This is a genomic window from Fibrisoma montanum (genome assembly GCF_003583365.1).
In the GTDB taxonomy this organism is placed as follows: Bacteria; Bacteroidota; Bacteroidia; order Cytophagales; family Spirosomataceae; genus Fibrisoma; species Fibrisoma montanum.
In genome coordinates this window covers 55932-113108 of the sequence record NZ_QXED01000007.1, presented here as the reverse complement: position 1 = coordinate 113108, position 57177 = coordinate 55932, and the positions used below count along the sequence as shown (strand labels likewise).

Annotated in this window: 58 protein-coding genes and 1 tRNA gene (2 of these 59 running past the window's edge); 26 read left to right on the top strand and 33 right to left on the bottom strand. The window is 55.7% G+C overall.

Annotated features, from left to right (window positions below; translation table 11 throughout):
- The 4 genes in view from DYU11_RS23015 to DYU11_RS23000 are tightly spaced (at most 55 nt apart) and all read left to right on the top strand, a layout consistent with a single transcriptional unit that may run on beyond the window.
- Positions 1-162, top strand: the 3' end of a protein-coding gene (locus DYU11_RS23015) for a GNAT family N-acetyltransferase (RefSeq protein WP_119670084.1). 363 nt of this gene lie to the left of the window's left edge; the window shows 162 of its 525 coding nt (coding positions 364-525); the start codon falls outside the window, past its left edge; the stop codon is at positions 160-162.
- Between the two features lie 35 nt (positions 163-197).
- The gene (locus DYU11_RS23010; RefSeq protein ID WP_119670340.1) at positions 198-2171 is read left to right on the top strand and encodes a BamA/TamA family outer membrane protein; all 1974 of its coding nucleotides are present in this window, start codon (positions 198-200) and stop codon (positions 2169-2171) included.
- A gap of 55 nt (positions 2172-2226) precedes the next feature.
- On the top strand, positions 2227-2679 hold the full coding sequence (locus tag DYU11_RS23005; RefSeq protein ID WP_119670083.1) for a MarR family winged helix-turn-helix transcriptional regulator: 453 nt from the start codon (positions 2227-2229) through the stop codon (positions 2677-2679).
- A 49-nt stretch (positions 2680-2728) separates the two neighbouring features.
- Positions 2729-3370 (top strand): YceI family protein, encoded by a 642-nt coding sequence (locus DYU11_RS23000; RefSeq protein ID WP_119670082.1) that lies wholly within the window; start codon positions 2729-2731, stop codon positions 3368-3370.
- Between the two features lie 78 nt (positions 3371-3448).
- On the opposite strand, the gene DYU11_RS22995 is transcribed toward DYU11_RS23000, so the two are convergent.
- The 10 genes from DYU11_RS22995 to DYU11_RS22950 all read right to left on the bottom strand — a co-directional run bounded on the left by DYU11_RS22995 (position 3449) and on the right by DYU11_RS22950 (position 10717).
- Complete coding sequence (locus tag DYU11_RS22995; protein WP_119670081.1) at positions 3449-3853, bottom strand: hypothetical protein; 405 nt, start codon at positions 3851-3853, stop codon at positions 3449-3451.
- A gap of 29 nt (positions 3854-3882) precedes the next feature.
- Positions 3883-4230, bottom strand: a complete 348-nt coding sequence (locus tag DYU11_RS22990; RefSeq protein ID WP_119670080.1) for a YciI family protein — start codon at positions 4228-4230, stop codon at positions 3883-3885.
- Positions 4231-4238: 8 nt separating this feature from the next.
- On the bottom strand, positions 4239-4598 hold the full coding sequence (locus tag DYU11_RS22985) for a nuclear transport factor 2 family protein (protein WP_119670079.1): 360 nt from the start codon (positions 4596-4598) through the stop codon (positions 4239-4241).
- An 84-nt stretch (positions 4599-4682) separates the two neighbouring features.
- Positions 4683-5252: a Crp/Fnr family transcriptional regulator gene (locus DYU11_RS22980; protein WP_119670078.1), complete on the bottom strand. Its 570-nt coding sequence runs from the start codon at positions 5250-5252 to the stop codon at positions 4683-4685.
- A gap of 104 nt (positions 5253-5356) precedes the next feature.
- Positions 5357-6577 (bottom strand): PQQ-dependent sugar dehydrogenase, encoded by a 1221-nt coding sequence (locus DYU11_RS22975; RefSeq protein ID WP_119670077.1) that lies wholly within the window; start codon positions 6575-6577, stop codon positions 5357-5359.
- Between the two features lie 100 nt (positions 6578-6677).
- Entirely contained in the window at positions 6678-7223 is a 546-nt protein-coding gene (locus DYU11_RS22970) for a P-loop NTPase family protein (RefSeq protein WP_119670076.1), read from the bottom strand.
- A 36-nt stretch (positions 7224-7259) separates the two neighbouring features.
- Positions 7260-7691, bottom strand: coding sequence for a hypothetical protein (locus DYU11_RS22965; RefSeq protein ID WP_119670075.1), 432 nt, complete (start codon positions 7689-7691; stop codon positions 7260-7262).
- A gap of 103 nt (positions 7692-7794) precedes the next feature.
- Positions 7795-8733 carry a sugar phosphate isomerase/epimerase family protein gene (locus DYU11_RS22960; RefSeq protein ID WP_119670074.1) on the bottom strand — a complete coding sequence of 313 codons (939 nt, stop codon included), beginning with the start codon at positions 8731-8733 and terminating at the stop codon, positions 7795-7797.
- Between the two features lie 406 nt (positions 8734-9139).
- Positions 9140-9661 (bottom strand): Dps family protein, encoded by a 522-nt coding sequence (locus tag DYU11_RS22955; protein ID WP_119670073.1) that lies wholly within the window; start codon positions 9659-9661, stop codon positions 9140-9142.
- A 147-nt stretch (positions 9662-9808) separates the two neighbouring features.
- On the bottom strand, positions 9809-10717 hold the full coding sequence (locus tag DYU11_RS22950) for a polysaccharide deacetylase family protein (protein ID WP_229365984.1): 909 nt from the start codon (positions 10715-10717) through the stop codon (positions 9809-9811).
- Between the two features lie 103 nt (positions 10718-10820).
- Between DYU11_RS22950 and DYU11_RS22945 the strand changes: the two genes are divergently transcribed.
- From DYU11_RS22945 to DYU11_RS22935, 3 genes are all read left to right on the top strand, one after another.
- Positions 10821-11687, top strand: coding sequence for a glycoside hydrolase family 16 protein (locus tag DYU11_RS22945; protein ID WP_119670071.1), 867 nt, complete (start codon positions 10821-10823; stop codon positions 11685-11687).
- 129 nt (positions 11688-11816) lie between these two features.
- Positions 11817-12317: a DinB family protein gene (locus tag DYU11_RS22940; RefSeq protein WP_119670070.1), complete on the top strand. Its 501-nt coding sequence runs from the start codon at positions 11817-11819 to the stop codon at positions 12315-12317.
- A gap of 222 nt (positions 12318-12539) precedes the next feature.
- Positions 12540-13220: a hypothetical protein gene (locus DYU11_RS22935; RefSeq protein WP_119670069.1), complete on the top strand. Its 681-nt coding sequence runs from the start codon at positions 12540-12542 to the stop codon at positions 13218-13220.
- A gap of 554 nt (positions 13221-13774) precedes the next feature.
- Here DYU11_RS22935 and DYU11_RS33975 read toward each other — a convergent pair.
- From DYU11_RS33975 to DYU11_RS22915, 4 genes are all read right to left on the bottom strand, one after another.
- Positions 13775-13957 carry a transposase gene (locus DYU11_RS33975; protein ID WP_374755998.1) on the bottom strand — a complete coding sequence of 61 codons (183 nt, stop codon included), beginning with the start codon at positions 13955-13957 and terminating at the stop codon, positions 13775-13777.
- A gap of 14 nt (positions 13958-13971) precedes the next feature.
- Positions 13972-14718, bottom strand: coding sequence for an IS1595 family transposase (locus DYU11_RS22925; protein ID WP_262697149.1), 747 nt, complete (start codon positions 14716-14718; stop codon positions 13972-13974).
- Positions 14719-14833: 115 nt separating this feature from the next.
- A complete protein-coding gene (locus DYU11_RS22920) occupies positions 14834-15772 on the bottom strand; it encodes an ADP-ribosylglycohydrolase family protein (RefSeq protein WP_119670067.1) in 939 nt (312 codons plus the stop codon).
- A gap of 27 nt (positions 15773-15799) precedes the next feature.
- Positions 15800-19963 (bottom strand): hydantoinase B/oxoprolinase family protein, encoded by a 4164-nt coding sequence (locus DYU11_RS22915; protein WP_119670066.1) that lies wholly within the window; start codon positions 19961-19963, stop codon positions 15800-15802.
- A 120-nt stretch (positions 19964-20083) separates the two neighbouring features.
- Between DYU11_RS22915 and DYU11_RS22910 the strand changes: the two genes are divergently transcribed.
- Entirely contained in the window at positions 20084-20824 is a 741-nt protein-coding gene (locus DYU11_RS22910; RefSeq protein ID WP_119670065.1) for an SDR family NAD(P)-dependent oxidoreductase, read from the top strand.
- Here DYU11_RS22910 and DYU11_RS22905 read toward each other — a convergent pair whose 3' ends face one another.
- Together DYU11_RS22905 and DYU11_RS22900 are read right to left on the bottom strand one after the other, a co-directional pair.
- On the bottom strand, positions 20825-21778 hold the full coding sequence (locus tag DYU11_RS22905) for a hypothetical protein (RefSeq protein WP_119670064.1): 954 nt from the start codon (positions 21776-21778) through the stop codon (positions 20825-20827).
- A 148-nt stretch (positions 21779-21926) separates the two neighbouring features.
- Positions 21927-22679, bottom strand: coding sequence for a DeoR/GlpR family DNA-binding transcription regulator (locus DYU11_RS22900; protein ID WP_119670063.1), 753 nt, complete (start codon positions 22677-22679; stop codon positions 21927-21929).
- Positions 22680-22733: 54 nt separating this feature from the next.
- Between DYU11_RS22900 and nudK the strand changes: the two genes are divergently transcribed.
- Positions 22734-23321 carry a GDP-mannose pyrophosphatase NudK gene (gene nudK / locus DYU11_RS33505; RefSeq protein WP_199736768.1) on the top strand — a complete coding sequence of 196 codons (588 nt, stop codon included), beginning with the start codon at positions 22734-22736 and terminating at the stop codon, positions 23319-23321.
- A gap of 1 nt (position 23322) precedes the next feature.
- Complete coding sequence (locus DYU11_RS33500; protein WP_199736766.1) at positions 23323-23697, top strand: DUF4406 domain-containing protein; 375 nt, start codon at positions 23323-23325, stop codon at positions 23695-23697.
- Here DYU11_RS33500 and DYU11_RS22890 read toward each other — a convergent pair.
- From DYU11_RS22890 to DYU11_RS22880, 3 genes are all read right to left on the bottom strand, one after another.
- Entirely contained in the window at positions 23678-24061 is a 384-nt protein-coding gene (locus DYU11_RS22890; protein WP_119670062.1) for a DUF3037 domain-containing protein, read from the bottom strand. The two genes, DYU11_RS33500 and DYU11_RS22890, sit on opposite strands and share 20 nt — an antisense overlap.
- Positions 24039-24836, bottom strand: a complete 798-nt coding sequence (locus DYU11_RS22885) for a HipA family kinase (protein ID WP_119670061.1) — start codon at positions 24834-24836, stop codon at positions 24039-24041. Before DYU11_RS22885 ends, DYU11_RS22890 begins: the two co-directional genes overlap by 23 nt.
- Positions 24837-24955: 119 nt before the next feature.
- On the bottom strand, positions 24956-27487 hold the full coding sequence (locus DYU11_RS22880; RefSeq protein ID WP_119670060.1) for a PIG-L family deacetylase: 2532 nt from the start codon (positions 27485-27487) through the stop codon (positions 24956-24958).
- Between the two features lie 308 nt (positions 27488-27795).
- On the opposite strand from DYU11_RS22880, the gene DYU11_RS22875 reads away from it, so the two are divergent.
- Positions 27796-30063 (top strand): sodium-translocating pyrophosphatase, encoded by a 2268-nt coding sequence (locus tag DYU11_RS22875; protein ID WP_119670059.1) that lies wholly within the window; start codon positions 27796-27798, stop codon positions 30061-30063.
- Between the two features lie 83 nt (positions 30064-30146).
- On the opposite strand, the gene DYU11_RS22870 is transcribed toward DYU11_RS22875, so the two are convergent.
- The 7 genes from DYU11_RS22870 to DYU11_RS22840 form a co-directional block, all read right to left on the bottom strand.
- Positions 30147-30674: a class I SAM-dependent methyltransferase gene (locus tag DYU11_RS22870; RefSeq protein ID WP_119670058.1), complete on the bottom strand. Its 528-nt coding sequence runs from the start codon at positions 30672-30674 to the stop codon at positions 30147-30149.
- Positions 30675-30786: 112 nt separating this feature from the next.
- Positions 30787-31356 carry a 50S ribosomal protein L25/general stress protein Ctc gene (locus DYU11_RS22865; RefSeq protein ID WP_119670057.1) on the bottom strand — a complete coding sequence of 190 codons (570 nt, stop codon included), beginning with the start codon at positions 31354-31356 and terminating at the stop codon, positions 30787-30789.
- Between the two features lie 94 nt (positions 31357-31450).
- Positions 31451-32392 (bottom strand): ribose-phosphate pyrophosphokinase, encoded by a 942-nt coding sequence (locus DYU11_RS22860; RefSeq protein ID WP_119670056.1) that lies wholly within the window; start codon positions 32390-32392, stop codon positions 31451-31453.
- 49 nt (positions 32393-32441) lie between these two features.
- Positions 32442-33065 (bottom strand): phosphatase PAP2 family protein, encoded by a 624-nt coding sequence (locus DYU11_RS22855; RefSeq protein ID WP_119670055.1) that lies wholly within the window; start codon positions 33063-33065, stop codon positions 32442-32444.
- Positions 33066-33086: 21 nt separating this feature from the next.
- Entirely contained in the window at positions 33087-33479 is a 393-nt protein-coding gene (locus DYU11_RS22850) for a VOC family protein (protein ID WP_119670054.1), read from the bottom strand.
- Between the two features lie 71 nt (positions 33480-33550).
- Positions 33551-34531, bottom strand: coding sequence for a tryptophan--tRNA ligase (gene trpS, locus DYU11_RS22845; RefSeq protein ID WP_119670053.1), 981 nt, complete (start codon positions 34529-34531; stop codon positions 33551-33553).
- 106 nt (positions 34532-34637) lie between these two features.
- Entirely contained in the window at positions 34638-36905 is a 2268-nt protein-coding gene (locus DYU11_RS22840) for an NADP-dependent malic enzyme (RefSeq protein ID WP_119670052.1), read from the bottom strand.
- A gap of 339 nt (positions 36906-37244) precedes the next feature.
- Between DYU11_RS22840 and DYU11_RS22835 the strand changes: the two genes are divergently transcribed.
- The 5 genes from DYU11_RS22835 to DYU11_RS22815 all read left to right on the top strand — a co-directional run bounded on the left by DYU11_RS22835 (position 37245) and on the right by DYU11_RS22815 (position 45667).
- Complete coding sequence (locus DYU11_RS22835) at positions 37245-38348, top strand: efflux RND transporter periplasmic adaptor subunit (protein ID WP_119670051.1); 1104 nt, start codon at positions 37245-37247, stop codon at positions 38346-38348.
- Positions 38349-38356: 8 nt separating this feature from the next.
- On the top strand, positions 38357-42895 hold the full coding sequence (locus tag DYU11_RS22830; protein ID WP_119670050.1) for an efflux RND transporter permease subunit: 4539 nt from the start codon (positions 38357-38359) through the stop codon (positions 42893-42895).
- 273 nt (positions 42896-43168) lie between these two features.
- Positions 43169-43804 (top strand): DUF5367 family protein, encoded by a 636-nt coding sequence (locus tag DYU11_RS22825; protein ID WP_119670049.1) that lies wholly within the window; start codon positions 43169-43171, stop codon positions 43802-43804.
- Positions 43805-43838: 34 nt separating this feature from the next.
- Positions 43839-44900: a sensor histidine kinase gene (locus DYU11_RS22820; protein ID WP_147368017.1), complete on the top strand. Its 1062-nt coding sequence runs from the start codon at positions 43839-43841 to the stop codon at positions 44898-44900.
- Positions 44897-45667, top strand: coding sequence for a LytR/AlgR family response regulator transcription factor (locus tag DYU11_RS22815; protein ID WP_119670047.1), 771 nt, complete (start codon positions 44897-44899; stop codon positions 45665-45667). The genes DYU11_RS22820 and DYU11_RS22815 overlap by 4 nt, the downstream gene beginning before the upstream one ends.
- An 83-nt stretch (positions 45668-45750) precedes the next feature.
- Here the strand turns inward: DYU11_RS22815 and DYU11_RS22810 are convergent, their stop codons facing one another.
- Together DYU11_RS22810 and DYU11_RS22805 are read right to left on the bottom strand one after the other, a co-directional pair.
- Entirely contained in the window at positions 45751-46107 is a 357-nt protein-coding gene (locus DYU11_RS22810; RefSeq protein WP_229365982.1) for an SPW repeat domain-containing protein, read from the bottom strand.
- Positions 46108-46208: 101 nt separating this feature from the next.
- Entirely contained in the window at positions 46209-46856 is a 648-nt protein-coding gene (locus DYU11_RS22805; protein WP_119670045.1) for a DUF4142 domain-containing protein, read from the bottom strand.
- Positions 46857-47142: 286 nt separating this feature from the next.
- Here DYU11_RS22805 and DYU11_RS22800 point away from each other — a divergent pair, with 286 nt between their 5' ends.
- Positions 47143-48363, top strand: a complete 1221-nt coding sequence (locus tag DYU11_RS22800) for an acyl-CoA dehydrogenase family protein (RefSeq protein ID WP_119670044.1) — start codon at positions 47143-47145, stop codon at positions 48361-48363.
- Here DYU11_RS22800 and DYU11_RS22795 read toward each other — a convergent pair.
- From DYU11_RS22795 to DYU11_RS22775, 5 genes are all read right to left on the bottom strand, one after another.
- The gene (locus DYU11_RS22795; RefSeq protein ID WP_119670043.1) at positions 48356-49342 is read right to left on the bottom strand and encodes a helix-turn-helix transcriptional regulator; all 987 of its coding nucleotides are present in this window, start codon (positions 49340-49342) and stop codon (positions 48356-48358) included. The two genes, DYU11_RS22800 and DYU11_RS22795, sit on opposite strands and share 8 nt — an antisense overlap.
- A gap of 91 nt (positions 49343-49433) precedes the next feature.
- Positions 49434-50933, bottom strand: a complete 1500-nt coding sequence (locus DYU11_RS22790; protein WP_119670042.1) for a helix-turn-helix domain-containing protein — start codon at positions 50931-50933, stop codon at positions 49434-49436.
- 302 nt (positions 50934-51235) lie between these two features.
- Positions 51236-51323 (bottom strand) — tRNA-Ser (locus DYU11_RS22785).
- Positions 51324-51413: 90 nt separating this feature from the next.
- Positions 51414-51926 (bottom strand): hypothetical protein, encoded by a 513-nt coding sequence (locus tag DYU11_RS22780; protein ID WP_119670041.1) that lies wholly within the window; start codon positions 51924-51926, stop codon positions 51414-51416.
- Positions 51926-52654, bottom strand: a complete 729-nt coding sequence (locus DYU11_RS22775) for an XRE family transcriptional regulator (protein ID WP_119670040.1) — start codon at positions 52652-52654, stop codon at positions 51926-51928. Before DYU11_RS22775 ends, DYU11_RS22780 begins: the two co-directional genes overlap by 1 nt.
- 100 nt (positions 52655-52754) lie before the next feature.
- On the opposite strand from DYU11_RS22775, the gene DYU11_RS33065 reads away from it, so the two are divergent.
- From DYU11_RS33065 to DYU11_RS22740, 9 genes are all read left to right on the top strand, one after another.
- Entirely contained in the window at positions 52755-52988 is a 234-nt protein-coding gene (locus DYU11_RS33065) for a hypothetical protein (RefSeq protein ID WP_147368016.1), read from the top strand.
- A 2-nt stretch (positions 52989-52990) separates the two neighbouring features.
- Positions 52991-53161: a hypothetical protein gene (locus tag DYU11_RS33345; protein ID WP_158600346.1), complete on the top strand. Its 171-nt coding sequence runs from the start codon at positions 52991-52993 to the stop codon at positions 53159-53161.
- Between the two features lie 162 nt (positions 53162-53323).
- Complete coding sequence (locus DYU11_RS22770; protein WP_119670039.1) at positions 53324-53545, top strand: hypothetical protein; 222 nt, start codon at positions 53324-53326, stop codon at positions 53543-53545.
- Positions 53546-54154, top strand: coding sequence for a hypothetical protein (locus DYU11_RS22765; protein ID WP_119670038.1), 609 nt, complete (start codon positions 53546-53548; stop codon positions 54152-54154).
- Positions 54139-54408, top strand: a complete 270-nt coding sequence (locus tag DYU11_RS22760) for a hypothetical protein (RefSeq protein ID WP_119670037.1) — start codon at positions 54139-54141, stop codon at positions 54406-54408. Before DYU11_RS22765 ends, DYU11_RS22760 begins: the two co-directional genes overlap by 16 nt.
- A gap of 2 nt (positions 54409-54410) precedes the next feature.
- Positions 54411-54800: a hypothetical protein gene (locus DYU11_RS22755; RefSeq protein WP_119670036.1), complete on the top strand. Its 390-nt coding sequence runs from the start codon at positions 54411-54413 to the stop codon at positions 54798-54800.
- Positions 54801-54827: 27 nt separating this feature from the next.
- A complete protein-coding gene (locus DYU11_RS22750; protein WP_119670035.1) occupies positions 54828-55289 on the top strand; it encodes a hypothetical protein in 462 nt (153 codons plus the stop codon).
- Positions 55289-56440 carry a PD-(D/E)XK nuclease-like domain-containing protein gene (locus tag DYU11_RS22745; protein WP_119670034.1) on the top strand — a complete coding sequence of 384 codons (1152 nt, stop codon included), beginning with the start codon at positions 55289-55291 and terminating at the stop codon, positions 56438-56440. Before DYU11_RS22750 ends, DYU11_RS22745 begins: the two co-directional genes overlap by 1 nt.
- A 24-nt stretch (positions 56441-56464) precedes the next feature.
- On the top strand, positions 56465-57177 hold the 5' portion of the coding sequence (locus DYU11_RS22740) for a 3'-5' exonuclease (RefSeq protein ID WP_119670033.1). The gene runs 46 nt beyond the window's last position; 713 of the gene's 759 nt are visible here — the first part of the coding sequence; its start codon is at positions 56465-56467; its stop codon lies off the right edge, out of view.

Below are 57177 nucleotides of genomic sequence, written 5' to 3'. Positions count from 1 at the left end.
GCCCGGTCGCAGGCCTGCGGGGCCGTCTGGCTCGGTGTCTGGGAGCACAATGAGCGCGCCCTGGCGTTTTATAAAAAAATAGGGTTTGAGCGGTTTGGCTTCCACTATTTCCAGTTTGGCTCCGAGCGCCAGCGGGACTATTGGATGCTGAAACAGTTGTAACTAAACCATTTGCTTTTCAAGCTGTCGAATTGTCCGTGATCCCGTTAACACTACTCCGCTTCGTTCGTTCTCTGCGCTGGTTTCCGGTGTGGCTGCTCGTGGTGTGTGGGGTCGGTGCGGGTGCCCGCGCGCAGCAGGATACAACGGCCGCGAAAGCCGATCAGCAGAAAGGGGCTACCGATTCGCTCGCTACTCCGCTGTCGACGGCCGTGGCCGACAGCGTGTTGATGCAGCGCGACAGCATTTTTTATTCCCGTCTGAAACAGCGCATGTACAAGCACCGGCTGACCCGCCAGCTCTACGATGCGCTGTTCCGCGACGTGTACAACAGCCGCATCCAAACGGGCGAGGTAAACCAGATTGAAGTCAATCCGTTTCTGCCGTTCGAAGGGCGCATCATCGGCGATATCTATTTTCGGCGGCTGAACGTGTTCGGCCAATCGGTCTACGATACGTTGCGTAAAACGAACAACTGGGTCGAACGGATCGGTAACGGCCTGCATAGAAATACCCGCGAGGGAGTTATCCGCCGGTCGTACCTGCTGTTCAGGGAAGGCGACACCGTCGACCCGACCGTGCTGCGCGACAACGAACGGCTGCTGCGGAACACGGCGATCTTCCACGACGCCCGGATTCTGGTGGTGCCCCGCGAGGGAAGCCGGCAGTTTGTCGATGTGTACGTCATTACGCAGGATGTCTGGTCGCTGCAACCCAACGGCAGCGTGGGGGGGCTGGACCGGTTCAGCGTTGGCTTCGAGCAGCGAAATTTCCGGGGGCTGGGGCATCAGCTGTTCAGCCAGGTAGCGTATAACGGTCGGGATCCGCGGCAGAAACTGGAATACCAGGGGCGCTATACCGTGCCGTTCATCGGGAAGACCTTCCTGACGGCCCAGGCCGATTTTATCTACCTCCGCGACCGCAAGCAGGCATCGGCCCGGCTGTTCAGGCCCTTTCTGACCCCCGATACCAAATACGCCGGTTCGCTCGAACTGAGTCACTACCGCATCAATAACCGCGTGTTCGATCGCAACGATAGCATCCAGCTCGTGCCGCTGTCGTATACGTACAGCGATATCTGGATTGGCCGCTCGTTCCGGATGTTCTACAGCCGCCGGAATACCGAAGAGAAAGGACGGGCCCGGCTGATTGTGGCCCTGCGCAAAACAAACTATAATTATGATCAGCGTCCAACCGTAACGGCCGATACCAATCAACTCTACCAGGACAGCCGGACCACGCTCGTCAGCGTCGGGTTTTCGCTTCGTAAATACGTTCGCGACGTCTTGATTTATGGATTTGGCCGCACCGAAGACGTACCCGTCGGGGGGCTGGTATCGATTGTAGGGGGCGTAGACAATGCCGAACTGGGCGAACGGATGTATACCGGCCTGAATTTTTCGTATGGACGCTACATCAAAAAGGTCGGCTACATCTACGCCCTGACGAGCATCGGGGGCTATAGCCGCACCACCGGGCTCGAACAGGGCATTCTGGCGCTGGAGTCAAATTATTTCAGCCCCCTGCACATGAGTCCGATGGGCAACATGCGCCACTTCGTAAACGCCCGCTTTACCAAAGGCATTAACCGGTTTTCCGACGAGTTCATATCGCTCAGCGGAGGCACGTCGACCGGGACGTACATTGATGGGATCGGCGTGAACAGTGATTTTCTGCGGGGCAGCAAACGCATCCTGATGAATTACGAGAACATCATCTTTTCGAGGCTGAATTTTCTCGGGTTCCGGGTGGCGTTCATCACCTTTGCCAACCTGGGCCTGATCTCATTCAAGGATCAACCGATGTTTCGGGGGCCATTATACCAGGGCTATGGAATTGGTTTCCGGCTGCGGAACGAGAATCTGACGTTCAACAGCTTTCAGATCCGGTTGTCGTATTTCCCGAATATTCCGAACAACCGGCAGGAGTTCAGGTACGCGTTTGAAGGCATTCCTGCCCTCCGTTTTCGCGACTTCGATATCGCTGCTCCACAAATTATTCCATTCCGCTGAAACTTTTTCTGTATATAATGTTGTTACATCAAATGTAATAACATATATTTGCGGCATGTCTATCGAAACAGATATCAAACAGGCAACGTTCCGTAATCCGTATCATCGGCTGCTCGTTAACCTGATGTTTACGAGTAACTGGGTTGCGAACGCGCAGATGCACTTACTGAAGCCTTACAGTCTGACGTTGCAGCAGTATAACGTGCTGCGTATCCTGCGCGGACAGTACCCGAACCCGGTTAAGGTAAGCGATATCACCGAACGTATGCTCGACAAAATGTCGAATGCGTCGCGGCTGGTGGACAAACTGGTGCTGAAAAAACTGGTGCAGCGTACCGAGTGTCCGAGCGACCGCCGGGCGGTCGACGTAGTCATTACCAGCAAAGGGCTCGACCTGCTGAAAAAGCTGGATGTCGTGCAGGCCGATTACGAGGTCGATCTGAACAGCAAACTCTCCGACGAAGAAGCCACGCAACTCAGTCAGTTGCTCGATCGGCTAAGACGATAATTGCAATTTTTGAAACGAATACAACTCCTTTTTAAACACAAGTAATCCTATGAAAACACGTCAATTTTTAGCAAGTCTGGCGGCAGTTGTCCTGCTGGCAGGTGCATCGGCTTTTGTTGCCCCCGGTAAAAAAGAAGCCGCCTACAAACTCGATACGCAGAAGAGTGTGCTGAAGTGGAACGGTAAGAAAGTAACGGGTGAGCACTTCGGTACGGTGAAAATTCAGGATGGCTCGCTGACGCTCGACGGCAACAAGCTGGTTGGTGGTTCGTTCACGATGGACATGAACAGCATCGTTTCTACCGATCTGACCGACGCCGGCTACAACGCCAAGTTCATTGGTCACATGAAGTCGGAAGATTTCTTCAACACGGCCAAGTTCCCAACGTCTACCTTCAAAATCACGAAAGTAACGCCGGGCAAAGCCGCTGGTGAGTACACCGTGACGGGCGATATGACCATCAAGGGCATCACTAACGCTGTAACCTTCCCCGCTACGGTAAAGGCAAACGGCAACACGGTGACCGTGACTGGTAAAGCTACGCTCGACCGCACGAAGTACGACATCCGGTATGGCTCGAAGTCTTTCTTTGAAAACATCGGCGACAAGGCGATCTACGACGACTTTACGGTTGAGATCAACGCGGTAGCCACCAAAGATGGCGCTGCCACGGCGTCAAAGGCGAAATAAGGCATTTCCGTATCCCACCTATGATGCCCCGACACCCAATGGTGTCGGGGCTTTTTGTTGGCAGAGGCCGCCGGATCGTCAGTGGGGAATAACTGACTTAGCAGGGACGGCAAAGGGCAGCCATTGGTCGCGGGCGAAGGCACCGGCATACATCAACGTAGCCCCCAGCATGTTGAGTCCACGGAAAATATTCTGAAAATCCTGTTGGCTGGAGCCCGCATCGGGTACGTGAACCAGCAGAATAACCAGTACCAGATACAGCGCAAAGAGCAGTGCCGCCAGTTTATCAAGGCGGCCAACCAGCCCGCTGATGATAAAAGCCAGAATGCAGACGCCCGTGAAGTAATTCCAGACGTACGGAAATGGCAGGTAAGTCGGTACAAATTCCTTTACGCCGAAATCGGCCAGTGCAAAGTGCAGAAAGACGTAGAGGGTCAACGACAGCAGAAACAGCCACCGCCCCAGGCTAATGATCTTGTTCATTTGGGTTTACATAAATTGGTTGAATACCATTACAGTTCGAACGGCAGGATCGAGCGGATTTCGACGCTGCCGTGCGGGTACTTCAGAATCGGGCAGGTCTGTCCAAAGCGGATGGCTTCGTCCAGGTTGTCGGCTTTGCAGATGAGGTAGCCGGCCACTACCTCGCCAGCCTGCCGATGCGGGCCGTCGGCGGTTCCGTGGTTGCTGATCAGCACCCCGGCGTAGTCGATCGGTTTCGACGACACCAGTTTTCCCTGTTGGGCGATGTGGCTCATCCATTGCTGCCAGCGGGGCATATCATCCTGCATGTCCTGGGGCGTGGTGATGTACTGGCCATCGCCACTGAGGTTGCGGAACAGAAGCATGTATTCGGTCATGGCGGGTCTTAGTTTGTAGCGTAGTGGTGACGTTGGTGAATTACCCGGCCACCTTTCCAGCGCTGCACGGTAATCTGTGTGTACCGGCGTTTCCCCCAGTCTTTGTGGGTAAAGTCATACAGCCACTCGCTGACCGATACATCGTCGGCTACCAGTACGTTTTTCAGTTCGGCCGTATGGGGCTGATCGGCCACGGCCGTCAGAAAATTGGTCATGGCTTCGCGTTCGGCCGCCAGGCCAACCAACGGGGGCAGTTCATTTTCGTAATTGAGCACCGATTCGTCGTAGAACCGGTCGAAGGCTTCCGGGTATCGATACTGGGCCACCAGGTCGTTGAGGGCGGCTACCTGCTCGCGGAGATTTTGCATAGGTATATCTGTTGATTTAGAGTGAATTACCTATGCAAAGGTGGCCGATTACCGGCTGCTGACCATTGACAATTGTCAAGGTTTTCAGAGCCGGGCTTTGAGTCGGCTGTAGGTTTCAGGAGAGATGCCGAGGTAGGAAGCCACCAGCCTGCTCGACAGCCGGGCGAGGAGTTTGGGCTGGTATTCGCTGAGCCACTGCATGCGTTCGAGGGCGTCCATCGACACGAACGTATTGAGCCGGAACACCGAGTTGACGTACGATTGCTCGACAATCTGCCGGTAAATCTGTTCGAAGGGCGGGACGGTCTGGACCATCTTCTGGAAACTGTCATACCCAATGGCCATCAGCTGACCAGGCTCAACAACGCGGATGTTTTCCCGGGCGGATACCTGGTTGCCAAAGCTGAATAACTCGGAAACCCAGTTGTTTTCTACGACAATGTCGCGGGTACTTTCGTCGCCGTTACGGTCATAAACGAATACCTGTACGCAGCCCTTCACGACAAAATAGCAGTAACGGCAGATATCGCCTTCGCGCACCAAAAGCTGATTTCGGCGGGTTTTAAGCGGGCTGAAGTGGCTCATCACCTCGCCCAGCTGTGCGTCGTCGGCCCCGATCCGGTCGCGGATGTATTGTTCCAGAGACGCCTGCATGATCTGGCTGCGGGTTGATACGTTGGGTTATGCGTAACAAAAAAGGTCTGCCCCACTGGCAGACCCTGGCAATATACGGAAAGCGGGGAAAATACGACGAGGGACTAGCCCTTGTACGCTACGCGGTAGATCACACCGTTGTTGTCATCCGTGAACAGCAGCGACCCGTCGGTGTGAACAGTGATGCCGACCGGGCGGCCAAACTGCGATCGATTGTTGTCGATCAGAAAACCCGTTACGAAGTCGTCGAAGCGGGTGGGCTGGCCATTTTCAAAGTGCAGCCGCACAACCTTGTAGCCCGATGGAACGCTCCGGTTCCACGAGCCGCGCATGGTTACGAAGGCGTCGTTCCGGTATTCGGCCGGGAACGTCGTGCCGCTATAGAAAACCATGCCCAGCGGGGCGCTGTGAGCCTGGTACGTAAGCAGGGGCAGGGTTGTTTTCTGGAGATACTGCTGGTACGTGGTATCCCCTTTGGGCCGGTCGGCGGGGTTATATTTACCTTCCCCGTAAATGTAGGGCCAGCCGTAGTCGGCTCCCTGCACCAGTTTATTCACTTCTTCCTTCTGTTCTTCGTCGCCCAGCCAGTCAATGCCGTGGTCCAGGCCGAACAATTCTTTGGTGGTTGGGTGCCAGCCGAATCCGATGGTATTCCGCAGACCTTTGGCGAAGATTTTCCGCCCCGATCCATCCGGATTTGCCCACAGGATGGTCGCATGCTCAGGATTTGGCTCGGCGCAGGCGTTGCAGGTACTGCCCACGGTTAAGTACATCATACCGTCCGGGCCAAAGGCGATGGTGCGGTTGGGATGCTGCCCCCCGTCGGGCAGGTCGCTGATCAGTTGCTGCGGCTGCCCGAGCGTACCGTCGGGGTTCATGGGGGCTGCGTACACCTCCTTCACGGTAACGATATAGAGCTTCCCGGCGTGAACGGCCAGGCCGTGGGCCTGCTTCAGGGTCGCCACGGTTGTTTTGCTGTCGGGGAGCCCATCGTTGTTCGAGTCGCGCAGCAACGTAACGGTACCGGCTTCCCGATCTGAGACGTACACATGGCCCGCCGGACTGACGGCCAGCATCCGGGGTTTGCCTAAGCCATCGGCGTATTTGGTGACGGTGAAACCCGCCGGTACTTTCAGTTGCCGGATGTTGGCGTCCGTAGCATCGACGAGAGCCGGCCGAAACACGTAGCCTTGTACCTGAGCGGTAGTCGGCTGATCGTTCGTTTCCGGGATCATTTCCCTAAAGATGTTTTCGGCATCAGTACAGGCCACGACAAGGCCCAGGCCGGCCGCAGCGCCCAGCGACCATTTGAGTATAGTTTTCATAACGTTGTTGGAAGTTAAATTTCTGTATAAACATATCTTATAATCTATAGTTTAAATAGCTTTTTTGCGCAAATCAATTCAGCAGTGAGAGTAGGCCTTGTTATGAAGTTAATCGGTTGATTTCCAGTAGTATTCTGTTCGCCCGCTGCTCAACGGACGTATCGCCCCGAATGTCAATACAGGGACAGGAAAGCGTTTGCATCCATGTTTGGTGCGCTGTGAGGGTTCGGCCCCGGGCGGTATCATCATCGTAGCCGGATGCCCAGCTGATGAACTCGTTGTATTGGTTGTTCCGTACAGAGTCAGTAAAAATAACGTCACCGGATCGGCTCCATTCCCGCTGTTTTAATCGTTCGAGACGAATGGCAGGGGGTACCCACAGAAACACCGCCAGATCAAATGCATGCAGCCAGTGATCGCCCCAATTGATCACCGAACCGCCCAGTATCCAGTCTTCGTGGCCGGCCAGATGATCGCGGATGAGCTGATCTCGTTCAGACGGCCGGCGCCGAACGGTGAAAGGCGGATTGGTAGGCTCCCAGTAATACGTATCGCTGTCGAAATACGGGTAACCTAACACGTCGGCCAATGCCGTTCCCAGCGTTGTGACGCCGGACCCGGAAGCCCCGAACAGGTGAAGTTTCATGCGTGTTATGGCCGGGAAAGGGGGTTCTTTCGGCGGTTATCTGAAGCGAACCGACCGAAGTATGTTCAGAATGGTGGTTTCATCCTTTACATTGTGACCCACAATGGTCAGCCGATTCAGCGTGTCTTTTTGAATGAACACGCCGATGATGCCCCGGCCTTTCTGCAACGGGCGCACAAGCAGGGCGGGGCGGCCATCGATGGTAGTCTGCGTACGCTCGTGCGTAGCGGTCGTTTCCTTATCGAAGCGGTACGAATACCAACCGTAATCAAAGGATAACGTAGTGGCCCTGTCGGTCAGTTCGCCTACCTGCGAGTCGTACCCTACGCCGTTTTTGGCCCACCAGCCTTCTGGCGTAGAAACCTGAAATGCTCCCAGGTCAAGCGTTTTAGGAAGCGCTGTTTCGGGAAATTCACAACTCAGGAAACTCAATAAAAGCAGAAAGGTCAGCTTGCGATACGTTTGCATACCATTGCCGTTTACTACAGGACCCTGTCGGCTTCTCAATCGTTGTAATTGCCGGCGTTCCTGCCTTGCAACGTCTTTGAACGGACTGCATGACACTTCGCAATCAGCCCACTAACCCCGCAAATACGTCCCTGGCCGATGCCAGATCCTGTTTGCTGGCTTCGACTGGTCCCATCGTATTGGGTGATTCTTTTTCCAGACACTGCTCCAGCACCAGCAGCGGCCGAACGCCCTGCGCCTTGAGTTCACTGGTCAGCCGGCGGTAGTCGATGTCGCCGTCGCCGAAGGTTTCGGTCCAGATGCCGTTCTGCGACTGCCGGATGTGAACTTCAGCGATGCGCTTGCCGTAGAGTTTCACGACATCAAACAACGCAACCTGCGAATTGCCCGATCCGCGGTACACCCAGTGGGCATCCAGGCAGAGCGATACGTTTTTGGGATCGGATGCCAGCAGCATGTGGTGAAACTCGCGGGCGGCCTGCCGGTGTTCAGGCGCGTGGGTATGGTAGGCGAGGGTCATACCCCGTTTGCGAAGTTCGGCACCCAGCCGGTCGAGGTTTTTGGCCTGTTCGATCAGGTCGGCGTCGGTTTTGTCTTCATCGGTGCCCCACTTGATAGGGTTGGGGTTGGTCACGACAATTCGCGTACCGAGTGCTTTGGCGGTTTCGGCAATGGCCAGGGCGGCATCAATAGACTTGCGGGCTTCGTCGGTCCGGTGGAGGCTGCTGTTGACATAGATAGACGGCATGGATACCCCGTACTTTTTCAGGAGCGGAGCCAGCGTACGTACTTCGTCGATACTAGAAAGGCCCGGTTCGTAGGCCGTCAGCCCCGCCCTGGCAAACTCCGCCATCGACGCGTCCGGGTCGGCCATCCATTTTTTGCCCTGCCGCTCGTAAAAGGTGAGCCAGGTGTATGAATTACAGGAAATCGGCATGGAAGCCAGGAGAGGATTGGCCGTTGCGACCGGCGTATCGCTGAGGATGGCCGCCCCTGTCAGGCTGGTGGTTACGCCCAGGAACCGGCGTCGGGAGAAGTTCATAGCGGTAAAAGGTTTACGAGGGTCAGACGTACCGTCAGACCAGTATTATAGTCAACGAAAGTCGGTCAGACGTAGCGTCAGACCTGGAATGACAGCTCTAACAAGGTCTGACGCTACGTCTGACCGATATTCTGACCAATATACCGATCAGCAAAAGGCCAGACGTACCGTCAGACCCGGGATGACAAATCAACGGTTTCAAAAAAGGTCTGACCAAAAACTACAGTTGCAACGGTTTCAAATCAGGCCAGACGTACCGTCAGACCCGGGATGCTCTCGAAAAAGCCTATAACGACCGGGGCCGGGTTGTAATGTTAGCCGACAATCGGGGCAAAAACAAACAAAACGCGGTCGAACCAATTAGCTCGACCGCGTTTTGTGGGTGTTGATTCGGTGACAGGATGGACTACGACAGGTATTTGCGCAGCATCCAGGCCATTTTTTCGTGGGCTTCCATCAGGCCCGTCAGGAAGTCGGCGGTGCCGGCATCGTTTAGTTCCTCACAGGTTTCGACATCGCCCCGCAGTTCGCGAACAATCTGCTCATGATCGGTCAGCAGCCGCTCGAACATGTCGCGGGTTTTCACCTCGCCACTTTGATCTTCTTCCAGGCTCGTTCCTCCGATAAAGTCGGCCATGGTCGAGAAGGGCTTGCCACCCAGCGTCCGGATGCGCTCGGCTACTTCGTCGATCATTTCTTCGAGCGCCTTGTATTGCTCTTCGAAAAACTCGTGGTATTCCTTAAAGCTGGGTCCCGCCACGTTCCAGTGGTATTTGCGGGTTTTGATGTACAATACGTGCAGATCCGACAGGTAGGCATTGAGCAGTTCGTTGTCCTTTTTCAGTACGTCCTTGTCGAGGCCAATGTTCGGCTGGATGTTTTTAACGGCCTTGTCCTGCGTTTCGGGTTTGTTCAAATCAGTGGTCATAACTTGAGTGAGATAATGCTTTCTTCAATAACTCAATTGACCAAAAATTGTTAATGGCCGGATGATCGTCGATGCGGTAAAAAGTTGAATGCCCATTTTTTTAATCGGACCAGGACTGGGCCGGCGTTGTCGTACGGGCCCGTTCCGTCACCGGCCGGATGCCAACGCTTGAACCACTTCGGGCACTTCGGGCTCTCCTTTGAAGAAGCTGCCTTTTTTGCCCTGAGTCAGCGCCCAGCGGTGTAGCCACGAAATACCAGCCTTACCAACGAAGGTGTCTGTTGAACGGTAGGCGGGGTCTTGCTGAGCCTGTTTCAGCGAGATGAAAGCGAAGCCTTCGGCGGCCAAACGGGTCAGTAATTCGCCCAGATATACGGAGTTGATGGTGTTGGCATGCGTCAGCAGAATGTGCGGAATGGGTCGCCTAAACAGGGAGTCGGCCTGGGCTTCATAGTAGTGAATGCAAGCCATCATATAGTCAACGTATTGACGCCCAACCGATGCGGCCAGGGTCGGGTTGTGTTGCAGCAAGGCCCGATCGTAGGCCGCCGAAAACAGGTAATCGCCATTGTCGACCGAAACAGCCGCTTCCTCATACCCCCGGCTGATCAGGAAGCGGCTCAGCGAATCGCACTTGCCCGGCGTATTGCCCCGATGCAGGAACGGATGCCGGAAATAGCGTAGCGACTGCACCCGCTTTTGCAGCAGTGGCTTCAGCAGCGTTTCGCCACCCAGGACATCCTGCTGATAGATAGTGGTCGAAACATCGTTGTAGTCTTTATGAGCGAAGGTGTGGTTGCCCAGTTCCATACCCGCATCCAGCCAGCGGTTCAGGAGCCTGATCTGGCTGGAGTCGACGCGGGATTCGGTCAGGAGCCGATTGCCGATCACAAACCCGACGGCCGGAACGCGGTGGAGCGTAAGGTGGCTGAGCAGATGCTGGGTCAGGGTATCCCGACCGCCGGCTGTTTGATAGACCCGGGATACGGTCGGTAAATCATCGATGGTAATGCAGATTTGTTTCTGAGCGGAAACGGGCCGTGCGAGACAGTACATTACCAGTAAAAACGCAAATCGAGGCATGGGTGCGTAAAACAGTGGCCGAATTAGATAGGTAAACGTAGTTCGGTTCTTTTAATGGAGCAAACGAATTCTGATCATGAATCGATTACTCCTGCTTTTGTTGCTGTCCGCTGTTAGCTACGGCCTGAGTCCCGCCCTGAACCGCACTTCGATGACAGCGCGCAACCAGGTTGCGCCGTCGGATACGGTCTGGAAATTGGTTTGGGCCGACGAATTTACCGTGGATGGTCCGCCGGACCCTACGAACTGGACGTTCGAAAAGGGCTTTGTCCGAAATCATGAACGCCAGTGGTACCAGCCCGACAATGCCCGGTGCCGGAGCGGAATGCTGGTGATTGAAGGTCGCCGGGAGAGCCGCCCGAATCCTAACTACCAGGCAGGCAGTACAAACTGGAAAACCAGTCGGCCAACCATCGAATACACGTCTTCCAGCCTGAAAACGGCCGGTCTGCATAGCTGGCAATACGGCCGTTTCGAAATGCGGGGACGTATCGACACCCGGCCGGGGCTCTGGCCCGCATTCTGGACGCTGGGCGTAGCGGGCGAGTGGCCGGCCAACGGTGAGATCGACATCATGGAATACTACCGCAAGATGCTGCTGGCCAACGTAGCCTGGGGGACGGATAAACGGTATACGGCCAAATGGCGAACGGCAACCAGAGCCATTGAGTCATTTGATGATCCCAACTGGTCGAAGAAATTTCACGTCTGGCGCATGGACTGGGACCAGACAGCAATCAGCCTGTACGTGGACGATCAACTGCTGAATCGGGTGGAGCTGACTGAAACCATCAACGGCGACGGTACGAACGTCAATCCGTTTCATCAGCCCCACTACCTGCTGTTGAACCTGGCCATCGGTGGCGACAACGGCGGAGACCCCGCGCTTACTACGTTCCCGAGCCGATTCGAAGTGGATTACGTTCGGGTGTATCAGCGGTAATCTGTAGGGCAACGTAGTTGGGATACCAGTCATCGACGGGCGCGACCTCCCTGGTTAACGAAAGAGGCTGCATCAGCAAACAAAAGGGGGGCGTAGGGAGTCAGTATCTGAAACCATACTCCGACATTCATGGCTCAACCTACGCAACAATCTGCCGGGGAAACTGCCCTCCGCAATCAACTGGTTAAACTCCTGACCCGCTCCGAGGCCCATCAGTCGCTGGATGATGCGCTGCGGGATCTGCCGCCGGCGCTGCGGGGTGTCAAGCCCGACAAGCTGCCGTACAGCATCTGGCAACTGGTCGACCATATCCGCATTACCCAGCACGACATCCTGGAATTTTCCCGCGATCCTGATTACCAGTCACCGCCCTGGCCGGAGGGGTACTGGCCCGGGGAAGTAGCCCCGGCCGACGATGCTGCCTGGAACGAAACCCTCACCCGAATCCGTCAGGACCGGGATGCGTTCATCGGCTTACTCCAGGACCCGCAACAGGATCTACACGAACCCTTTCCGCACGGCGACGGGCAAACCCTCCTCCGCGAAGCCCTGCTCATCGCCGACCATACGGCTTACCACGTCGGCGAAATCATTGTCGTCCGGCGGCTGCTCGGAGCCTGGGAGAGTTGACTGGTTTCTGTAACTTGACAAGTTGTCAAGAAAACTACAGGTAACGATATATTTGATTGGATAAAAAGTATATAACATACCTTTCCCACTATAAAATATGAATATGCTGGAATTGAATTGTTATTGAGCCGTTTTAAATAAAAACGCCGTAAAAATACACCCCCGCCGCTTTGAAATTGCAGCGGGGTTTTCTATTTTTACGGCGTGTCAAATTATGTGGTCATGGAAAATAAAGATTTCAGCTCTCTTCTCGCAATTGAAAAACATCCGAGCAGATTTCAGGGGCGTTTCCGAGAGATATTTTCGGTGATTAAGAAACGGATTGATGCACGTATAGTCAGACAATTAGAATTAGAGCACCAGAAGCAGGAAATTGACAGACAGATCAAACAGCTTGAGATTGAGAACAACGAAGATTCAGAGTTAGTTGAGAGTTTAGCGGAGCATATCGACCTGATACTTGGAAGTTCTGGGCAACTGAAATTCGACTTTTCTGAAAGTGGCGATGAAACGCCGGTAAATAGAACAAAAAAACCAGCGGGACTCGCCACAGGGGAATGGGTTAAACCCGATGATATCTCTTGGTCAGAACTTGTTCTCAAAGCAATCGAAGAAGCAGACAATTGGATGCGATATTCTGAGATTGCCGACCAGATAGGAATGACGCAGAGTGCTAAAAACAACTACAGGGAGTCGATCACTAGCCAATTAAACAACCTTCGCGGGACTAAGATTTTAGGCATCCCTGCTTTCAGAAAAACTAAGTCAGGGTACGCCAAAACGTTTTTTAATGGCCTACCCGCTTTTTTTGAAACTCCCGAAAAGGAGCGTATTTACAGGGCAAAATTGGAAGAAAAAACACAAGCTGAGGGCTACTTGTTGGAAATACCGAACGAAGGCTAGAAACGAGCATACATTCAAACCATCTGGTTAGTGGTATAAGAGATTGAGCCTGTGTGCCGCCGAACTGATCCTTCGGCGGCACTAACAAAGCTCAATAGGGGGCTGGCAAACCCTTCAGTAAAACCAGCGCAGTACACAAGATTCTATAGCGCCATGAACAGCCAGAATCGAGTGCCATCCCGGATAGTCCGTATCCGATGTACAGAACGACGGACAACTTACCGACACAGGGAGCGAGTAATTCGCACAATTCCCCCCAGTCGGCGCAAATGCAGGCCTAAGCCTTGCAAACAGTGGCGATAAATCGCCTATGGGTTCTGGGGCCGACCTTTAACGGCCCCGTTTTTTTTCTTCAGCTGCTCATTCGTAACAGGTGAGCCTTGAATGAGTGTAGTCATTACTTGCTCAAATTCCTCAAATGAAACACTAACGTCTTTCTCAACGATAACAACGGTAGTGTTCTTATGTTTGGACGCCTTCTTTGATTTACCCATCACGTTTTGACAAGAAATACGAGCAAAGAAAGCGCCAAATATACTGATTGTCAACTTTTGCTAATCCTGAGCAATTAAGTTTCGATAAGTTAGCCGACCACTAACGCGATTTAATGAGTGCTCAAAACGAGCGCCATCTTTTATTTTGCGGGTATTGTAACGATAAGAACTCTCTCCCACGTAACGGTCTAAATGCTTGACGCTAACACTGTGATAAATACCAAAAATCGAACGTTTTAGCAAAGACCAGTAACCTTCTAATGTGTTGGTGTGAGCTGAGCTTCACCGCTTTTATATTGGCCCTCACCGTGCCGAACAATACCGTGTTGATATTGATGGTGAAGATTCATATACGCCCGGAACTCATCGGTCATAATGGATGCAACAATACTAACGTGCTCTTTAATAATCGGCAATAAAATCTTGGCCGTTGTGCTGGTAACGGTCACGGCAACAACCCGACCGCCCCGTTCTATCATACCAAAATCAGGAGCCTTTGTTTTAGTGCTTCTTCCTTGCGTACCCGCCGTTTTCTTGTTGGCGTGTTTGTTTTTTTCGGCCCCGCCGATATACGTTTCATCTACTTCAACAATACCCTTTAATGGGGCCTCTAAGGTCTTTTCCGCCATAAAGTAACGGATTCGTTGAAGCATGAACCACGCCGTTTTTTGGGTTACGTCCAAATCACGGGCTAACTGGTGCGAAGCATAGCCTTTTTTATGAGCCGTAACGATATAGATAGCCACAAACCACACGCGAAGTGGGATTTTGCTTTCCTCAAAGATAGTGCCCTTTAAGACGCTGAATTTCTTATAACACTCAGGATTAGAGCACTTATAGCCAGTTACAATTTTATAAGTCTTGCCATTGTTACCACAATAGGGGCAAACTGGCTTACCTTTCCAGCGTAATTGTGCCAGATACTCTTTACACACGTTTTCGTCTGAAAACCGCGCTTGCAGGTCGTTCAGATTTTCGGGATGGGAAAGAGTTGACTGACACATAAAACTTTGATATTGACAGCACTAAGATACAGAGGATAATTGATTTATCCAAACAGGTATATCAAAATTTTCGTACCCTTTTTGTCCAATCAAATATATCGCTACCATAAATAACCTACGCATACCGCCCGGCAAAGCGCTCGGCCAGTTTCTCAATCGCTTCCTGTTTGGCCAGGCTGTAGACCCAGTGGGTGGGAATGGCCTCGTAGCCATAGGCCAGTCCGGCCAATCCGCCAGTGACCGTTCCGGTCGTGTCGGTATCGTCGCCCAGGTTTACGGCTTTCAGTACGGCTTCTTCAAACGATCGGGTGGTTAGCAGGCACCATAGGCTGCTTTCCAGCGTATCCATTACGTAGCCGGAACTGCGAATAGCCGGCTCGTCGAGATGAGACAGGTCGGCTTGCAGGATGCGGTCAAACAACCGGATTTCGGTCGGTGAGAAGGCGTTTTCGGCAATGAAGTCGTTGACGCGGGTCTGCATGCGGGCATAAGCGGCCGGAATGTCCGGGTCGGTCAGCAGTTGAATGGCCAGTTCGACGTAAACGAAACAAGCCATTACCGAGCGAAAGTGGCCATGCGTAATGGCCGAAAGAGCCCTGACCGTATCAAATCGGGTCTGCATCGACGGCTCGTTACAGAGGTAAAACGCGACGGGGAGAATCCGCATGAGTGAACCATTCCCATTATCTTGTTCCAGAAGGCCACCTGATAGGGTCGGACTGGTTCCGTTAATGACCCGGGTAAGTGCTGTTCGGGTGGCGCCACCAATATCAAACACTTCGTCGTGGGCGCCCCAGTACCCTTGCTGATACCAGCGGACAAACCGGTTGGCAATGTCTGCTACGTCATAACCGGTACAGAGACTTTCGGCCGTACAGAAAAGCAGCGAACTATCATCCGAAAAGGTGCCCGGTGGCTGGTGCCAGACGCCGTACCCTCTGTAATCGGTAACCGGATTTCGGCTCAGGGCCGCTCTTGACATAAACTCAACCGGTACGCCCAGCGCGTCGCCGATTGCCGCCCCAATGAATGCGGCCTTCACTTGATCAATCATGGGCCTAACATACAACGAAACGGGGAACTAGCCAACCCCACCGCCCCCCGGTGTTTCGATCCGGATTCGGTCGCCGGATTGCATTGCCCGCGTAAAAATGCCGGGCAGTTCGTCGGCGGTGCCGTCCGGATAAAGCAAGGTCTGTCGGCCCGGCTTTCCCGACTCGCCACCGTTGAGGCCGTAGGGAGCCACGACCCGGTGCTGACTGAGGAGCGTTGCCTGCACCGGCTTCAGGAACTCGATCTCCCGGATTATACCATCCCCACCCCGCCACCGGCCGCTACCCCCAGACCCCTCGCGGATGCTGAACTGATGCAGCCGGACCGGGTAGCGCCGTTCGAGTTCTTCGGGGTCGGTGAGTTTGGTATTGGTCATGTGCTGATGCACCGCCGAGCGTCCGTTGGCGCCGACCGTTGCGCCCGCGCCCCCACCGATGGTTTCGTAATACCCGAAGGCGTCGGTGCCAAACAGGAAATTATTCATCGTACCCTGGCTACAGGCGGCTAGCCCCAGGGCTTTCAGAAGGGTATCGACCAGGCGCTGGCTGACCTCCGTGTTGCCGCCCACTACGGCCGGACAGGCGCTGCCGTCGTCGGAAAAGACCGGATTGAGAAACGAGGATGCGGGCAGGATGAGCCGGACGGGTTCCATCAGGCCTTCGTTGAGCGGAATACTCCCCGAAGCCATTGGTGCATCGGCCGCATCGGATTCGATCCAGACCCGTAGTACGTACAGAATGGCACTGTGCAGAATCGATACGTTTGCGTTCAGGTTGTTGGGGTGAACCGGCGAGGTACCCGTGAAGTCGAACGTAAGGGTCTGACGATCAGTCGTAATATGGACAGCAATGGTATGACCATCGTCGAGGGATTCTGTGGCCTGCCCAATCGTCTGACCGAAGGTTTGACGAGCTGGCGCTGTCGGATTGGGAGGTAGTTTACTGACAGACGATTGTGCGCTAAACCGCGTCGGACCGGCGGTCAGACGCTGCCGGATCACCGTCGCTGCCGATTGTTTGAGCCGCTGCATGTATTGCTGAACGGTGGGCAAACCGTGTTGCCCGACGAGCGCGCGGAGGGCCTGTTCGCCCGTTCGGAGCGATGCCAGAGCCGCTTCGATGTCGGCCCGATTTTCGGCCAGGGCGCGGGTCGGGTAGGGGGCGTCCGTAAACCGTGTGGCCAGACCATCGGGGCCATCCCAGCGAAAAACGCCGTTTCTTACGACGTACTGCGGTTCCAGCACAACGCCCTCTTCGGCCAGATTGGTTGCATCGGGCGGCATGGAACCGGGAACTTTACCCCCAATTTCGGCGTGGTGCGCCCGGTTGATGACGTAGCCAATCAGGTCGCCCTCGTCCGTGAAGGCACCGCTCAGCATCGTTACGTCGGGCAGGTGCGAGCCACCGTATTTGGGGTGGTTGGTAATCACGACGTCGCCGGGACCGATTGGTCGTTGTTCAAGCACCAGCCGGGCGCAAACGCCCAGACTACCCAGATGAACAGGAATGTGCGGGGCGTTAGCAACGAGTTGGGCGTGGTGATCCAGCACCGCGCAGGAGAAATCGAGCCGTTCTTTAACGTTGGTCGAAAAGGCGGTGCGTTGGAGCTGAGCGCCCATTTCTTCGGCAATGGCCATGAACCGCCGGGCAAACAATTCGGTCTGAGCCAGGTCGCTGAGTGCCGGCTCGTCTGGGGCCTCGATATCGGCGATGTACTCAACAAGGACGTTTTTGTCGGCCTGAACGATTACTCGCCAGCCCGGCTCGATGAAGGCCGAAGACGTTCGGTTGAGCAGCAGTGCCGGCCCCCGAAACGTATCGCCCTCGTGCAGGGTCGTCCAGTCGTAGGCGGGGTAGTGACCGGCCAGAAAAGCAGGGACAACCTGCCGATGGCTGCCAGGCGGCTGGTTCACGACGGTCTGCTGCGGAGCGGTGCTGACCATAACCCGAATGCTTTCCACTTCGATGGGGCGGCCTTCGGGGTAGTGACCGTAGAGGTGTTGGTAATGGGCACGAAACGGTTCCGATAACGAACCCTTCAAACTGCCCGTTACGGGAACCGGAAGCGCAGTTTCCTGGCCCTGCAGGCGCATGTACAGCACTACCGACACTACGTCGATTGGCACATCGGGGCCCACATCGGCCGCCAGTTCGTCTTTCGCCTGCGCAGCCAGCGTCAGCGCCAGGTCCGGCCAGGTTGGTTCTACCTCCGCCAGCGGCTGCAACACCGATTGCGATGCCAGGCGCTCGATACGGGCCTGTCCCATGCCATAGGCACTGAGCAATCCTCCGTCGAACGGCAGAATCAGCCGCTCAATACCAAGGAGCCGTGCAACGGAGCAGCCATGCAGACCGCCCGCTCCGCCAAACACCAGCAGAGCGTAGTCTGTCGGGTCGAAGCCGCGTTGCACCGAAATCTTCCGAATAGCCCCGGCCATGGCTTCATCGGCGATCCGTTCAAAGCCCCGCAGGATCGTCAGGCGGTCGGTATCGCCAATCTGGTCAATGATCTGCTGCAGGGCGGCTTCGGCTTTTTCCGGAAACACCGGAATCCCGAACTGAGCCGGATGCAGTTTCCCCTGCAGCAGGTTCACGTCGGTAATGGTCAGCAGCAACGACTGGCCGGGAATGCCCGCACCGTAGCAGGCCGGACCCGGATTCGCCCCCGCGCTGTGCGGACCAACCCGCAACTGCCCGTCGAACCAGCAGACCGAACCACCTCCGGCGGCCACCGTCTCGATAGCCAGCGAGGGGAGCTGCAGGTCAAACTGGCTGATGCGGGTTGTGAATCGGTAATCCATCTGGCTATCGTAGCGGGCAGCATCGGTGCTGGTACCGCCCATGTCGAAGGTCAGTACTTTATCGAATCCCAGTTGCTGGGCAATGGCCGCCGAACCGATTACCCCCCCGGCCGGACCGCTCAGCAAACTATCTTTGGGCCGAAACAACTCCGCTTTTACTAACCCCCCCGCACTAGTCATGACCCGGACTGGATGGTCCCGGACTGGATAGGCCCCGACCGGATGGTCACGGACTGGCGAGTGGCTGGCCAGTTGTTTCTGAATATTGGTCAGGTACGTTTTTAACACCGGTGTCAGATAGGCATCGACTACGGTTGTCTGGGTGCGGGTGACGTACTGCGGGGCCGTTGATACGTCCGTCGACAGGGTAATCGCATCAAATCCCGCAGTTGCCAGGGCGTCGCGGAGCTGGCGTTCGTGCGTTGGATTTCGGTACGCGTTCAGCAGGGAGATTGCCACGGCATCGGGTCGCTGCTGCTGTAGCTGCTCGATAAGCTGTGCGATGGTATCATCCGACAGGGCCGTCAGGATTTGTCCGTCGGCGGTCAGGCGTTCGTCTACTTCCAGTACGGTTTCGTAGAGGACTTCGGCGGGGGGTATGGCCAGTTGAAATAGATTCGGGCGTTGCTGGGTACCAATTTTCAGTAAGTCCCTGAAGCCTTTCGTCACCACCAGGGCAACACGTCCGCCTTTCCGTTCGAGCAGGGCGTTGGTACCCCGGGTGGTGCCCAGCCGCATCTCCAGGGGCGGAAACGGCTGGCTCAGGGGTGTCTGAGTCAGCAGGCGGGCCGCCAGCACGGGGGCTTCTTCGCCGGTGAACAGCTCGACGGTCAGCGGGAGATCGGTTGTTCCGGCGGGCAGGCGAATTTCCCCATTGGCCGAATCGGCAAGCTGAAGCGAACCGTCGGCCGTCAGTGAATGAATCGTGAATTCTTCGTTTGTTTCAACCACGCGCAGCCGATACCCGTCGAAGACAGGCGCTGTAAGCCAGGGCGCTTCGAGCCTGAACGAATGGACTGGCGCTTGGGTCAGACGTTCCGTCAGATCGCTGGGCTCGGGCACGGATGCATGAGGGTTGGCGGAGTCCTCAGATTCGGTCTGACGGAACGTCTGACCGCTGCTTGAGGGCTGAGGGGTTGAGAGGTTGCGAGGAGTGTCCAGCTCGGTCAGACGTTCCGTCAGACCGCTGGGCTCGGGAATGAATGCATGAGGGTTGGCGGGGTCCTCAGATTCGGTCTGACGGAACGTCTGACCGCTGGCTGACGGCCGTACAACCAAACGCCCCCGCAGTCGGCTGCTGCTGAGTACTTTGATGCGATGTAAAAGGCCGGATGGGTCGAGCGCAAGGCCGTCGGTAAAGGTGCCGCCGGTATCAATCCAGATTTGCCACATACGGTGGAGTCAGTCGGTAATTGTCAGAGTATTTTATTGCTAAAAACGGCCAAAGTACGTAAACTTAATAGCCGATGATAGCATTGAGTGAGATTTCCCCAAACACATTACCAAAAATAAATGGAAGCACTAAACAATCGGGTCGCCCTGGTAACAGGCGTAGGCCGGGCCGCAGGAATTGGCTTTGAGGTATGCCGCCAACTGGCCAGTCAGGGTATTACGACGCTGCTGACCGCCCGCCGGGCGGAAGCCGCTGAATCGCTGGCCGGAACGTTACGGGACGAAGGACTGGATGTGCGGCCGTATGGCCTCGACGTAGCCGAACCCGACAGCGTTCGCCAGCTTACTGATCGCATTCAGGAGGACGTTGGTCGGCTCGACATCCTCATTAATAATGCCGCCGGTACGTCGGCCTACGGCGAACAGGCGGCAACCGCCGATCTGGACCAGGCCCATGTGGTGCTGGAAACCACTCTGTTCGGATCGTGGCGGCTCATTCAGGCGCTGCTGCCCCTGCTTCGGCAAAGTCCCGCCGGCCGGATTGTGAACGTTTCCAGCGGGGCCGGTTCGCACGGCGACCCGATGTTTGGGCTGGCAACCAACAACCAGATGGGAACAAGCTACGCCGTTTCGAAAGCCGCGCTGAACGCCCTGACGTCGAAACTGGCGCTGGAAGAAAAAGAAAGCAATGTGCTGATCAATGCCGTGTGTCCCGGCTTTACGGCTACCTTCGAAGGGGGAGAAGCTATGGGCGCTCAGCCCGTAGCGGATGGGGCCGCCGGTATCGTCTGGGCAGCACTGCTCGACAACGACGGCCCCACGGGTAAGTTCTTCCGCAACAAAGCAGAACTTGCCTGGTAGTTAGTCATCAACGTCAAGGAGCACTCCACCGCCGGGTACGTCGACAATCGGCTGATTAACCTGGCGGCTCCGGCAAACCTGCAGGGCCTTTCGGGCCTGTTCGAGAACGGCCGTAGCGGCCGGTAGCTCGGCCTGCTGTTCGCGGATCATGGCGATGATACCCGGTTTTTGCGGGCCGGGGGCATTCCGCAGTTCTTCCTGAAGCGAACGAATCTGATTCCGGATGTTCTCGATGGTAGCCAGCGCCCCGTTTACGGCGTTGACCTCCGCCTGACAGGCATCGACGGGAACCGGTTTGCCAGCCAGGTTACCCGTTATTTCGTACTGCTCGCTGCCGGATTGGTTGCTGAACGTCAGCGTGAACGCTCTGGTGGAGGTCGTTTGGCCCACCGAGCCGAGACTCTCGGTATCACTGCCGACTACGTCGTCGAGATTCAGTGTGCCGAGCTTAACCCGCAGCTTCTGGCTGGTTGTCAACCCACCTTTTATGGCCTCTTCGACAGCCTCCTTCACCTGCTTCTCAATCTTTGCCCGGACGGCGGCTTCGGCCGTGGGATTACCCTGCGCGGCTCGCAGCTCCAGCAGGTTGGCGATCACGGCCTCCTTAAGACCGCTCGAAAAGGCTTTGAAACCGGCCCGCATAGCGGCTTCCGGCGTTTCGTCGTTTTCCCACAGAACGACCGATAGAATGAGGATGAAGCGCTGTGGGTTGTCGGCAAAGCGAACCCGCAAAGTCCGGACCGATGCCGGAATGTCGACGGTTTCGCCCGCCCGCATGTTGTTGCGAATCACCACGCGGGCATTGTCCAGGACCAGATCGGCCATATTCACGTTGCCGTTGCTGGTGTCAATCCAGATCAGTACCGGCCAGATAAAGGGCTCGGAATGACCGCTGCCATCACTTTCTTTGATGCACCGCAGGCGTTCCAGCGTAACAATTGCGTCAGTTGCCATTGTGTTGAAAAGTAAGAGTTTAGGAATAGACAGGCCGGCCAGTTGCGACAAAAGCAGCAGACCGTCTGGTGTTATGCTAATCTCTACTATACTACTGGGAAAACAATAAACCTTTGAGTGAACGGATGATCAGCCAACCGTTTCTTACTCAGTTGATCAGCGTAATCCCTGCCTGTCGGTAGGCCTCGACAATCCCGGCGCTGGCTTCCTGGTCGGTGATCAGCACATCAAACAGACTCAGCGGAGCAAATTGAAAGTACTTGTCCCGTTCGAGCTTTGAGGAGTCGCAGAGGAGGTAAACACTGTCGGCATGGGCGGCCATGGTCGTGGCTGTACTGGCTTCTTTCTCGCTGTGGGCGCTCAGGCCATTCTGGAGCGAAACACCATCCACGCCGATGAACGCTTTGTTTGCCCGGTACCGGGCCAGGTGTTGCTCGACCATCAGCCCGTGAATCGCCTGGCGTTCCTTGTCCACTTCGCCCCCCGCCAGGTTAACCGATACGTCCGACGACAGAAGCTCGGCCACTACCGGCAGCGAATTGGTCACGACGGTGATGCGCTTGTTGCGGATAAACTGACACAAGCGAAACACCGTACTGCCGCAATCCATAAAAATCACGTCGCCTTCCTGAATCTCCCGGGCGGCCAACTGACAGATGTAATCTTTTCGTTCGGCGTTAACGGCCGTTTTGTTGGCAAACCGGAAATCATCAGTGGCCAAACTGATCTTCATGGCACCCCCGCGTGTGCGGTACAGCAGCCCCGCAGCCGATAACTGCGTCAGGTCGCGCCGGACGGTCATCTCCGAGGTTTGCAGCAGTTGGGCCAGTTCCTGAACGTCGACAGATCCCTTTTGCTCGACCGTTTGCAAAATAAGCCGCTTCCGATTTTGATAATTCATAAACAACGATCACTTTTGCACAGCAATGAACAAAAATAAACAATAATGAACAGTATGCAAAATAACCGGGTCCAAATCATTGACGAGAAACTGCTTTCGGACAATTGGTATGTTCTGAAAAAATTCACGTTCAGCTACCAGCGAAAAGACGGGCACTGGGAAACGCAATCCCGCGAAGCCTACGACCGCGGCAACGGTGCTACGATTCTGCTGCACAACCCGGAGGCCAATACGGTGATCCTGACCCGGCAGTTTCGGTTACCGACCTACGTCAACGGCAACCCGACGGGGATGCTGATCGAAGCCTGTGCCGGCCTGCTCGACAACGACCAGCCCGACGACGCCATTCGGCGCGAAACGGAGGAAGAAACCGGCTACCGGATCCAGTCGGTCGAGAAAGTAATGGAAGCGTACATGAGCCCCGGCTCCGTGACGGAGAAGCTGTTTTTCTACCTCGCTGAGTACTCCGCCAATACGGAGCGCCGGGGTGGGGGCGGTGTCGACGAAGAGGAAATCGACGTCATGGAAATTCCCACGGCGCAGGCAATGGCCATGATCGAAAGCGGGGAGATCCGGGATGGTAAGACGATTATGCTGTTGCAGCACCTGCGGCTCCGGCAACTCACCGCATCGCTTAACTGACATGCTGATCCTGATTGCTGGGCCATACCGATCGGGGACTAACGACGACCCCACGCTGATTGCCCAAAACATGCACCAGATGGAAGAAGCGGCTCTGGCCGTTTATCGAAAAGGGCATATGCCTGTTTGTGGCGAGTGGATTGCGCTGCCGTTGATCAAAACGGCGGGCGCAACGCAACTTGGCGACGCAATCTTCAACGAGCTGTTTCACCCGGCTGCTGTTCGGCTGATCGACCATTGCGATGGCGTTCTGCGTGTGGGTGGATCCTCGGCGGGTGCCGATGAAATGATGCGTGAGGCCGAACGCAAAAATAAGCTACAGTTCTGGGCGCTGAGCGAAATAGCCGATCAGGTCTTCACTGCACCAACTGACTGAATAGGCGTTCGAGGGTTTCGCGGGCGTCGGTGCACATACCGGGATGCACCGGCGACGTTTGCACAACGGTACTGCGGGTGGCCGTGAGCCACCGGAACCGGGCAGCAAGGGGCAAATGGCCGATCGGGCCGCCTTCGGAGCGGCCGGCGCAGATGCGTTCGAACGCCCGGAGCCGGTCCCGCAGTTCAGATACGTCCAGTTCGCTGGTGAAGGCCCGGAGCCGGTCCTCGGGCAGTTCGTACATCGTCTGCAGAAAACCCTGGCCCGGACAGTAAACAATGACGCCGACGTTCATAAACTCTTCGCGCTCCACGCGGGGAACAACCCGAATGACGGCGTATTCAAACAAGTGCTTTTCTGGCATGCTGCGCTTCCTTGACAAAAACTTCGGAGTGGGCGAGTCGGGTTTCTAAAAACTGACTGTAGATCTGGCGCTGTTCATCAGCGGACTCAACGGATGGGTCATTGGTGAGCCATTCGTCGGGAACCAGCGATACGATTGACTGGATGATGGCCGGGTTCAGCACCGAGCGAAACTCGGCATCAACGGCATCGAGTTCGGAGGCCCGGGGGAGCAGTACGTGGTCCTTGACGGGGCCAAATGGCCGCTTTGCCTGCTCCTCCCACGGCAGACCGGCGTGGTGGAAATAAAGTGACGCGCCGTGGTCGATGAGCCAGAGTTCCTTGTGCCAGATCAGCATGTTCGTGTTGCGGGCCGTGCGGTCTACGTTCGTCACGAAGCAATCGAGCCACACAATCTGCGACGCCAGCCTGGCATCGACGGCGTTCACAATCGGGTCGAACGTAATGGCACCGGAGAGGTAATGCAACCCCAGATTCAGCCCTACGCTGGCTTTCAGCAGGTCCTGAATTTCTTCGTCGGGTTCCGAGCGGCCAAAGGCGGGGTCGAGTTGGGCGAACACGATCTCGGGAATTCGAAACCCCAGCGCCCGGGCCAGTTCACCGGCAATCAGTTCGGCAATGAGCGCCTTAGTACCCTGCCCGGCCCCCCGAAACTTGAGTACGTACAGAAAATCGTCGTCGGCTTCCGCAATCGCCGGGAGCGAGCCGCCTTCGCGCAGGGGCGTTACGTAGCGGATCACATGGACGGTTCGGAGTTCAGGCTGTTGATAACTCACAAGTGCGTAATTCGAAAGGCAGGCTGTCGATGGCAATTATACCGACAGCTTGCTGGTCTGGTTCAAAAGTTAACCGATTTTTTAACGAGCCTGACCGAGCGAGGCAGCGCCAGCCCCGTTTACTTCCCGACCGAAATCAGATTGGCAAACAGGCGGTAGGCACCCGGCACCCCGGCGGGCAGCTCGCGGAAGAACACCAGACCCGTGTAGATATAGTGTCCTTTGCCGTATTTGGCGTAGATCAGGCTACCCTGCTTGGCCGCTTCGCCAGTATCGTTGACGGAAAAAATCGGCTCATACGCCTTGTCCCAGTCCTGGGCGAAGTAAATACCGCGCTCCTGAATCCAGCCTTTAAAGTCGGCTTCGGTAATTTTGTTGGGACTGTTCAGCAACGGATGCTGGGGACTGATGAAGTTCATTCGGGCATCTTCCTCCGTCACCCGCTCGCGGCCGACACTGAACGGATACGGCCCCATCTGAGACACCTTCAATCCATTCTGAAGCAGCCCACTTCCGCCCGCCGTTACGTACTGCACAACCATCGTTCCGCCGTTCCTGACGTACTCCATGAGCTTGGGCTGAAAATTGACCAGATACTCGTTGGTGTTGTAGGCCCGGACGCCAACCACAATGGCATCGTAGACCGACAGGTTGCCGTTCAGTTCGGTTGGCCCGAGCAACGTAACGCGGCATCCCATCTGTTGCAGCGCAGCCGGTACTTCGTCGCCCGCCCCGACGATGTAACCCACGTTTTTGGCCGTAACCTTCACGTCCAGCTTCACCAGTCGGGCTTCGGCGGGGGGAAACAGCGTTTGCGTCGGAATGTGCGGATAGGCCACCAGGCGGATACCGTTCGTGAACGTACCGTTGCTGGTCGTCATCACGGCCCGTAGCGACGCAATATTTTGCGTTTCTACGGCGGTTGCAGTCGGGGAAATCTGAAAATACAGCCGTTGCTCAGCGCCTTTGTTGGCGATCGAGAACGACTGCTGCGCCGGCACAACCCGCCAGCCCGCCGGTACGTCCAGCTTCAGGGTGCCGGATACGTTGGCCCGGCCAGCCTTCAGCACCACTTCGGCGGTTTTGGGGGTGTTGTCCGAAAAGACATATACCCGTTCGGTCAGGTTCGCCATTACATCAGGTTGTACCACAAAAGGCCGGTAGATTTCGCCTTCGACCGGATCGGTAAATTTGTAAATCCACGGCCGGCTGAACGTAAAGCGTTGCCCGTCGATCTCGAAGGTATAGCTGGTGGTGAAGTTGGGCGGGTTTTCGGGCAAACCGATCAGCTGCTGATTGTCTATCTGGAACAGCCCTTTGTCGATCGGCTTCTCCAGCCAGTACGGCTGCGAAATCTTCTGAGTCTGCGGAATAGTGACCGTCGCAGGCAGCAGCGTAACGTCGTTGGGTTTGAGGGCCAGGTTTAGGGTCGTGTCTTTGCCGGTTGAATACCGTACCGACAGCAGCCGGATCGGGGCCTCGGCCCGGCTTACTACGTTGGTCGTAATCCGGATGGTTTCGCCCGGCGTAGCGGCATAATCAGTGGGATTGGTTTCAAACCACAGACCCAGGCACTGCTGAATGAGCGCTTCAACCTCCTGCCGTTTTGTCCGGACGTACAGATTCGTGGTATCCAATCGGCTGATGGCCTGATGCAGCCGCACCAGCGCCGGTACCGAAGCCGCCGGCTGATCGGGCTGGAAATCGGCAAGCAGTTGAGTAACCTGCGCCTGCACGGCCTGGCTGTTGGGTACCCGCTTCCAGGTAATATCAACGCCATCGAACGGGTCTTTTTCGGCGGGGGCACCGGCTTTCAGGAGCAGGTAATCGACGCGAGCGCCCCGGTTGGCCGAAACCCCAAACCCCTGACTCTTGTGCTGGCTTCGGCTCTCGGCCGCGATTTCGCCGTACGACTTGCCCAGCAACGGATTATACAGACCCGTTTCGATCCCAATCAGGTTGCCGGCTTCGTCGGGTTTCTTGTTGCTCAGGAAGGCACCGGGAATAAACACATTCCACATGATCCGCTTGGGCTGCCAGGGCTTTACATACGCCAGTTGCTCGGGAAACCGGGTCGGATCACCCGCAATTTTAAACGCTTCTTCGGCCAGAAAACCGGATGCGCTGTGGTGGCCATGACCGGCCCGCTGATCGGGCGGAAACCGGGTAATGATTACATCCGGCTGGTATTTGCGGATAACCCAGACAACGTCGGACAGCACTTTGTCGCGGCCCCAGATCCGGACCGCTTCGTCGGTTGATTTGGAAAAGCCGAAATCATAGGCCCGGCTAAAGAACTGATCCGGACCGTCGACCCGCCGGGCCGCCAGCAGTTCCTGCGTCCGGATAATACCGATGTATTCGCCCTGTTCCGGACCGATCAGGTTCTGACCGCCGTCGCCCCGCGTCAGCGACAGGTAGCCGGTGCGAACCAGCCGGTCTTTAGCCAGGTACGCCAGCAGCAGCGTGTTTTCGTCGTCGGGGTGAGCGGCTACGTAGAGGGCCGTACCGAGTACGTTCAATTTCTTCAGGTTAGACACTATTTCACCGGAGGGGGTGGGTTTGATCGGGCCAAACGGCACCTGTGCGAATAGCGTTACGGAGAGAAGCAGGCCGGGAAGGGCAGTAAACAGTCGGCGGATCGGGCACACAGTTTTGATGGTCGGGTTAACAGTACAGGCAAAGATAACGGCTGCTGCGCTTTTTAGGACATGGATGCCGAAGAACAGGTGTTGGAACTACTCAGTAAAGCCGGGCCGAAACTAGTTGATACGTATACGATACGAACGAACCGGCGCGGACAAGGCGCATCAGCCGTGGCCCAACCGCCCAGTTTCCTAAAAGAACGTAAATAAACCTTAAAAAAAGTCAACTTGTGCTTGGATTCCCGTTTGGTTATGGAGACCAAAATTCTATCTTTGGGCGCAATTCATATTTCTAAAACCTACTAATCGTACGCATGAATAATAGTGTCTATCTTGTACCCGTCCTGGGGATTATTGGCCTGGTGGTAATGTTCTTCAAGTATCAGTGGGTGTCGAGGCAGGATGCCGGCGACGCCCGGATGCAGGAAATTGCTTCATACATTGCCAGCGGAGCCATTGCGTTCCTAAAAGCCGAGTGGCGAGTTCTTATCATCTTTGGCGTAGTTGTAGCCGCCTTGCTGGCCTGGTCGGGTACGCTGGTCGAAAACTCCGACTGGGTAATCGGCGTGGCCTTTGCCATTGGGGCCTTTACGTCCGCCCTCGCCGGCTACATTGGCATGAACATCGCCACCAAAGCCAACGTCCGTACGGCGCAGGCCGCCCGCACTAGCCTGACTCAGGCTCTGAACGTATCCTTTACGGGGGGCTCGGTTATGGGAATTGGTGTAGCCGGGCTTGCCGTACTGGGATTGGGCAGCTTATTCATTCTCTTCTATACAACATACGTAACGGGTACGGGCGGTGCCTTCGGCGACGTGAATGGTCTGCCGATGGAGAAAGCACTGGAGGTACTGGCCGGTTTCTCGCTCGGTGCCGAATCCATTGCCCTGTTTGCCCGTGTTGGGGGCGGCATTTACACCAAGGCGGCCGATGTAGGGGCTGACTTGGTGGGTAAAGTCGAAGCCGGTATCCCGGAAGATGACCCGCGCAACCCGGCTACCATCGCCGACAACGTAGGCGATAACGTAGGGGACGTGGCCGGTATGGGGGCCGACCTCTTCGGTTCATACGTGGCTACCATCCTGGCTACGATGGTGCTGGGGCGCGAAATCCGTATCCCCGAAAGCGAAAACATGTTTGGTCATGCGCCCATTGTTCTGCCGCTGGTGATTGCGGGGCTGGGGCTGATCTTCTCGATCATCGCTACGTATTTTGTGCGGGTGAAAGACGATACCGGCAACGTACAGAGTGCTTTGAACCGAGGGAACTGGGGATCTATTATCCTGACAATCGTTGCCTCCTACTTCCTGGTAACCAGCATGCTGCCCACCGGTACCCTCGAAATCCGGGGCGTTGAATTCGACCGGATGGATGTGTTCTACGCCATCTTTACGGGGTTGGTTGTCGGTGCGCTGATGTCGACCATAACCGAATATTACACCGCCATGGGACGCCGGCCGGTCCTGTCGATTATCCGGCAGTCGGCGACGGGTGCTGCTACCAATATCATCGGGGGCTTATCAGTCGGTATGGAATCGACCGTACTGCCGATTCTGGTGCTGGCGGCTGGTATCTACACATCCTACCATTTTGCCGGTCTGTATGGGGTGGCCATCTCGGCCGCGGGGATGATGGCTACAACGGCCATGCAGTTGGCCATCGACGCCTTCGGACCGATTGCCGACAACGCCGGTGGTATCGCCGAAATGAGTTACCTGCCCGAAGAGGTACGTGGCCGGACCGACATTCTCGATGCCGTCGGTAACACGACCGCGGCAACCGGTAAGGGATTTGCCATCGCATCGGCTGCCCTGACGGCCCTGGCGTTGTTTGCGGCTTTTGTGGGTATCTCGGGTATTTCGGCCATCGATATTTACAAGGCCGACGTACTGGCCGGGTTATTCGTAGGCGCCATGATTCCGTTTATTTTCTCATCGCTGGCCATTGCGGCCGTGGGACGGGCGGCTATGAAAATGGTCGAGGAAGTACGTCGTCAGTTCCGCGAAATTCCGGGTATTCTGGAAGGAACCGGCAAGCCTGAATATGAAAAATGCGTGGCCATTTCCACGCAGGCCTCCATCCGGGAGATGGTGCTGCCGGGAGCCATTGCGTTGACCGTACCCGTTATTGTGGGTTTCATCTTCGGGCCTGAGGTGCTCGGGGGCCTGCTGGCGGGCGTAACGGTATCGGGCGTGTTGATGGGGATTTTCCAGAACAACGCCGGTGGTGCCTGGGATAACGCCAAGAAGTCGTTCGAAAAGGGCGTACTGATCAACGGCGAAATGTTCTACAAAAAGTCGGAGCCGCACAAGGCATCCGTAACGGGCGACACCGTCGGCGACCCGTTCAAGGATACGTCAGGCCCCTCGATGAACATCCTCATCAAGCTGATGTCGATCGTGGCCCTGATCATTGCGCCCTACATCGCCGTCATTCCCGCTGAGCCCGGCACCCGAAACAACCGCGAAGGCATTGAAGCCGTTGGTGGCCAGGAAGGCGTTGATCTGGAAAAATCAACGGGGGCAGATAACAAGGATGTCGACACGCCCAATAAACCTGAGCAGGACGACGAACAGCGGTAAGGCTGATTGATTGGATACGGCATACTGACTGTACACAGACCAGCTTCCGAACGAAGCTGGTCTGTTCATATATGGCTGTCTGCTTAGCCTCGGCTGATAAACGCTGCGTAGAGATTGGCCTTACCGTAGCGCGAAGGTCGCTCGTGAAGTTTTTGAATCGACGCAAAGCCGGCTTCCTCAAACAGCTGCGACAGCGATCGGAAGCTGGCGGGAAAAGGCACCCACGGATTGCCCTGATCCGTGTCATACTCGACAATCAGAAAACGGCCCGAGGCTGTAAGGTGCCGAATGGCTTTCTGTAAGAACGTGCGTTTATCGCTGACGTAATGCAGCGAGTTTGCCATCAGCAGGCCATCAAGCGGAGGAAAGGGCCAGTCATCCTGCGCGAAATCAAGGCGAAGCGGACGGATGGCTACGGGACCGGTTTCCGAAGCGGCTGGTAAAGTCGATTCATCAATATCCACGGCGTAGATGTGGCTTCCCGGTTGCAGAAACCGGGTCAGCGCCTTTGTAAACAGGCCATGGCCGCATCCCAGATCAGCCCAGACTGAGGCCTGAGACGTAACAAGCTGGTCGTGGCTGATGAGTTCAATGGCTTCAGTCAATTGCATAGCATACAGGGTTGATTGAAAGGGTTCAGTCAGTAAACAAAAAAGCCCTCCTGCGGTTGCAGAAAGGCCCTTTGTATCTATTAGTCTGAAAATAATTCCGGTACGGATAACCTTACTTGCCCGAAACCTGGCCGCGGAGTGAACGCGGGATTTCGATGGACGCAACCGGGTTAGACCCTTGCTCCAGCATCTGGATACCTTCTACCGGAATCTGGCTTACGCGAATTGATTTACCCAGATCCAGATCGGACACGTTCACGTCGATGTAATCGGGGATTTTATCGACAGTACCTTTCACGCGCAGCTTCCGCACACGCGTTACCAGCTTACCGCCTTTTTGTACACCCGGTGCGTTACCGACGATACGAACCGGAACCGCTACCTTAACCGGCTTGTCGTCCGTCACCTGCAGGAAGTCAGCGTGCAGCAGCACGTCGCTTACCGGGTGGAATTGAGTCTCCTGCAAAATGGCCCGGTACTCGTCACCTTCAATGTTCAGCGTGACTTCGTACACATCGGGTGTATACAGTAACTCACGGAACAAAATCATCGGTGCGAAAAAATGCACCTGCTCCTGGCCACCGTACAATACGCACGGCACATTACCCTCGGCCCGAATCGCCTGGGATTCCGTGCGGCCGAGATTCGCTCTTTTATACCCTACAATCTCGAGTTTTTTCATGGTTTTTAAAATTTAAAGAGTGAAAGAGCGAATGAGCGAAAGAGTGTAAAGCTGGGTTTGACCGCGCTCTTTCACTCTCTCATTCTTTCGCTCTTTAATATCGAATAAACAATGAACTAATAGATTCGTGATCTCTGATGCGGCCGATGGCTTTGGCAAACAGTTCGGCCACCGACAGCACTCTGATTTTGGCGTTCGGCTGCTGCATCGGCAACGTATCGGCCACAACCAGTTCTTCCAGCACGGAGCCGGCAATGTTTTCGTGCGCTTTGCCCGACATGACCGGGTGCGTACACACCGCCCGCACGGACTTGGCTCCCTTTTCCATGATGATCTGGGCTGCCTTCGCCATCGTTCCGCCGGTGTCGATCAGGTCGTCGATCAGCACAACATTAGCGCCTTCAACGTCCCCGATAACCTGCATAGACGCAATTTCGTTCGCCCGCTTGCGGTGTTTGTCGCACAGCACAATGTCGGCGTTGAAATGCTTGGCAAAATTCCGGGCCCGGGCCGCACCACCCACGTCCGGTGAAGCAATTACCAGATTGTCGAGGTGCAGGCTTTTGATGTACGGCACAAAAACCGACGTTCCTTCCAGATGGTCGACCGGGAAATCAAAAAAGCCCTGAATCTGACCGGCGTGCAGATCGATGGTCATCAACCGGTCCGCTCCCGATGCCGACAGCAGGTTGGCAACGAGCTTGGCGGCAATGGCAACCCGGGGCTTGTCTTTCCGATCCTGCCGGGCGTACCCAAAATACGGAATGACGACCGTTACGTAGTGTGCCGACGCCCGACGAGCCGCATCCACCATCAGCAGCAGCTCCATCAGGTTGTCGCCGGGTGGGGGCGTCGATTGAATCAGAAACACGTCGCATCCCCGAACCGATTCCTCAAAACTCGGCGACATCTCACCGTCGCTGAATCGGCGGCAGGTGTAGCCGCCTAAGTCCTTGCCATAATGATGCGCAATTTTCTCGGCTAAATACGTCGACTGAGTGCCTGAAAAAATCTTTACCGGATTAAACGAAGCCATGGTGGCGGGTAAATTTCCCGCAAAGATACGGAAAAAACTGGTTTTTGATTCACTGTTTCCGGTTTTCGGTGTGTGGTTTGCGGGCCCCGACGGATCGTTTTCCGGCCGATTGAGCGTGTAACGTCTTCATCACGAGCCGAAAACCGGATACCGACACTATAGCCGCCAGTACGCCGATACCCGCCCCGGCCAGCACATCGAGCGGGTAGTGCGCACCGACGTAGATCCGGCTGTAGGAAACGAGTAACGCCCACAGATACGTCCATTTTACCCACGGATGCTGTTTGCCGACCAGCAGCCATACGCTGGTCGCGAGCGTGAAGGTGTTGGCCGCGTGCGACGACGCAAAGCCGTATTGCCCTCCGCATTCCAGCAGCGGATGGATCAGCGGCTGCAAGTCCGGTACGTGGCAGGGACGGAGCCGCAGGGTGAGGGGCTTGAGCAGGGCCGACGCCGTCTGGTCGCTGATGACGACGGCTACGACCAGCGTCAGAATCAGTCCGATGGCTTGCCGGCGGTATTGATACACCAACCAGCCAATCAGCAGCGCGTAGAACGGAAACCAGGTGTTACGCTCCGTGGCCCAGACCATGATTGGGTCGAGCCAGGGTGCGTAATGGCCATTGAGCCACAGAAAAAGGTCAGTATCGAGTTGGTTGAGGGTTTCGCGCATGATGAGCGCAAAGGTAACACCTTACCGCTTTGGCTGAATCAGGTCCCACAGATTGCCGTACAGGTCACTGAATACGGCTACCGTTCCGTATAGTTCCTCAACAGGGCCGCGAACGATACGTACGTTATGCTCCCGAAGACGCTGAAAGTCCCGCTGGAAATCGTCGGTATGCAGAAAGAACGCCACCCGGCCGCCGGTCTGGTTACCAATCCGGCTCGTCTGTTCCTCACCTACCGCCTGGGCCAGCAGCAGGTTGCAGCCGGGGTTTCCTTTCGGGGCTACGATAACCCAGCGTTTGGTGTCGCTCAGGCGGGTGTCTTCCAGTAGCTCGAAGCCCAGAACCCTGGTATAAAAGTCGATGGCCTTGTCGTAATCGTCAACAACCAGGGTTACGTGGGCAATTCGCTGCTGCATGAAGTCAGGGGTTGGTCAGGTCTGGTAGGGGATACGTATCCCGCATAGAAAGCCCGGCGTCGCCAGACGGGTTAGTTAAAGCCTAACTTCTCCCGCACCCGGGCGATGGTCCGGCTGGCAATAGCACGGGCTTTTTCTTCGCCCGCCCGAAGTTCGGCTTCCAGGGCCTCGTTGTTGTCCATGTAGTAGTTGAAGCGCTCCCGCTCGGTGGCAAACCGGTCGACGATCAGCTCATAGAGTGCTTTCTTGGCATGACCGTAGCCGTAGCCGCCCGTTTCGTAGTTCCGGCGCATCTCGGCCACCTGCTCGTCGGATGCGATCAGTGAATAGAGTTGGAACGTAATGTCCTTATCCGGATTCTTTGGTTCTTCGAGGGGCGTTGAGTCGGACACCACCTTCTTGATCACTTTATAGAGCTCATTGCCAGGCAGGAAAATGTCGATGTAGTTGTTGTACGACTTGCTCATCTTCTGGCCGTCGATGCCGGGAATGGTCATCAGCCGCTCGTCGATGCGGGCTTCGGGCAGCACAAACACCTCTTCGCCGTACTGGTGATTAAACGAGCTGGCAATATCGCGGGTCATTTCCAGGTGCTGCCGCTGATCTTTCCCGACAGGCACAATGTTGGCGTCGTAGAGCAGAATGTCGGCGGCCTGCAAAACCGGATACGTGAACAATCCCGCCGAGGCCGACTGTTCGCCCAGCTTGGCAACCTTGTCTTTGTAGGAGGTGGCATTCTGAAGCATCGGAACGGGCGTAAAGCAGTTGAGGTGCCACGCTAATTCGGTATGCTCCGGCACCCGCGACTGCCGCCAGAACGTATTTTTCTGCGTGTCCAGGCCAAACGCCAGCCAGGTAGCGGCCACGGCCCGGGTGTATTCCCGGCGCGTTGGTCCATCTTTCAGGGAAGTCAGTGAGTGGAGGTCGGCGATAAAAAGAAACGACTCGTTTTCGGGTTGTTTGGATAAGTCGATCGCGGGTTTGATCGCGCCCAGAATATTGCCCAGATGAGGCCGCCCGCTGCTTTGAATACCGGTTAAGATTCGTGCCATACAATGAGAGGAAGAGGAGAAAAGGGAGAAGAAAGGGAGGAGGGGGAGGAAAGGGAATTGATAACCCCCTTTTTCCCTCTCCTCCCTTTTCTCCCCCTTCTCCTTATTATTTATTTTGCGCTTCAACTACCGCAATGGCGACCATGTTGACGATCTCGCGCTCTGAAGAACCTAACTGCAGTACATGCACCGGTTTGCGGATACCGAGCAGAATAGGACCGATGGCGTCGAAGCCGGCGGCTTCCGACATCAGGTTGTAAGCAATGTTCGACGCCGACAGGTTCGGGAAGATGAGCGTGTTGGCGCCATCCTCAACCAGTTTGCTGAACGGATGGTTCTGCCGCAGCAGCTCCGTGTTGAACGCCAGGTGCGCCTGGATTTCGCCGTCGACAATCATATCCGGGTGCTTCTTTTCCAGGATTTCAACGGCCCGGTTCATCTTCTGCGCGTCTTCGCCTTTGGCGCTGCCGTAGTTGGAATACGTGACCAGCGCAATGCGCGGTTTGATGTTGAACCGCTCAACGGCCCGGGCCGTCAGTTCGGTAATTTCAACGATCTCTTCGGCGGTTGGGTTGAAGTTCACCGTCGTATCGGAGAAGAACAGCGGGCCCCGTTTGGTCAGCAGGATGTACATCCCGGCCACCTTTTGTACGCCCGGCTCTTTGCCGATGATCTGAAGCGACGGCCGGATCGTATCCGGGTAACTGCGCGTCAGCCCCGAAATAAGGGCATCAGCTTCCCCGGTTTCGACCATCATGGCCCCGAAGTAATTCCGGAAATACATCTGCTTGCGGGCTTCCGTCGCGTTGACACCCTTGCGCTTCCGCTTGTCGAAATACAGGTCGGCAAACCGCTGAATCAGCGCATCCTGCTCCGGCGAACGCGGGTCGATGATGGGAATGTCGCCCATATCGAGGTTATTCTGCGTAATAATCTCCCGGATGGTGTTCGTCTGCCCGAGCAGTATTGGAAACGCGATGCCTTCGTCGCGGACCTGCTGTGCCGCTTTCAGCACCTTCAGGTTTTCGGCATCGGCAAACACAACCCGCTTCGGGTTTGTCTTGGCCTTGTTGATGATCACGCGGGTGATCTGATTGTCCTGACCCAGCCGCCGGGCGAGCTGCTGTTCGTAGGCATCCCAGTCTGTGATCGGGTGTTTGGCAACGCCCGAATCCATAGCGGCCTGAGCCACAGCCGGCGCTACGGTTGCCAGCAGGCGCGGGTCAACCGGTTTCGGAATGATGTAGTCGCGGCCGAACATCAGGCTGTCCTGTCCGTAGGCCAGGTGAACGATGTCAGGAACGGGCTTCTTGGCCAGGTCAGCGAGGGCGTGAACGGCCGCCAGCTTCATTTCTTCGTTGATCTCGGTGGCCCGAACGTCCAGCGCGCCCCGGAAAATGTAGGGGAAACCCAGTACGTTGTTCACCTGATTAGGGTAGTCGGAGCGGCCGGTTGCCATGATGATATCCGGTCGGGCGGCCGTGGCGTCTTCGTAGCTGATTTCGGGGGTTGGATTGGCCATGGCGAACACAATGGGGTGGTCGGCCATCGAACGGACCATGTCCTGACTCACTACGTTGCCTTTCGACAAGCCGATGAACACGTCGGCCCCGACAAAGGCTTCTTCGAGTGTTTTCAGGTCGCGGGTGGTCGCAAACTGCCGCTTCCGATCATCGAGGTCGGCGCGGTCAGTACGAATAACGCCCTTGCTGTCGCACATGACCACGTTTTCGAGTTTAGCCCCGAGCGCTACGTAGAGCTTGGTGCAGGAAATCGCCGACGCGCCCGCGCCGTTCACCACGATTTTAACGTCACCGATCTGTTTGCTGACCAGTTCGAGGGCATTCAGCAGGGCGGCCGCACTGATGATAGCCGTACCATGCTGGTCGTCGTGCATGATCGGGATGTTGAGCTCGCGCTTGAGCCGCTCCTCAATCTCGAAGCACTCCGGGGCTTTGATGTCCTCCAGGTTCACCCCCCCGAACGTCGGCTCCAGAATCTTCACCGTCCGGACAAATTCATCGACGTCCTTGGTGTTGAGTTCAATATCAAATACGTCAATGTCGGCGTAAATTTTGAAGAGCAGGCCCTTGCCTTCCATCACCGGCTTGCCGGCTTCGGGGCCAATGTCGCCCAGGCCCAGGACGGCGGTACCGTTGCTGATAACGGCCACCAGGTTGCCTTTGGTCGTGTATTTGTACACGTCTTCGGGATTGGCTTCGATGGCCAGACAGGGTTCGGCTACGCCGGGCGAATAAGCCAGCGTCAGGTCGCGCTGCGTGCTGTATTCTTTGGATGGAATAACCTCCAGTTTGCCCGGACGGCCTTTTGCGTGGTATTCGAGGGCGTCTTCGCGTCGGATTTTTTGCTGCATAAGAAGATGGTTGATGAGTCGGACGGCTCCGGCCGCCGTCGCCCAGGCAACAATGCGCTGGACGGTGGTTTGTTGTACCAGGGTTTTGGTGCGCGAATGTACTAAAAACAGTGGGAAGTCGCTCGATAATTGCGTTCCGGTCTTTCCCGCTTACCTACCGAAAGGGCCGGAACTCGGTGTTCAATGCCCTCAGGAAGCGCCTGGCTAAAACTTAGGAACGCTTCGGTGGGGTTCCCCTACGCTTCGGTAGCGGACTGAGTCGGCTGGGTCCGATTTCTTCCGGCGCTCGTCCGGTCGTGCAATAGGTTTGTGGTGTCAGTCAAACCAGAAAACGACCAGATGAAAAAGTGGATCGCTGTTTTAATCGGGCTCCTGGTGGTCGGTAGCGCTACTGCGCTGCTGATGAGCAACCGCCGAAAGCAGGAAGCTCAACTCGAACTTACCCGTCGGCCACTCGCGACTACGGTGGCCGTTGCCCGGGTGCAGCAACGAACGTTCGCCGAGCCTGTCGAGTTTATCGGCAAGACCGAAGCCTGGCGCGAGGTGCAGATGACCGCCACTACCCAGGGGGTTATCCATGATCTCTACGTGCGGCTTAACGGTCTGGTTCGGCCGCATCAGCCCATCGCGCGGGTCGATGCCGAATTAACCGAAATTTCACTGCGGGCAGCCGAAGCGGCCCTGCGAAAGGCGCAGACGGATCTGATTCGGTACGAAACCCTCTACCGCGAAAATAACGTACCGGCGGCCGATCTGGAAAATGCCCGTCTGCAAGGCAAGAACGCGGAAAGTCAGGTGCTGACGCTTAAAAAACAACTGCGTGATGCCGTCGTCAAAGCGCCCATTGGCGGCACCGTTACCGAGAAAAACGTAGAGCCCGGCATGTTCATCAGCCCCGGTACGCCGTTGATGACCATCACCGACGTATCGGCGGTAAAGCTGGTCGTAGCCGTGCCGGAAGCCGAGCTGACGCAGTTCTGGCCGGGTCGGCGCGTACCGGTAAGGTTCGAAGCGTATCCCGGTCAGTCGTTCACCGGGACGGTGCATCAGATCCGGCTGAAAGGAGGGGAGGTAGGCCGGTTCCCGGTTGAAATCCGGGTGACCAACGAAGCGAAGCGTCATCCGTTGCGGGTGGGTATGACGGCCCACGTTACGTTAACCGCTGCGCAGCCCACCACGGCGCTGACCATTCCACGTACCGCCCTGATTACGCAGCAGGCCCAGCCGGCCGTGTACCTGTTTCGCAACGGGCGGGTAGCGCACCGGCCGGTGGAAACAGAGCGAAACGCTGGTGAATACGTCCTCGTTCGTGGAGGATTGCAACCGGGCGATAGCGTAGTGGTCAGCGGAACGGGTGAGTTACGCAACGGGCAGCTGGTGCAGGTTGCGCCGGAGGCTTTCAGGCAATCGGCGGTACGTCGGAACAAAACCGTAACCCAATAAAGATCGCTATGAAACTGACTCAGCTCGCCATTAACCGGCCCATTCTCGTTATTGTCCTGTTTTTAGTACTGGGAATTCTGGGAGCTTTTTCCTATACCCAGCTTCGCTACGAACTGCTGCCCGATGTTTCAACGCCTTTTGTTACGGTCACTACGTTCTATCCGGGCGCATCGCCGGCCGAGGTGGAAACCGGACTGACAAAACCCGTTGAAGACGTGGTATCGACCGCCGATCGGATCAAGCGGATTACCGCCCAGTCGCTGGAAAACGTATCGCTCATCCAGATTGAGTTTCGGCAGGGGACCGACCACGACCGGGCATTGCAGGAAGTGCAGCGACGGGTCAACGAGATGGTTGCTACGTTACCCGCCGACAGCAAAACGCCCATTGTGGCCAAATACTCGCTGTCGGATCTGCCCGTGCTGCGGATTGCGGCTACCAGCCAACTGCCGGATCAGGCGTTTGGTACGCTGCTGAAAACCCAGCTTAAACCCCGCATTGCCCAGACGCCCGGCGTCGGTCAGGTTACGTTTGTAGGGTTGCCCGATACCGAAGTACGCGTGGCCCTGGACGCGGCCCGGCTCAAATCGCTGAACGTGTCCGTGCTGCAGGTAGTGAACGCCATCCGGGCCTCGAACCTGAACGTACCGGCGGGAGCGATCAAGGATACAGACGCTGCGTATGCCGTACGAGTGGTTGGCAAGACGGACGCGATCGATCAGCTTCGCAACATTGTGGTGTTCACCGACAGTTCAGGAGTAAACATCCGGCTTGGGGACGTAGCGACCATTCAGGCCGCCCGTAAGGATGTTGAGAACATCAACCGCTTCAACCGCAAGGCGACCGTGGGGCTGCTCGTGACGAAGCAATCCGGGGCCAACAACGTTGAGGTGAGCCAGGCCATACGGGACCTGCTGGGCCAGTTTGAGACGGAGTACAAGTTGGCGGGGTTGTCGTTTGCCATCGCTCAGGACGCGTCGGAGTTCACCCTGGCTGCAGCCGAAGCCGTTAACCACGATCTGGCGCTGGCGGTGCTGCTGGTGGCACTGGTTATGTTCGTGTTCCTGCACAGCCTCCGGTCGTCGCTGATCATCATGGTGGCCATCCCGGCTTCGCTGCTGTCGACGTTCATTGTCATGAGCCTGCTCGGGTTCACGCTGAACCTGCTGACATTGCTGGCCTTGTCGCTGGTGATTGGCATACTGGTCGACGACTCGATTGTGGTCCTCGAAAGCATTTACCAGCAACTGGAGCGCGGTAAAGACAAACGGACCGCGGCCCTGGAAGGACGAAACGATATCGGCTTTGCGGCCATCGCCATTACGCTGGTCGACGTAGTGGTGTTCGTGCCGCTATCGGTTGCGCCCGGCCTGATTGGGGACCTGATGCGGGAATTCTCGCTGGTGGTGGTGAGTTCAACGCTGTTCAGTCTGCTGGTGTCGTTTACACTGACGCCCATGATCGCGTCGCGATTCGGGCAGCTTGAACAACTGACGGGTAAAACGCTCATGGGGCGTTTCGGCTTGTGGTTTGAGCGCGGGTTCGACCGGCTTACGGCCGCCTACCGGGATGTACTGGCCTGGGCGCTCGGGCACCGCAAAACAACGGCCTTACTGGCGGTTGGCCTGTTTGTGGCTTCGCTGCTGTTGCCGTCTACGGGTTTCATCGGGGCTGAATTTACGCCCCCGACCGACAAAGGCGAGATTAGCATTACGCTGCAGTTTCCGGAGGGGCAAAAGCTGGCGCAAACCGATGCGCTCGCCCGGCAGTTTGAACAGGCGCTGTACCAGATGCCCGAAGTCCGGCGGGTGTTTACCAACGTAGGTTCCAACCCCGACAGCTTCGGGGTTACGTCGGCGAGCAACAGCGTGGAGTTTTCGGTGACGTTTTCGCCCAAAGACGAACGGAGTAAAGATCTGGTCATGCTGACACAGGACGTGAAACTGCGGGCGGCTCAACTGCCCGGCGTACGACTCAAAGCCTACCCGATTGGGATTCTGGGCGCGGATGGGTCAACGCCCATCATGCTGATCATCAGCGGGGCCAATCGCGAAAAAGTACGTAGCGAAGCTGCGCGGATTGCCGACGTCATGCGGGCCATACCGGGCACGGCCGACGTGCGCTTTTCCGGGCAAACGCAGAAACCCGAAGTGCAGATCGAGGTGGACCGGGAGAAACTGGCCCGCTACGGCCTGACCACCGAAGCGGTAGGTTCGGCAATCCGAACGGCGCTGGCCGGATTCGATGACCTAAAGATTCAGTCCGGGGCCGATGGAAGCGGGGCGGTCAGCGATCAGTCGGTGACCCTGCGGATTCAATACGCTGAACCGTTCCGAAGCCGTACCGAGCAACTTGGCCGGTTGTCGCTGCAGAACACCAGTGGGCAACTGATTGAACTCCGGCAGGTTGCCGACATTCACGAAGCGTTTAACCCGGCCGTACTCGAACGGAAGGACCGGAACAACGCCGTGACCGTAACGGCCCAGGCGGTCGGTCGACCCGTCGGCGACATTGGCGTCGATATTCAGCAGGCCGTTGCGAAACTCGGCATTGACCCGTCGGTGCGGGTGCTTTACGGGGGTGATCTTGAATTGCAGGACGATTCGTTCGGCAAACTGGGACTGGCGTTTGGGGCCGCCATCCTGTTCATGTACCTGATCATGGTGGCCCTGTACAATTCCTGGGTGTATCCCCTGGTGGTGCTGTTCTCGATCCCGATGGCCCTTGTGGGCGCGTTGTTCGCACTGGCGTTCACCATGAACTCGCTGAACATCTTCACCATTCTGGGACTCATCATGATGCTCGGGCTGGTGGCCAAAAACGCAATTCTGCTGGTTGACCGGGCGAATCAGAACCGGGAGCAGGGGCAACCGCTCGTCGATGCGCTTCTGGAAGCGGGCCAGAGTCGGCTCCGCCCGATCCTGATGACAACGCTGGCCATGGTCATCGGGATGCTGCCTATCGCGCTGGCAACCGGACCCGGGGCCGAACTGAAAAGCGGACTGGCGTGGGCCTTGGTAGGAGGCATGTCGAGTTCGATGCTGCTGACGCTCGTTTTTGTGCCGACGGTCTACATGGACGTCGCCCGACTGCTGGCGTGGGTGAACCGGCGCGGAGCTAAGGGCGTGGGGCCGGGCACACGGGGCCGGGGGGTAGGGGCCAAAGCCGTTTCTGCTGCGATGGTTTTGGTAATGCTCAGCCCATGTACGCTGACTGCTCAACCCTCTACCCCTGGCGCCCTCGCCCTCAGCCCTACGCCCCCGGCCTCCCGCTCACTATCCCTGCAGCAAGCGGCTGATCTGGTGCGGGAGCAGAACGGTGACGTTCGGGTCGCGAAGATGGACATCGAAAAAGCAGATGTTCGGCTGGAAGACGTAAACCGATCGTGGTGGCCGACTCTTAACGGCGCTGGGCAATACACCTACAACATCAAACCACCCGTGTTTTTCTTTCCGGCGTTTTCCATCGATCCGGTGACGGGTAGTTTTGCCATCGACGAAAACCGGCTCCAGCCCGTTCAGGCCGCCTTACGTCATGCCTATTCCGGGGCCGTCAATCTGGCCATGCCGCTGTTGCAGCCCGATCTGCGCATCGGCCGTAAACTGGCTGCTACGGCCCGGAAGGCCGCCAGCGAAAGCCTGCGGGCGGTGACGGCCCGGCAAGTGACGGAGGTGAAAAAGCACTACCTGAACATACTGCTGGCCGAGGAGCAGCGCCGACTGGCCCTTTGGAGTCTGGAGCGGGCGCAGGAAGCGTTGCGCGAAGCCCGAAACCTGTACCGGGTTCAGCTGGCTATGGATGCCGATACGTTGCGGGCATTCGTGGAGGTGGAAAACCAGCGCCCCAGTCTGTCGAAACTTGACCGGACGATCCGGCTGCTCAAAAATCAGCTTAGTACGTTGCTGGGACTGAAGCCCGGTACCGAGCTGGTGCTGACCGACTCGCTGGTGTACCGACCCAATGCTGTGGCGGGCGAAGACGTAACGATTGGCCGGGCCTGGAACCTGCGGCCTGAATTACGGCAACTGGCGCTCAGCCTGGAGCAAAGTCAGCAGCAGGAGCAGCTTGAACGTACCCGGCGACTACCGACCCTCTCGCTTTTCGGCCAAGTCAGTACGCTGGCCCAGTTGAACGATTTTCGGTTTCAGAACAGCCGCTGGCCGCTGGTTTTGTACGCCGGGCTGCAACTAAATATCCCGCTTTTCAACCCGACGAATGAGCTGAAGATTCAGCAGGCGCGAATCACGTACTGGCAGGGACAGGAACAACTGCGTTACAATAAAGAGCTGGTTGCCAACGAGGTCCGTTCCATTTTGTACGCAACCGACGAAGCCCGCGATCGGATTAAAACGCAGGATGGCGTAATTCGGGCGGCCGAGCGGAGTTACCAGCTTACGCAAAGCCGCTATCGGCAGGGACTGACCCGGTTCAGCGACCTGACCGATGCTGAACTGGCGCTTCGGCAAGCACAGAGCAACCGACTGCAGGCGGTATACGACTACCTGGTCGCTCAACTCGACCTGGATCGGGCGGTGGGTATGGAATGAACCGACCAGGAGCAGTACGGTTGCCCAGACAGGGCTGCTCCTGGTCGTAATGGCGTGATTCTGCCTGCTTTACGTACGGACGTTTGAATGTATACCTCAGCCTAACAAACCCGGCAGCGGAGGAGCTGTTCGACAACTCTGCAGGATGTCGTTTCAGTTAGGTCGTATGGCGTTTTAGGGTGCTCTACGGCAGCTTCAGGCAGTTTCGCTGGGTCTTTCACTATTGACTTATCTACTTTTGGTCACAGTTTCACCAGTTAACGCTGTACTCGTATGAATCACTGGTTAGATCAATTCTCGCCCCAGACAGCCCGCAAAGTTGGCATTGGTCTGTTGATTATATCGTGTATGACCTGGCCAATGGCACTACTTGTTCCCTTTATTTCGCTGCCCGTTTCCGATGTTTTTAAAGCCGGTGCCATAGCGGTCTTTCTGGTGCTTGGCGAAGTCACGTTCGCCAGTTCATTGCTGCTGCTCGGTCGCAATTTTATGAAAGAGGTAATGGCGCTCATCAAGGTTACCGGCTCACAATCAGCTTCTTTTTTTGTGGGAGCCGGGTTCGTTATCTGGTTGTTGGCGACTATCTTCGTACGATTGGCCGGGCAGTACCTCTTCGTGCCGGGCGATACGTGGCTGACCATTGCAGCCTTTGCCGGGCTGACCGTACTGCTGCCGCTGCTGTTGTATTCGTTATATCGGTTCAAAAACGTAGACGATAATGAGCAGGTGAAGGCGGCCGTGCTGTTTGCCCTGCCTGGTATGGTGCTGGATGCCGGAACGGTGCTGTTTTTCCAGGATGTATTTCCAAACCTGTCGCCGGATGCCAACGTAGTGTTTGCGGCCTGGCTTTTCTGGGGCTATGCAATTGGCCTGCTGACCGGTTTTGTGCGAAAACAGCCGATCTGGTAGGATAGATTAAGTTGCTTAAACAGACGCAGACGCCGTGGTTTCTCCATTCAGAAAGTGGTTTCGGTGGGTTGGTACGCCCATAATGGGCCTGCTCATCTATTTGATCGTTTACTACGTCGACCCCAGATCCTTCGAAGTGCCGCCATACGTAGGGCCGAACGCCTGGAAAGCGCATTGCTTCGACATTTTTTCGTGCCTGATCGGCGCGTATATCCTCTCGGAACTGAGTTTGTGGGGGAACGATCAGCTTAACCGCATCCTGCCCTGGGAAGACCGGCCGCTGCTGCGATTTGTGCTGCAACTGCTCACCCTGGTTGTTGACAGTGTCGTTGTCATTGGCGGAATCGTGTGGGTAATCACCCTGATCGAAGAACCTAACTATCACTATACGGAGGGCGACTGGCTGAGTATCCGGCAGACCTTTGCGTTCGGTAGCCTGATGGCGCTGTTTATCAATGCCATCCAAACGGGTGAATACTTCTTTACGCGTTGGCGTACCTCCATGCTGGAAGCCGAACGGCTGAAACGGGAGTCTGTTGAAGCCCGGTTCGAGGCACTCAAAGGACAGCTCGATCCGCATTTTCTGTTCAATAACCTGAACACCCTGAGCTACATCGTCGAAGAAAACCCGCGCCGGGCGGTGGCGTTCATCGAAAACCTGTCGCTGGTGTATCGCTACGTATTGCAGAACCGCGATAAAACGCTGGTGCCGCTGCGGGATGAGCTTAAACTGGCTGAAGCGTATCTGTTTCTGCTGAAAAATCGGTTTGAAGAAGGCCTGCAGGTGACCATCGACGTACCGGATTGCGACCGCGACCGGCTTATCCCGCCCATGACGCTGCAACTGCTCCTGGAAAATGCCGTCAAACACAACGTTGTGAATGAACAGCATCCCCTCCAGATTACGCTGACCTGTAATGAGGCCGGCGAACTGGTGGTGCAGAATTCTTTGCACCGGCGGCAGCATGTCGAAGCCGGTACGGGCATTGGCCTGCAAAATATCCGACATCGTTACGAACTCCTCATTAACAAACAACCCGACGTGGTGGAGAATGGTCAGTCGTTTACAGTACGGTTACCGCTGATTGGAACATGAACGCGCTCATCATTGAAGACGAAATACCGGCTGCCCGCCGACTGACCCGCCTGTTGCAGGATGTTGACGATACCATTGAGGTAACGGGTATTGTAGACAGTATCAGTCAGGCCGTCGACCAGCTGCGCCGGAAGACCGATCTGGACGTAATCTTCAGCGATATTCACCTGTCCGACGGGTTGAGCTTTGAGGTATTCCGGCAGGTTGAACCGCCATGTCCGATCATTTTCACGACGGCCTACGATGAATACGCCATCCAGGCGTTTAAGCTCAACAGCATCGACTATTTGCTGAAGCCGATCGTGGCCGACGAACTGGAGCAGGCGCTGCTGAAATTCAGGAAAGGACGAAGTAGTCGTGGGGCGTTGTCTGTTCCTCTGCCCGGTATCGAGCAATTGATCCGCACTCTGAATCAGCCGCAGTCGTTGTTCCGGCAACGGTTTCTGGTGAGTCATAAAGATAGTTTTCTGCCCATTCTGGCCAGCGAGGTGGCTTACTTTTACTCCGAGAATAAAATTACCCGGCTGGTGCGGCCCGATGGGAAGTGGTTTCCGCTGCCCGAAACGCTCGAAGAACTGGCTGAGCAGCTTGATCCAACGCATTTTTTCAGGGCCAACCGGCAGTTTATCCTGAATATGAACAGCATCCAGGCCATTCATAAGCATTTCAACGGGAAACTAAAACTGGTTCTGACACCCGACCCGACCGATGAGGTAATGGTCAGCCGCGAACGGGCCGAAGAGTTCAAAGCCTGGCTAAATCAATAAAAATCAGGGTCAACGCTCCAGATCAAAAGCAAACAGCTCATGCCGTCAACCGGTGAACCTGGAACGTTGACCCTCGAACTAAATCAGTGCTTCGGCGTTTTCTGGGTCATCAGGCCGGCACCCAGGGCGAAAGCTCCCAGCAATACGTGCGGCAGGTACGTTTTCCTGGCAAAGCCGAATAGCCAGGGCGAGGCTACTAACAGCGCCCCCTCGGCTACGTCCAGAGACAGGTGCGTGGTCATCGGTAATTTCCGAACCGCCCCAAGCTCATAATCCGTGAAAAGCGAAGAGCCGAGCGCAGCGCCACCGGCCGCCAGGGGAACCCATTTGGCCGCGGGTTTGTCCGCAAAGCCGAACAGCCAGGGAGATGCCAGAAACAGACCTCCGCTGACGTAGTCGAGAATACCGTGTACTTTCGTTGGAATGAATCGCATAGTCATAGTACCTGAAACGTTTGATCAGTTGATAGGCAAAAAGCCAGCCCATCAGCTGGCTTTTTGCCTGATTAAACACTATTGATGCACTACGGATTAGCCAACAGTTAGCGTGAGCTGCCGCTGCCCGCCAACTGGTTAAGTTCATCGCGTGACACCTGGAGGTGCGTTTTCACCAGGGGGTGGGCCGCTTTGGCCAGGTTTTTCAGGCTTTGATCTTTGGCATCTGATTCTACTTTCGACATCACCCGGTCGAGCTTTTCGTGGCCGTTTACTCCGCTTTGCTGCACGTACTGACGGTCGAACTCCGCACCCGACAGTCCCTGCATTTTCGTCAGCATGGCCTGGGTTTCAGCGTCCGGCGTGGTAGGCAGCGTAACCCCTTTGGCCGAGGCAATCTCTTTCAGCTTGGCCGACAGACCCGTTTGTTCTTCTACCTCAGCCTGAGCCAGTTTCCGAACGTCTTCACTGCTGGCTTTATCAACCGCTAGCTGGCTGACCTGAAGCTGCATCATCCCCCCCATAGCTACCTGCTTCATCAGATCCTGATCGGCCTGCGACAGCGGAGCGTTGGTGGCATTAACGGCGGCAACCGCCTGGGCTCCCTGCTTGTTTTTGCTGTCAAATTCAGATGGGCTGTACTTGCCGATGGACGTAGTACCGCCGGACCGCATGGAACTGTTTTGCTGGGCGAACGAAACGCCGGTAACGGTTAGGGCGAGCAGAGCCCCGAGTGTAATTGCATTGGTTTTCATAGCGTTGTTTTTTTTAACAGAATGTGCAAAATGCAGATACGTAACTCACTATATAGACTTAGTGTTTTAGAATGTTAAGCAGAGGGCGTACAGACTGCTGCTTTAATGCCGGTCGGTCGGCGAACGATGGGCGGAATGAATCCTGATGAAGAAATTGGCCGCAAAACGGCGATCATCAAGTAGAGCTGTTTCAGCCCGTTCTTTTGTAGCCATTGCCGACGGTTTGGGTCGGCTGCGAAAAACGCCGATCTGGCAACAAGCCGCCTTTTTTTTGTGTTGACTTTGTATGCAAGCTACAACCCAGCCACAGCGCACCAAAAGCCGGGGAAACGGCTCCGACTCGTTTGAATCGCCGGATTTTTATCAACTCGATGACCTGCTCACGGCCGAACACAAACTGGTTCGGTCGTCGATGCGCACGTTTGTCAAACGCGAGATATCGCCCATCATTGAGGAGTATGCCCAGCGGGCGGAGTTTCCGGCGCAGCTGGTTCCCAAATTCGGGCAGATTGGGGCCTTTGGGCCAACCTTGCCCGTCGAGTACGGGGGCGGAGGTCTGGACTATATTTCCTACGGCCTGATGATGCAGGAAATCGAGCGGGGCGATTCAGGGATGCGTTCGACCGTGTCGGTACAAAGTTCGCTGGTGATGTACCCGATTTACCGGTATGGTTCGGAGGAGCAGAAACGTCGGTTGTTGCCCCGGCTCGCCAAAGGTGATCTGATTGGCTGCTTTGGCCTGACCGAAGCGAATCACGGCTCTAATCCCGGTGGCATGGAAACGGGCTTTATCGAACGTAGCGATTACTTTCTGCTCAACGGCTCGAAGCTCTGGATCACCCACGCACCCATTGCCGACATCGCTATCGTGTGGGCCAAAAACGAACAGGGAAAAATCCGGGGCCTGATTGTGGAGCGGGGCATGGAAGGCTTCAGCACCGCCGAGATTGAGCAAAAGTGGTCGCTGCGGGCCAGCACGACCGGCGAACTGATTTTTCAGGACGTGAAGGTGCCGAAAGAAAACCTGCTGCCCGAAGCGTTCGGTCTGAAAAGCGCGTTGTCGTGTCTGGATCAGGCGCGGTACGGTATCGCGTGGGGAGCGCTGGGGGCGGCTATGGACTGCTACGAGTCGGCACGTCGCTACGCACTGGAGCGGATTCAGTTCGACAAACCGATTGCCTCGTACCAGCTGGTGCAGAAAAAACTGGCCGAAATGCTGACCGATATTACGCTTGCGCAGCTGCTGTGCTGGCGACTCGGGATGCTCAAAAATGAAGACAAGGCTACCTCAGCGCAGATTTCAATGGCCAAACGCAACAACGTAGAGGTAGCGCTGCGGGTCGCCCGCGAAGCCCGTCAGGTGCTCGGAGGCATGGGCATCATCGGCGAGTACCCCATTATGCGGCATCTGATGAACCTCGAATCGGTGGTTACCTACGAAGGGACGCACGATATCCACCTGCTGATTCTGGGGCAGGAGATTACCGGCATCCCGGCGTTTAAGTAGCCGATCCGTCGTCGGTTAGCTGCCAGGCCGGTTCGCCCAGGTAATGGTCGCGCAGTTCGGCCGCCAGCTTCTGCATCATCGTCTGTAACGTTTCGGGGCTTTCGACCGTTACGGAGTGGCCGTACGAAATCAGCCAGCGGCAGAGCCCCTGCAAATACGGGGTCCGAAAGTGCATCCGGACGGTATCGCCCAGGTCTTCTTCGGCGTAGAAGCCGAAGTTGTAGCGTTGTTCCTGAATGAACCGGGCGGCTTTTTTCCGAAACACCACTGTCGCTTCCTGAGGGGTCGGCTGGGTGGTGGCTATGCGGTCGAGGTACTCCTGCAGCGACAGCCGTTCGAGCCGCGTAAATCGCTGGCCGGTACTGGTTAGCTGCCGGATGCGATCCACCCGGAAATCGCGGTAATCGTTGCGGCTCCGGCAGAAAGCGATCAAATGCCAGCCCGAGCCGTAGTGATACAGGCCGAGGGGTTCCACCTGCCGCTGGGAAACTACGTCGTTGTAATTGGAGAAATAATCAATCAGCAATACGTGCTGATCCACCACGGCCTGTTGCAGTTGGGTCAGCAGTTCCGTGGCGTAGGGCTGGGGCGTCAAGGGGCCGGATACGTCGAGGTGCGGCTCCAGATCGGCAATGTGCTCCTGGTCTCCCCGCTTCAGAACGGATTTGATTTTGTAAAGCGCCGACTCAAATTCCGCCCGCACCGACTGATCGGTCCATTTCTGAATCAGCTTGGCGCCAAACAGCAACGCGCTGATTTCGGCTTTGGTGAACATGACCGGCGGCAGGTGATAGCCTTCCAGAAAGTACCCGACGCCGGCTTCGGCACCGATGGGCACACCCGCTTCTTCCAGCGCCCGGACGTCGCGGTAGACGGTCCGCAGGCTGATGCCAAAGCGATCGGCCAGTTCCTGCGCCCGGACAACCCGTTTGGTTTGCAGGTGAATCAGGATAGCGGTCAGGCGGTCGATGCGGTTCATTGGAGCAGTTTAAAGGTCGAGGGTTAAACATGGGAAGCTGGCGCGAATCTAACGCCTGACCAGCACTACCGGTGAACCACAAACTAAAAAACTACCGTAGCGTTTCTACGGCTTTTTTCATGGCCTGGTACTGCCGTTTCTTTTGCAGCACCCGGGGAGCGGCAACGCGTTCGCGGCAGTCGAAAATGCCGCAGCGTTCGCAGGCTTCGTTGACGACCCGGAACGGAATGGCCTCGTCGGGGTTTTGCAGGAAACGGAGCTTGCGCTTCAAGGTGTCGTTCACGGCAAAGCACATCGACACGCTCATGTTCTGACGGGCTACGGTCGGTTGATTCTGCGGCTGGAACGGATGCGCCACCGAAATGATCAGGTACGTCTGTCCCGAATCGGCGTACTGCGAGAGTTGCGCCCGGCACAGCGCACCGTCAAACTGCTTCTGATTCTGGAGGGATGTCAGCTCCTGCAGACTGGTCAGGGCGACCCACCGCCGACAGAAATGTTCATCGACCATGCCCCGCGGCCCCTGCTGCCGCGACAGGTGCATTTCTTTCGTCAGGTCAAACTGGCTCTGCCCGGCTACGTTGTTGAAGCGGTAGAAAAACAGCTGATCAATGCCGAAGTGGCTGGGCAGTACGTTGCTGAGTCGATAAAAAAACTGCTCGGGGGTAGCGCCGAAGTCGGTAACGAGCTGCAGAAAAGCGTCGCTGTTCCACGTCTCCTGTTGAAACAACTCGTTGAGCCGGGCCACCAGCGCATCGCGCCGGATCAGCATGGCACCGGCAAAATACGAGGCTTTGTAGTTGTTCAGAATCTGCTCAAACGATTCGGCTTCCACCCACGAGTAGGTCAGCGGCCGGCTTTTCAGAGTGAGGTAGTGAAAGCCGGCTTCCCGCGCCAGCGTGAAGAGCCGTTGCTGCGCCGACAATCCGGCGTTGAGATAGAGGGTCTTGCTATCGGGACGAAACACCGACCGCAGCGGCCCCAGCTCAGGCTGCGTGAGCGGATCGAAATAAGCCAGCCGGATGTCGTAGCGGGTTTTAAGCAGGTTGGTCAGCAGGGCTTCGGTGATGGGTTGCTGCTGGGTCGTAAACTCGGTCAGGAAGCGGTCGGCGTCGGCTTCTATGTCGGGGAAATAATTATCGTGCATCTCCTGATACGACCGGAGCATGGCCAGATACAGCCGCTCGACGCTCATGTTGTAGCTCAGCGCAATATCCATGAACGTCCGGATCATGGCGCTGACTTTGGCTGGTGCTTCAGCGAGCAGTTCGAGCAGATCCGACGGGTCGATGCCGAAGAGTTCGAGCGGAATTTCGGTCAGGAACTTGGAGCGCAGCAGGTCGGAAATGGGCTCAAGTTTCTTGTTCAGCTTCAGCGACACCAGCGTATCGTAATCGACCCCGATGGCATTGGCCAAAGCCGAAATCTTGTCGGCTTTGGGGTATTTGCGCCCTTTTTCGATCTCGTTCAGGTACGACACGGACAAGCCCGACTGCTGGGCCAGTTCGCTGAGGGAAACGCCTTTATCGAGTCGAAGCTGGCGTAGTTTGAGGCCAAAAAGCAGGCGAATATGGTCAGCGGGGAGGTTCACGTTTAGTTCAAGCGTTCGTCAATGAAAATGAAAGCTAACAAAAAAGCCTCGTCAGCACAAGGTTGACAAGGCTTATGAAAACGGTACATCAGTTGCAGAGGGGATGTATTAAAAATCAGTCGCGATCCTAGCCTCAAATCAATTCAAACTTATACACGGTTGCAGAGAGGAAGGGATTCGAAGTCGAACGCGACCCCGGCCTCAATACACTTCAGGCGTATACACACATTAGCAGAGGGGAAGGGATTCGAAGTCGGACGCAACCCCGGCCTCAATACGCTTCAGGCGTATACACACGGTTGCAGAGGGGAAGGGATTCGAACCCTCGATACGCTTTAGACGTATACACACTTTCCAGGCGTGCTCCTTCAACCTCTCGGACACCCCTCTGTATGGTTTATTCATTTATCTGATATTCAATGCATTAACTAGGTGTGTTTAGTGTCTCAATTTTGTCTTTGTCTCAATTCGTGTCGCAGTTTACTTGCTGACGTAGATAAATAAGGCAACCGCTGCCGTGAACAGCAGCTGAACCGTACCGACAATGCGGTGCAGGGTAAGCTGCTGACTGTCATACTCAATGAAGTTAGATTCATCCTTAACCAGTCGAGTCCCGTTCGGTCGATGACCAGTCTTGTAGCGTTTATCCTGCACGTAAACCGTTTCTTGCTTCTGTCCGTATTCGCCAGTCTTCATAAAATGCTGAAGGGCTACCCACAGCAGCACAGCACAAGCTACGTAACCAAGGATTTTACCGAAGATGGCACCCAAGATGAACGGTACTGTTGAGGCCAGCACAAACAACACCAGATCGATGATCACCGACTTGATACCGTAGGCTGATGCAACCGGTTCTGATGGCTGCTGCTGACCACTGGAACCTTTAAAATCCATTCGGTAACGCAGACCAGGAACACCCGTGCCGACGGAGGCACCGCGCCGGCCGATGGTAACGTTTCCTATTTTTATTCGAGGTGTGAATTGAAAGCCCATTAGATTGCATTTTGATTTTCGTATCCTTTGACAAGAAACAGGTTTAGAATGTCAGCTTTTTCAACTGGATAATCTTTATAGTGGGGATTGTGAGAACGTAATATGATTAAAGCTGGATCAGTGGGATGAGGATCAATGTATTTAAGCAGACGGTACCCATCCAGTACGATCAAATAGATCTGGCCAAAATCAATGTACTTAAGATTCTTCAAGTGAAAGACGTACAATCGGGATCCGGGAAAAATCCGGTCGTACATCGAATCACCTTTAACGTTGCAGGCTATGCACCCTCGATATTGAGGTGCATATATATACCCCTCGGGCACTTCATCAATCTCATCAAAATACAGCTCAATAAGACCAGCAGTAATCTCAATGTCATAATAGGGTATATAATGCTCTGCATCTTCCTCCGGAATTTGAGAAAGATATAGCCGTGTTTTTTCAACCGGAAGAACCGGTGACAAGCCCATAGCGCGTGGTGTCAAAGAACGATTGCCATTCGATAACTCCTCTGCTGTTGTACCATATAGTTTAGCTATGCTTAACAATATGTCCCTAGACGGTTTAGTCTCATCGTTTTCGTATTGCGATACAGCGCCCTTCGTTACACCGAGCTTCTTGGCGACATAATCCAAAGTCCACTGTCTATCAGCGTACTTTAACTCCTCTCGCCGTTTCTTAAGCCTCTGACCAAGGGTCATTTCTACCTGTAGAGTTTCAAGCATCACTAAACTTTACTAAACATTTTTGTGGATAGGACTTGACTTGTATAGCTGTACTATACTATATTTACTGCACTTTCAAAGCACAATAATAGCACAATATATGCAAATTACTCCTAACCAAGCAACACAAGCGGATTTAAGTCTTAGTGAACGGCTTAAAAAAGCCTATGAACGGGTGTCTCCAAACTTGCGTCCGGACGCTGTAACGGCCTTTTGTGATTTCCATCGCATTCATCCCGATACATTCAGAAAGAAACGTGTAGGCCAGGCGGTAGTAACTGAACAGGAGTGTGAATGGATGGAGGCCTACCGGCCTTATAAAGTTCCTGCATAGCTATGGCCTCCTTTACGATCATCCGTGGAGGTCAGCACATCGACCAGCCAGAACCCAATCGCTACTCGGGTCAGGACGACTACCGCTACCTGCTTCGGGAGAAGATCAAAGCCCGCCACCGGGCTGATCGGGATAAAGCCATTTTGAGAGAGCGGGCCAAGAACGGCCAATAACGATACCAACCCGTGAGGGTAATTGGTGTGGAATACAATCGGGTAAGGCCGGGGGCACTGCTTCCGGCCCTTCTTTCCCCGAACGTTGGCCGCGCCAAAAGACAAAACCCAGCCAAGGGGCCGGGTCTGTTTGCATCAATTTCTTATAAACATCACAAATGTATGGCTTTTCAAGAATCAAACGCAAGCCCTCCCAATCCTGACGAATTGGCCAAGGCCATCCGGCAGGCCACCATTCAGTCATTGGAAGACCAGTTGGCCTTCGCTCAGATGTACCGCACGATGCTCATCGACATGATCGGTGAAAATGCCTGGGTCGTGATGATCACCCAGCACATTCAGACGCTCGAACTCCGAATCGCCCATCATAAAGTCACCGCGTAAATGGAAACGCTCATTGCTACTACGATTGAACAGCCAACCCTGAACGGCTTTCCTGGAAAGTTTATGCCGCTTGGCGTAGCTCAGTATCTGCAGGATGAAGGCTTCCGCACCATTGCCCGCCTGGGTGATCGCCGGGTCTGGGTTGAAACCAGCGGTGTGCAGGTAGCCACCGGGTCAGTGTCTCATCCGGACTACAACCTGACCAACTGGTCACTGATGATCCAGATAGGCGAAACCGGCACCATCATCATTAAGAACGTAATGACGGGTAATTACACCCAGATCAGCTCGACCGTCTATCAGGGTGCCAACATCATGTCGGTGCCGTTTTTAAAGACGCTGCTGGCTCATGCGGTGCAGGTAGGTCCGGTTATCGTGATTGATGAAGACGGTCTGGCCAGCCGTATTGAAGAAACGTTGTATCAGCTTCTTGATGCCGTTGTTGAGGTCGTCTGCACCTGGCTACCGTTTCAGGAGCAGGTTAAGGTTTGGGTGAAGCATGAGCAGCTGACGACGTCGTACCAGCGCTTCTTCCCCCAGGGCGCCCCGATTGTCAGCCTGGTGAGTGAGGATATCAAAAACGACCTGAGCCAATGGATGCCCGAGTGAACCGTTCCGTACCTCCGCGGGTGTTGCTAGGCTTCTGGGCCCGCGTCTGGTTGATGCTGCATCGTTCGTGGCTAGGGCTGGGTTTAATTGGCCTGCCGGCTCTGATCTGCATCGTTCGTATCCTGTTGAAGCTGTCGCTCTCTGGCCAGCTTTACGAACTGTTCTACTTCACCATCATGCTGCTGCCATTGCTCGGCCTGGCTGCAGTGCTGCTCAGTATCGACTTTCCCAAGGATTACCATAAAACCAAATAGACATGCCCGTAAAGACTTTCAATCTGTTAGAGTTTATCTCATTCGTTAACCTGCCTGATCTTAAGGAGAACGGCACCATCGGTTCATTCTTTGGCATTGATGCCGTCACGACCGCTCACATCATGGATACGATTCAGCAGGCCATGCAGGAAAACGCTGATCAGAAAGTAACGCTGATGGAGGGTATGCAGCACTGTGCTGAGGCTGTGGCCGGCGATATGGGTGAAGTCACGATCAACAAGATGCTGTTAATCGCCTTTGGCCTTGGTATGAAGCTGCAGGAGCAGCGCGAAATCACGGCCCGCATGGAAGCCATGCAGCAGTTCGCTACCCACATCAAATCCGGCACCGTAGAAACTAAGTCCTTTACTGGTCCGGTGGCCGAGGCTTAATCAATCAATCATCAATTTCTTATCAATATGGCAAAGTCCGAAACGGCCGAATTATCGCTGGCCACCACCCCCCAGACGCTTGATGTGCAGGCGTTTGATCTGACCAACAACAACCTGCCTGATCTGGAGTCGGCCCATGAGATGCCGCTCGACTTCATGTCGGATTACTGGACACCGGAGAACATTGGAGAGTCCAAGCGGGTGTTCTTCGTCAAGATCGACAAGTCCCTGGTTCGGGACATCAACGATGCTGAAGTCGTTCATGAGCTACCGTGTGCCTTCTTTCTCGAACGCACGCCTAAAGGGGAGGTTCGGCAGATCCGAAACGGATCCAAACGGTTAGTGGGTGCGCTGGAAGTGGCCTATGAGCAGGCGATGATCCAACGCGGTACCCCCCTGTTGATTACCTACCTGGGTAAGAAGTCGAACAAGACTAACAGCTTTAAGTCGGATAACTGGTCAATCAAACCGTTAGTGATCAACGTCTGATGGAAGCCGGTCTGTTTGATACTCTAGAGCAGGCCGTAGCCGGTGGGGAGTTTAATCCCACCGGCTACGATCCGGCCGATTATGCGGACATGAACACGGTGATCCGCTTCATCCGCAACCGTCGTAAGATCGTGGGTGCTGACCTGGTGAAGCTGGCTCAGAACGGTGAGGTGATACGGGATTCGTTCGGCAAATACCTGTCCAGCCCGCACCTGTCCAGCAGCGCCCTGAAGGAGATCCACAAGACGCCCCTCCACTTCTGGTGTGCCCTGCATGAGCCGAAGATCAGGCCCGAGAAACGGGCGTTTGATCTGGGTACGTGGTGTCACCTAGCCTTTCTGGAGCCCAACAAGTTTGACCGGGTACTGGTCGAACCTCGGGCCTCGCTCTCGACGACCGAAGGGGTTACCCGGTTGCTTAGCTTCTGGGAACGTAAGCTCAAAAACGTCAAGCGGGGTGATCGGTCGTTGATCACCTACTGTCAGGCGCTGATCAAGAAACGTGGGCTTAAGCTCGATAAGATGGACGGCCGTAAGGCATTGCTGCAGGCGTACCGGGATTATTCGGGGTTTACCTGCATCGATGCCCGCACCAAAGAAGTGATCAAACTCATCAAGCGGCATTATCACCTCTACGGTGGTGGTCTGCTCCCGGAACTGATGCAGGGTGCCGTACCCGAGTGCAGCTTCTACTCGCACGATGCCGAAACCGGCCTTCCGGTCAAGGTCAGGCCCGACGCCTTTCTGCTGGAGGAGAATGCCGGGGCTAACCTGATCATATCGTTTAAGACCACTAGTGCGGATTCGGTATCGAAGTTTGCCTACGACGCGGCCAAGTACCGCTACCAACTCGCTGAGGGCATGTACCTCGACGTAATGAGTCAGGTAACAGGTCGTCAGTTTTCGGGCGTCATCACCGTCATGCTGCAAACCGTACCGCCTTACCTGCCGGCCGTCTTCTGGTGGGATGCTGAATTCCTGGCTGCCGGCAAGTACATGTATCGCCAGGCACTCACCCAGGTCAAGCAATGCACTGAATCCGGTTTATTTCCGGGCTTTGATGCCTTTGCCGAACATCCGGATGATATGGGTCTGATCCCCTTTCGACTGCCTGAGTGGTCACTACGTGAGCTGACGCCTACTGGTCTATAACCTTTCACCTGAAACGCTGCTGCTATGCTTCAACTGAAACGACCGATTGTCTTCTTTGACCTGGAAACCACCGGGCTGGACAAAGAGAATGATCGTATTGTACAAATTGCCCTTTACACGCTGTTACCCGATTTGACGACCGGTGCGCTGGTTTCCTACCTGGTCAACCCAGGTCAGCCCATACCGGCATCTGCCTCGGCCATTCACGGGATCACGGATGCCGACGTCGCGGATCGGCCGTATTTCCGCGATATCGCCGGAGAGGTGTTCGCTCACTTTATCGGCTGCGATGTGGGTGGCTTCAACTCCAACGCCTTCGACGTACCGTTTCTCTTTAATGAGTTTATGCGGGCGGGCTTCACCTGGGACGTCAACGTATTCTGCATGGTCGACGTGGGTAACCTCTACAAGATCCGCGAACCCCGCACCCTGTCGGCAGCCGTAGAGTTCTACTGTAAGCGACAGATGCAGCAGGCCCATGATGCCCGGGTCGATATCACCGAAACGGTCAACGTCTTTCTGGCTCAGCTCCTGCGGTACACCGACCTGCCGACCACGATTGAGGATCTGGCCGTCTACACCAATCACGGATGTAGGGTGGCTGATCTGTCGGGCAAGTTCTACTACGATGCCGACGGCGGGTTACGCTTCAACTTCGGCAAGCATCGCGGTGAGCTGGCCAAGGAACACCTTGACTTCTGCTACTGGATGTATTACAAGGCCGATTTCCCATCAGA

Coding starts and splice junctions, on each gene's coding strand:
- DYU11_RS22870 (WP_119670058.1), bottom strand. CDS start 30,674: ATGCAATTGACTGAAGCCATTGAACTCATCAGCCACGACCAGCTTGTT.
- DYU11_RS22890 (WP_119670062.1), bottom strand. CDS start 24,061: ATGCCAGAAAAGCACTTGTTTGAATACGCCGTCATTCGGGTTGTTCCC.
- DYU11_RS22935 (WP_119670069.1), top strand. CDS start 12,540: ATGGAAAATAAAGATTTCAGCTCTCTTCTCGCAATTGAAAAACATCCG.
- DYU11_RS22750 (WP_119670035.1), top strand. CDS start 54,828: ATGGCAAAGTCCGAAACGGCCGAATTATCGCTGGCCACCACCCCCCAG.
- DYU11_RS22770 (WP_119670039.1), top strand. CDS start 53,324: ATGGCTTTTCAAGAATCAAACGCAAGCCCTCCCAATCCTGACGAATTG.
- DYU11_RS23000 (WP_119670082.1), top strand. CDS start 2,729: ATGAAAACACGTCAATTTTTAGCAAGTCTGGCGGCAGTTGTCCTGCTG.
- DYU11_RS22765 (WP_119670038.1), top strand. CDS start 53,546: ATGGAAACGCTCATTGCTACTACGATTGAACAGCCAACCCTGAACGGC.
- DYU11_RS22915 (WP_119670066.1), bottom strand. CDS start 19,963: ATGTGGCAAATCTGGATTGATACCGGCGGCACCTTTACCGACGGCCTT.
- DYU11_RS22975 (WP_119670077.1), bottom strand. CDS start 6,577: ATGAAAACTATACTCAAATGGTCGCTGGGCGCTGCGGCCGGCCTGGGC.
- DYU11_RS22825 (WP_119670049.1), top strand. CDS start 43,169: ATGAATCACTGGTTAGATCAATTCTCGCCCCAGACAGCCCGCAAAGTT.
- DYU11_RS22950 (WP_229365984.1), bottom strand. CDS start 10,717: ATGTACTGTCTCGCACGGCCCGTTTCCGCTCAGAAACAAATCTGCATT.
- DYU11_RS22995 (WP_119670081.1), bottom strand. CDS start 3,853: ATGAACAAGATCATTAGCCTGGGGCGGTGGCTGTTTCTGCTGTCGTTG.
- nudK (WP_199736768.1), top strand. CDS start 22,734: ATGCAAAATAACCGGGTCCAAATCATTGACGAGAAACTGCTTTCGGAC.
- DYU11_RS22905 (WP_119670064.1), bottom strand. CDS start 21,778: ATGGCAACTGACGCAATTGTTACGCTGGAACGCCTGCGGTGCATCAAA.
- DYU11_RS22940 (WP_119670070.1), top strand. CDS start 11,817: ATGGCTCAACCTACGCAACAATCTGCCGGGGAAACTGCCCTCCGCAAT.
- DYU11_RS22755 (WP_119670036.1), top strand. CDS start 54,411: ATGCCCGTAAAGACTTTCAATCTGTTAGAGTTTATCTCATTCGTTAAC.
- DYU11_RS22835 (WP_119670051.1), top strand. CDS start 37,245: ATGAAAAAGTGGATCGCTGTTTTAATCGGGCTCCTGGTGGTCGGTAGC.
- DYU11_RS33500 (WP_199736766.1), top strand. CDS start 23,323: ATGCTGATCCTGATTGCTGGGCCATACCGATCGGGGACTAACGACGAC.
- DYU11_RS22855 (WP_119670055.1), bottom strand. CDS start 33,065: ATGCGCGAAACCCTCAACCAACTCGATACTGACCTTTTTCTGTGGCTC.
- DYU11_RS22840 (WP_119670052.1), bottom strand. CDS start 36,905: ATGCAGCAAAAAATCCGACGCGAAGACGCCCTCGAATACCACGCAAAA.
- DYU11_RS22970 (WP_119670076.1), bottom strand. CDS start 7,223: ATGAAACTTCACCTGTTCGGGGCTTCCGGGTCCGGCGTCACAACGCTG.
- DYU11_RS22990 (WP_119670080.1), bottom strand. CDS start 4,230: ATGACCGAATACATGCTTCTGTTCCGCAACCTCAGTGGCGATGGCCAG.
- DYU11_RS22965 (WP_119670075.1), bottom strand. CDS start 7,691: ATGCAAACGTATCGCAAGCTGACCTTTCTGCTTTTATTGAGTTTCCTG.
- DYU11_RS22810 (WP_229365982.1), bottom strand. CDS start 46,107: ATGACTATGCGATTCATTCCAACGAAAGTACACGGTATTCTCGACTAC.
- DYU11_RS22860 (WP_119670056.1), bottom strand. CDS start 32,392: ATGGCTTCGTTTAATCCGGTAAAGATTTTTTCAGGCACTCAGTCGACG.
- DYU11_RS22955 (WP_119670073.1), bottom strand. CDS start 9,661: ATGACCACTGATTTGAACAAACCCGAAACGCAGGACAAGGCCGTTAAA.
- DYU11_RS22985 (WP_119670079.1), bottom strand. CDS start 4,598: ATGCAAAATCTCCGCGAGCAGGTAGCCGCCCTCAACGACCTGGTGGCC.
- DYU11_RS22925 (WP_262697149.1), bottom strand. CDS start 14,718: ATGTGTCAGTCAACTCTTTCCCATCCCGAAAATCTGAACGACCTGCAA.
- DYU11_RS22960 (WP_119670074.1), bottom strand. CDS start 8,733: ATGAACTTCTCCCGACGCCGGTTCCTGGGCGTAACCACCAGCCTGACA.
- DYU11_RS33345 (WP_158600346.1), top strand. CDS start 52,991: ATGGCCTCCTTTACGATCATCCGTGGAGGTCAGCACATCGACCAGCCA.
- DYU11_RS22865 (WP_119670057.1), bottom strand. CDS start 31,356: ATGAAAAAACTCGAGATTGTAGGGTATAAAAGAGCGAATCTCGGCCGC.
- DYU11_RS22780 (WP_119670041.1), bottom strand. CDS start 51,926: ATGGGCTTTCAATTCACACCTCGAATAAAAATAGGAAACGTTACCATC.
- DYU11_RS22875 (WP_119670059.1), top strand. CDS start 27,796: ATGAATAATAGTGTCTATCTTGTACCCGTCCTGGGGATTATTGGCCTG.
- DYU11_RS22850 (WP_119670054.1), bottom strand. CDS start 33,479: ATGCAGCAGCGAATTGCCCACGTAACCCTGGTTGTTGACGATTACGAC.
- DYU11_RS22910 (WP_119670065.1), top strand. CDS start 20,084: ATGGAAGCACTAAACAATCGGGTCGCCCTGGTAACAGGCGTAGGCCGG.
- DYU11_RS22900 (WP_119670063.1), bottom strand. CDS start 22,679: ATGAATTATCAAAATCGGAAGCGGCTTATTTTGCAAACGGTCGAGCAA.
- DYU11_RS22800 (WP_119670044.1), top strand. CDS start 47,143: ATGCAAGCTACAACCCAGCCACAGCGCACCAAAAGCCGGGGAAACGGC.
- DYU11_RS23005 (WP_119670083.1), top strand. CDS start 2,227: ATGTCTATCGAAACAGATATCAAACAGGCAACGTTCCGTAATCCGTAT.
- DYU11_RS22945 (WP_119670071.1), top strand. CDS start 10,821: ATGAATCGATTACTCCTGCTTTTGTTGCTGTCCGCTGTTAGCTACGGC.
- DYU11_RS22815 (WP_119670047.1), top strand. CDS start 44,897: ATGAACGCGCTCATCATTGAAGACGAAATACCGGCTGCCCGCCGACTG.
- DYU11_RS22830 (WP_119670050.1), top strand. CDS start 38,357: ATGAAACTGACTCAGCTCGCCATTAACCGGCCCATTCTCGTTATTGTC.
- DYU11_RS33065 (WP_147368016.1), top strand. CDS start 52,755: ATGCAAATTACTCCTAACCAAGCAACACAAGCGGATTTAAGTCTTAGT.
- DYU11_RS22745 (WP_119670034.1), top strand. CDS start 55,289: ATGGAAGCCGGTCTGTTTGATACTCTAGAGCAGGCCGTAGCCGGTGGG.
- DYU11_RS22920 (WP_119670067.1), bottom strand. CDS start 15,772: ATGATTGATCAAGTGAAGGCCGCATTCATTGGGGCGGCAATCGGCGAC.
- DYU11_RS22805 (WP_119670045.1), bottom strand. CDS start 46,856: ATGAAAACCAATGCAATTACACTCGGGGCTCTGCTCGCCCTAACCGTT.
- DYU11_RS22760 (WP_119670037.1), top strand. CDS start 54,139: ATGGATGCCCGAGTGAACCGTTCCGTACCTCCGCGGGTGTTGCTAGGC.
- DYU11_RS22775 (WP_119670040.1), bottom strand. CDS start 52,654: ATGCTTGAAACTCTACAGGTAGAAATGACCCTTGGTCAGAGGCTTAAG.
- trpS (WP_119670053.1), bottom strand. CDS start 34,531: ATGGCACGAATCTTAACCGGTATTCAAAGCAGCGGGCGGCCTCATCTG.
- DYU11_RS22795 (WP_119670043.1), bottom strand. CDS start 49,342: ATGAACCGCATCGACCGCCTGACCGCTATCCTGATTCACCTGCAAACC.
- DYU11_RS22980 (WP_119670078.1), bottom strand. CDS start 5,252: ATGCAGGCGTCTCTGGAACAATACATCCGCGACCGGATCGGGGCCGAC.